This window comes from Kribbella turkmenica, assembly GCF_004348725.1.
Taxonomy (GTDB): domain Bacteria; phylum Actinomycetota; class Actinomycetes; order Propionibacteriales; family Kribbellaceae; genus Kribbella; species Kribbella turkmenica.
In genome coordinates this window covers 1-48,312 of the sequence record NZ_SMKR01000036.1, presented here as the reverse complement: position 1 = coordinate 48,312, position 48,312 = coordinate 1, and the positions used below count along the sequence as shown (strand labels likewise).

The following is a 48,312-nucleotide window of genomic DNA, read 5'->3' as shown; positions in this document are numbered from 1 at the left end:
ACCCCCTCCAGCCCACCCAGTGGCTCGAACACATCTGTACTCATACCTGCACCCTAGGATGACGTGGCATGGCGCTCGGCACCGTCCCCAAGTTCAGCATCGTGGTCCCCTGTCATGCCTCCCGGGCGTGGCTGCGGCCGTGCCTGGACTCGGTGCTCGGTCAGTCGTTCACCGACTTCGAGATCATCGGGGTGGACGACGCCGACGCGGACGGGTCCGGGCGGATCCTGGACGAGTACGCCGCCGGCGATTCGCGGGTACGGGTGCTGCACCTGGAGGAGAACGTCGGGCTGGGCCTGGCCCGGAACGCCGGGCTGAAGGAGTGTCGCGGCGACTACGTGCTGTTCCTGGACGCCGACGACCTCTACCTGGCGGGGTCGCTGGAGGCGATCGCGGCCCGGATCGACGCGACCGACCGGCCGGACATCCTGCTGTTCGACTACGAGCGAATCTTCTGGGACGGCCGGATGGTCCGCAACCAGCGGCACGACGCGTTCGCCGGGCACGGTGCCGGGGTGTTCACCGCGGCCGAGCGGCCGGTCTTCCTGACCTTCCTCGAGGTGGTCTGGAACAAGGCCTGCCGGCGGGACTTCCTCACCCGGCACGGGTTCGCGTTCACCGCCGGGTTCTACGAGGACGCGCCCTGGACCTACTCGACCATGCTGACCGCCGAGCGGATCGCCACTCTCGACCGGGTGGTCGTGCACTACCGCCAGCACCGGACCGGCGGCAACATCCACGCCACCGGCGGCCGCCGGCAGTGGGACATCTTCGACCAGTACGACCGGGTGCACGCGTTCATCCAGTCCGACCCGGAGCTGGCCGGCTGGCGCCGGTTCGCGTTCGACCGGTCGCTGGACCACATCCTGGCCGTGCTCGCGAAGCCGGAGCGGATCGCCCCGGACGACCGGGCCGAGTTCTTCCACGCGGCGCACGCGTTCGCCAAGCGCTGGAAGCCCGAGGGCTACGCCACCGACCGCACCCGCCGCGGGTTCAAGCGCTGGTTGCTGATCCACGACGACTACGCGACCTACTCCACCCTCAAGCTGAGCGCCAAGGTGCTGCACGTCCCGAGCCCGCGTAAGACCGTCGGCAGGCTCCGGCACCGTGGCAAGCTCGACCCCAACCTGGCCGCGTACTCCGCCTACTGGTTCAAGCAGTACGCCTGCAACCCGCGGGCGATCTACGAGACGGCCGCCGAACTGGCACCCCAAGTGCGCGGCGTCTGGGTCGTCGACGGCGAGCACGTCGAGAAGATCCCCGAGGGAGTCGAGTACGTCGTCGCGGGAACCCCGGCCTACCAGAAGCTGCTCGACCGGGCGACGTACTTCGTCAGCAACATGAACTGGCCGAAGGAGCTGGAGAAGCGGGACGGGCAGATCCACCTGCAGACCCAGCACGGGACGCCACTGAAGACCATGGGGATCGACCTGCGGCACTTCCCGCTGGCCGCCAAGGACCTGGACCTGGACGAGCTGATGCGTCAGGTCGACCGGTGGGATTTCAATCTCTCCTCGAACCGGTACTCCTCGGAGATCTGGGAGCGCACCTACCCGTCGTACTTCGAGGAGCTCGAGTACGGCTACCCGCGGAACGACCGGCTGCTCACGGCGACCGTCGACGACGTCCGGGCGATCCGGGCGGGCTTCGGCTTCGACGACTCACACCTGGTGGTGCTGTACGCGCCGACGTTCCGCGACGGCGTCGACTCCGTCCGGACGCCGGACGGGGTGGTCGACCTCGGCGGCGACGGCATCCACCTCGACCTGGACCAGCTGGCGGCCGCGGCCGGCGACCACGGCCGGGTGCTCGTGCGGACGCACTACTCGTTGTCGAAGGCCCCCGACATCCACTCCGGCAACGTGATCGACGTCTCGGAGCACCCGCGGGTCGAGGACCTGATGCTGGCGGCCGACGTGCTCGTCTCGGACTACTCGTCGATCACTTTCGACTACGCGAACCTGGACCGCCCGGTCGTGCTCCTGGTCGAGGACCTCGATTTCTACGCGGGCCGCCGTGGCACGTACTTCGACGTCGCCGAGTTCCCGCCCGGACTGGTCGCACGGTCCCCCGAGGAACTGCTGAGCATCCTGCAGACCGGTGCTTTCGCGTCCGCGGAGGCGGCCAAGCACCGGCAGCTGTACCGGGAGAAGTTCTGCGAGTACGACGACGGCCGCGCGGCCGAACGCGTGGTCCGGCGGGTGTTCCTGGGCGAGACCGACCTGCCGCCGATCGTGCCGTTGGCCGATCGGAAGGCGGCACCCTCGCCGTACTTCATGCATAATGGCTGACATGTCGAACAGTCGGGAGTCCGTGAGCGCACTGCGCCTGCGGTCCGGCCTGCGACGACGACGCACTGTCTGAACACCTCGTCGTTCCAGTGCGTCTACCCTCCAAGGACCTGTCATGTCCGCTGTTCTGCCTGTCCTCGCCACCAGACTGTCCACTGCCGCCGCGGCGGCATTCGGCGCGTCGTCCGGCGCCTTCGATCCTGAGCTGAGATCGGCGACCAAGCCTGAGTTCGGCCACTACCAGAGCAACCTCGCCCTCCGGCTCGGCAACGCGCTCGGCCGGCCGCCGCGGGAGATCGCCGCACAGCTGGTGGCAGCACTCGACGTCGCCGACCTGTGCGAGACGCCTTCGATCGCAGGGCCGGGTTTCATCAACCTGACGCTCAAGAAGTCCACGCTCGCGGCCGCGGTCAACGCACCACGACTCTTCCCCCGAAGAGACCAACGAGTAGTCGTCGACTACTCACAGCCGAACGTCGCCAAGCGGATGCACGTCGGCCACCTCCGGTCGACCGTGATCGGCGACGCGCTCTGCAACGTCCTGCAATACGTCGGGTACGACGTCGTCCGGCAGAACCACGTCGGCGACTGGGGCACGCAGTACGGCATGATGATCGAGCAGGCCCTGGCGGAGGAGCTCGACGCGAAAGACCTTGATCTGCAGGGCTTGCAGCTGCTCTACGAGCGGAGCCGGAAGCACTTCGACGCCGACTCCGCCTTCGCGGACAAGTCCCGGCGCAGAGTCGTACTGCTGCAGTCCGGCGATCCCGAGACGCGGGCGAGCTGGCGGCGGATGGTCGACGTCTCGCTGGCCGACTTCGAGCAGGTCTACGCGCTGCTCGGCTCGAAGCTCACGCGGGCCGACGTCGTCGGGGAGAGTGCCTACAACGACGAGCTGCCGAGGATCGTCGACGACCTCACCGCCGCCGGCCTGCTGACCGAGTCGGACGGTGCTTTGTGCGCGTTCCTGCCCGGTTTCAAGGGCCGGGACGGTCGACGACTGCCGGTGATCGTGCGGAAGTCCGACGGCGGGTTCGGCTACAGCGCCACCGACCTGGCCGCGGTGCGGCACCGGGTCGACACCCTGCACGCCGACCGGATCGTGTACGTCGTCGACCACCGGCAGGCCCTGCACTTCGAGCAGATCTTCACCCTCGCGCGGACGGCCGGCTGGTTGCCTTCGACAACGACCGCGGAGCACATCGGCTTCGGCACCGTGCTCGGACCGGACGGGAAGCCGTTCAAGACCAGGGCCGGCGGCACGGTGAAGCTGATTTCGCTGCTCGACGAAGCGGTCGCCCGGGCGGACGCGCTGCTCGAAGGCCGGGAAGGCGTCGACCGGCAGGCCACGGCGAAGGCGGTCGGCATCGGAGCGGTGAAGTACGCCGACCTGTCCAGCGACCGGGGCAACGACTACGTCTTCGACCTGGACCGGATGGTCGCGACCAACGGCAACACCGGCCCGTACCTGCAGTACGCGCACGCCCGGCTCACCAGACTGCTGTCCAAGGCAGGTGAGGCCCACGACCAGGTCACTGAGCTCAGGGAGCCGGCCGAGGAACGGCTCGCTCTGCTGCTCACCGGTTTCGCCGACGTGGTCGAGCAGGTGGCCGAGACCCTGCAGCCACACCGGTTGTGTACCTATCTGTACGACGTAGCGACCGCACTGTCCGTGTTCTACGAGCAGTGTCCGGTGCTGGCCGGCGAAGGCGACATCAGAGCAAGCCGGATCGCACTCTGCTCGGCGACCCGGACCGTGTTGCAGGATGGGCTTGGCCTGCTGGGCATCCAGGCTCCAGACGCCATGTAGGAGGTTCCCCATGTTGCCGTGGTCCGCGGAACTCGCCGGCCGGTTCGAGCAGACGACGTACGACAGCGACCTGCTGCGCGGGAATCCGCTGGGTGACCCGCACGAGCGGCCGGTGCTGGTTTATCTGCCGCCCGGGTACGACGACTCGGACCAGCGCTACCCCGCGATCTACGTGACGATGGGGTACACCGGTCACGTCGGGATGTGGTTCAACCGGACGCCGTTCCGGCAGCCCTATCCGGAGCTGCTCGATGCCCTCTTCGCGACCGGTGACGTCCCGCCGGCGATCGTCGTGTTCGTCGACTCCTGGACGAAGTACGGCGGCAGCCAGTGCCTCGACTCGCCGGGCACCGGGCAGTACCACTCATACCTGTGCGAGGAGATCGTCGCCTGGGTGGACGCGACGTACCGGACTGTCGCGGACCGCGACCACCGGGCCGTCACCGGCAAGTCCAGCGGCGGCTACACGGCGATGGTGACGCCGCTGCTGCGGCCGGACGTCTTCGGTGCACTCGCCACGCACGCCGGCGACGCCGCCTTCGACCTCTGCTACCGGCCGGAGTTCCCGGCGCGCGCCCGCACGCTGCGCGACAAGTACGACAGCAGCTACGAGAAGTTCTTCGAGTCGGTCGCGACCCGGACGGGCCGGACCACGAACGAGGACCTCCACCTGCTCGAGATCTACGGCTACGCCTCGGCGTACTCCGCCGAGCCGGACGGCACCGTGCTGCTGCCGTTCGACGAGCTGGGCGTGATCAACCCGGACGTCTGGGCGCGCTGGCTGTCCCGCGACCCGGTGGAGATGGTCCGCGAACCGCAGTACGCCGACGCACTGCGTTCGCTGCGGGCGGTGTGGATCGACGCCGGCAAGCAGGACGAGTACTACCTCGATCTCGGCGCCACCGCATTCCAGCGGGAGGCCCGCCGGGTCGGCGTACCGGACGATCGGCTCCACTTCGAGCTGTTCGAGGGCACGCACGGCGGCATCGAGTACCGGTACCCGCTCGCGGTGAAGTGGCTGGCCGAGCAGCTCGCGGACTAAATCGGGTGCCGCGATCGCGGCGTACGCCGTACCTTCGGTCCATGAGCTGGCCGGAGGGGATCGAGGCGCGCCCGATCGACAAGGGTGACGCGGACGCGTGGGCGGAATTGCTGGCCGCCAAGGAACTGGTCGACCAGGAGGGCGAGAACTACGACGCCCAGGATCTGATCGACGAACTGGAGGATCCACACCTGGATCCGGCGGCGGACACCATCGGCCTGTGGGCCGAAGGCCGGATGATCGCCTACGGCAAGCTGCACGCCGCGGAGGAGGTGATCGACCTCGACCGGGTCGGCACCGAGGGGACCGTGCATCCCGAGTGGCGCCGCCGCGGCCTCGGTACGGCGCTGATGCCGTGGCTGATCAACCGGGCCGGGGAACTGCACGCCGCGAAGCACCCGAAGTCGCCGGGCGAGGTCACCAGCAGCCGGATCAGCACGAACGTCGGTGCGGAGGCACTGTTCCGGACGTTCGGTTTCGACGAACGCCGGTACTTCTTCGACATGAAGCGACCGCTGGACCAGCCGGTGCCGAAGGTCGCGCTCGCGGACGGGCTGCGACTGGTTCCGTTCGACACCTCGATGGACGAGACGCTGCGACTGGCCCACAACGACGTGTTCCTGGACCACTGGGGTTCGACGCCGAAGGACCCGGACAGCTGGAAGACCTGGTTCACCGGCGCCCGGGCGTTCCGCGGCGGAGCGTCGTACGTCGTCCTCGACGGCGACACGATCGCCGCCTATGTGCTCGGCTACGAGTACGAGGCCGATACCGAGGCGACCGGGATACGGGAGCTGTACATCGGCCAGGTCGGGACAGTGAAGGCCTATCGCGGCCGCGGGCTGGCCCGCATGACGCTGGCGAAGGTGCTGGCGAAGGCGGCCGAGGTCGGCTACCAGCGCGCTGCTCTCGGCGTCGACGCGGAGAACCCGACCGGGGCGCTCGGCCTGTACGAGCGGCTCGGATTCTCGGTGTCGTCGAAGTGGACGAGCTACGGGCTGCCGCTCTGACGGTCAGCGGTACGCCGACGACCGGCGTACCGCTGACTCCGCCTCAGACGTGTGAGTCGACCACCACGGGCTCCGGAGCGGGTTGCTCGATCGGGCGGCGCCGGAGCCAGGTCCACGGCCGGACGCTGACGACGATCATCGTCAGGCTCAGCGCGGCGTAGACCAGCGACCCGACGAAGGCCGCGTGCACGCCGTCGGTCAGCACCTCCCGCGGACCGGTCGAGGCCGAGGTGCGGGTCGCCGTCCCGAAGATCGTGACGAGGATGCCCAGTCCGAGCGCGCCGCCGACCTGCTGGACCACGTTCAGCATGCCGGACGCGGCACCCGAGTCCTCCGGCGCGACACCGGCGATGGCCCGGCCGACCAGCGGGATGAAGATCATCCCGGCTCCCAGGCCGAACAGCAGCAGCGGTCCGACCACGTCGGCCAGGTACGTGCTGCGTGCGTTCAGCTGGGTCAGCCACACCATGCCGGCGGTGACCAGGACGGACCCGGTCAGCATCAGCTTGCCGCCGTCGACCCGGGCCACCAGCTTCGGCACGATCCGGGACGCGGCGAACAGCAGACCGGTCAGCGGCAGGAACGCGAGACCGGCCGCCAGCGGGCTGAGCTCGAGTACACCCTGCAGGTACTGCGTGAGGAAGAAAAACATCCCGAACATCGTCCCGACGACCAGCAGCATGGTCAGGTACGACGCCGAGCGGTCGGCCGAACGGAACAGCCGCAGCGGCACGATCGGGTGGCTGACCCGGCGCTCGATCAGGACGAACGCGACCAGCAGGACCACACCGACGGTGAACGCGGCCAGCACCTCGGCCGACGTCCAGCCGACCTCGGCGACCCGGATGAAGCCGTAGACGAGCGAGGTGATGCCGACGGTCGAGGTGAGCGCCCCGGCCACGTCGAACCGGCCGGGCTCCGGCTCGGTCTCGGTCAGCACCTGCCGGGCCGCGATGACCAGGCCGATACCGATCGGCACGTTGATGAACAGGCCCCAGCGCCACGACACCCAGTCCGTCAGCATGCCCCCGAGCACCAGGCCCACGCTGCCACCGCCGGACGACACCAGACTGTAGTAGCCGAGTGCCCTCATCCGCTCGGGCCCTTCGCGGTAGGTGAGCATGAGCAGAGTCAGCGCGGCCGGCGCCGCGATCGCACCGCCGACGCCCTGCAGGACGCGGGCGGCGAGCAGCAGCTCGGCGTTCGGCGCGAGTCCGCCGAGCAGTGAGGCGAGCGTGAAGACCGCGACACCGGTGACGAACACCCGGCGGCGACCGAGCAGGTCTCCGGCGCGAGCACCGAGCAGGAGCAGACCGCCGAAAGCGAGCGCGTAGGCGTTCTGCACCCAGGACAGGCTGGACGGGCTGAAGTCGAGTGCGTGCTGGATCTTCGGCATCGCGATGTTCACCACGGTGCCGTCGAGGATGACCATCAGCTGGGTGATCAGGATGACTGCGAGAACCACCCCCGGCCGCCTGGCAGGCGTGCCGGAGGAGGCGCCGGCCGGCGCCTCGGCTGTTGCCGACATAGTGCTCCTTGCCCCGGAGGGGTTACAGTTGAGAGGAAAGCGGAGTGCTCCTCCGGATACAATACGGAGGCCCCCTCCGCTTAGCAAGCGATATTCTGCTGGAACTTTGTGCCGCACGTCCGTCGCGGAGAGCGAGGAGGCCGGATGGGCTCGACACCGTTGCCGTCCACGCGGCCGACGCGCGCGGACGCGGCCCGGAACTACGACCTCCTGGTCAGCGCGGCCCGGGAGGCGTTCGCCGAGCACGGCACCGACACCTCGCTCGAGGAGATCGCCCGCCGGGCCGGCGTCGGCATCGGCACGCTGTACCGCCGCTTCCCGAACCGGACCGCCCTGCTCGAGGCGGTCTACGTGGACGAGATCCAGTCCGTCTGCGACCGCGCGTACGGTTTCGCGGAGCGGCTCGAGCCGTTCGACGCGCTGGCCGCCTGGCTGCGCAGCTTCGTCGGCTACGGCATCTCCAAGAAGAGCCTCGCCGTCGAGCTGACCGCGGCGCTGGGCAAGGATTCCCAGTTCTTCCAGTCCTGCAAGGTGAACGTGCAGGAGGCCGGCGAGCTCCTGCTGAGCAAGGCGAAGGCGGCCGGCGAGGTCCGGCCCGAGCTGGAGCTGATGGACATCATGCGGCTGGTCGGCGGCATCACCATGGGCCGCGACATGGAACCCGACGAGGCCAATCGCCTGCTGGACATCGTCCTGTGCGGCCTCAGGCCCGCCGCGCCCTGACGCCGGCCAGCGACGGGTTGGCGGCGTCCCGCTCGGTGTAGCTGAGCCGTTCTCGCGGGAACGGCCACTCGATCCCGAGTTCGGGATCGAAGAGGTCGACGCCCACCCGCTGCGGTGACCAGAACTCGTTCATCAGGAGGTTGTAGACGGTGTGCGGCTCCAAAGTGCAGAAGGAGTTGCCGCAGCCGCGGGGAACGTAGAGCGCCTGCCCGGCGCCGAGCTCGAACGTCTCGACCCGGCCGAAGCGGTCGCCGTCGCGCAGGTCGACGATCGCGGCGAACACCCGGCCGGCCGCGGGCGACAGGTACTTGTCCCACGGCTCGGCGTGGATCCCGCGGGTGATGCCGGCTTCGGCCAGGTACAGCACGTTGTGCTGCCGTACCTCGAAGGGCGGCACCCCGGCGGCCGCGAGCCTGGCGCCGTGGAAGCTCTCCTTGAACCACCCGTCGTCGTTGGGCCGCACCTCCAGCTCGAGGTGCAGCAGGCCCGGGATGCTCACCGGCGCACCTGCCGGCGAGCCTCGAGCTGGGCCTGGTCGGCCGCCGACAGACCTGCTTCCCAGCCGGCGCCGTTGGTGATCCTGGTTCTCCGGGTCGTCGTGTTCGGGAACAACCGGGTGAACAGCGCGTCCACCTGCTCCTCCCGCCTCGTCAGCACCGGCAGCAGCCGGTCCGCGTCCGCCTCCGGTACGGCGGCCTGGGTGGCGGCCGTGCTCGCGTGCAACCGCTCCCCGATCCGCTGTGCGTACGCCATCAGGAACGACTGCCGGAACGACCGGGTCCGGGACTCGCCCCGGCGGCCAAGACGCTTGCCTGCAGCAAGCATCGCGCGGTTCGCCTGCACCAGCAGGGACGTGCTGAGGATCTCGGTCAGCTGCAGGTCCAGCTCGGCCCCGACGATGGTGACCACGGCCAGCTGGTCGATCACGACCGTACGGCAGCGGTTCGCCGACGCGACCGCTCCGACCAACTGCGCCTTCGCCGACACGTACGGCGTGTCGACCCAGAGCCGGCGGGCGGCGGAGTCGTCCGGCAGCTCGACCGCCGGGTCGGCCTCGACGAGAGCACGCTCGAGGGAGAACTTCGCCATCAGCTCCTGCGCCTTGCCGGACAGGGCTTCCGCCTCGTCCGGGAACTCGGTCGCCTCCGCCTTGGCCAGCAGTCCGCGGATCCGCGCCAGCATCTTGCCGTTCACCGGGGTGGCCGGCGCCTGACGTCGTACCGGAGTGCCGGGGAGGGGGTAGAGACGGGCCAGGACCGGCAGGGCCTGGAGGAAGCCGGCGAGGGACAGGGCGTGGTGGAGCGTGAGGTAGCGGCCGACGCGGGCCGCGGCCGCCCAGCCGGTCAGGCTCAGTGCGGCGAAGGGTTGCGACACTCCCACGTCCGTCAACTGGTCGAGCCAGCGCGGGTCGATCGTGGCCGGGCGGTACTTCGTGTGCTCGGCGGAGATCGCGGCCAGCAGCAACGGCTCGATCCCCACGTCCAGCTCGCGGCGCCCGTGCTCGACCACGTCCGCGGGTGACCAGCCGCGCTCCCACGTGGCCCGTACCGCAGCGTCCAGGAATCCTTCCACGCAGCGATCCACCTGCGCCTGGTCGCGCTCGTCGTACGCCCCCAGGCGGGCCAGTTGGGCGTCCGCACGATCGTCGCGGACCGCGACGATCGAGGCCGCTATCGGCAACAGCCGCAGGATTTCCTCGTCACTCACGCGGTCGAGTCTGGCACTGCACGAAGTTGTCACCCAAACGGGAAGGACCAAGCCTTGTGGAAAACCCGGCCTCTCTGAAGCCTGTCTGAAGACAGCGCGCGAAGATCTGCCACAAGACGCTGTGAAATCGGGGAGGGGAAAGAGTATGACTCAGCTTGCGGAAGCGGGCTTCGACGAACTGCGCGGTGCCCTGGAGGGGACCGTGATCGGCCCGGGGGATGACGGGTACGACGACGCCCGGCGGCTGTGGAACGCCCAGTACGACCGCCGGCCGGCGGTGATCGCCAGGGTCCGGACCGCCGAGGACGTCTCGGCCGCGGTCCGGTTCGGCGTCGCGCGGGGACTGGAGATCGCCGTTCGCGGCGGTTCGCACAGCATGTCCGGCGCGTCGTCGGTCGACGACGGACTGATGATCGACCTGAGTGAGATGAACCAGGTCACCGTGGACGTGGACGCTCGCCGGGCCCGCGTCGGCGGCGGCGCGCTGCTGCGGGACCTGGACACCGCGACCCAGGCGCACGGTCTCGCCGTACCGGCCGGGATGATCAGCCACACCGGCGTCGGCGGACTCACGCTCGGCGGCGGGATGGGCTGGCTCACGCGGCAGCACGGCCTCAGCATCGACAATCTGGAGTCGGTCCGGATCGTCACCGCCGACGGCAGCATCCTGCGCGCCGCCGAGGACGAGAACCCGGACCTGTTCTGGGCGGTCCGGGGTGGCGGCGGCAACTTCGGTGTGGTGACCGAGTTCGAGTTCCGGCTGCACGAGGCCGGGCCGATGATCAACTACGGACTGCTGTTCTGGGGCCTGGACCAGGGCGGCGACATGCTGCGGCTGGCTCGGGAGCTGATCCCTGGCCTGCCGCCGAAGTTCTCCGTGGTGCCCGCGTGCCTGAATGCGCCACCGGCACCGTTCGTACCGGAGCAGCACCACTTCCAGCCCGGCTACGGCCTGGTCGTGGTCGGGTTCGGTACGCCCGAGGAGCACGCGGAGGTGCTGGAGCGGATTCGCGGCACGCTGCCGCCGCTGTTCGAGTTCGCGTCGCCGATGCCGTACGTCGCGTTGCAGCAGTCGCTGGACGAGGCGAACGACTGGGGCCACTACTGCTACGAGAAGGGCCTCTACCTCGAGGACTTCACCGACGGTGCCATCGAGGTGATCACCGAGCACGTGCCGAAGAAGACCTCACCGATGTCGGCCGTGCTGTTCTACCGGCTGGACCACGCGTACTCCGAGGTCGACGACGACGCCAACGCGTTCGGCGGCGGACGGACCGACCGGTACGTGATGTTCGCGATCGCCCAGACCCCGGTGCCGGAGACGCAGGCGGCCGAGGTCGCGTGGGCGCGGGCGTTCTGGGACGCGCTCCAGCCGCACGCGATCAACATCGGCACGTACATCAACGGGATGACGGAGTCCGACGACGCCAGGATCCGCGCGACGTTCGGGCCGAAGTACGACCGGTTGGTCGAGATCAAGCGGAAGTACGACCCGGACAACGTGTTCCACCGGAACGCGAACATCAACCCCTGACGGGACGCCGGCGGCGCCGCTCAGATCGAGGCGGCGCCGTCGACGGCCAGGACCTGGCCGTTGACGTTGGTGTTCTCGAGCAGCAGCATCCGGACCACCGGTACGACGTCGTCCGGCTCGGTCAGGTGGCCGGTCGGCGTCCGCCGGACGATCTGGTCGAGCTGGGTCTGGCCGAGCACCGCGGACATCTCCGAGGCGAAGAACCCGGGCGCGACCGCGTTCGCCAGCACCCGACCGCCGAGCTCACGGGCCAGCGACCGGGTGGCCGCGTCCATCCCGCCCTTGGTGGCGGAGTACGCGACCAGGCCCGGGAAGCCGCGCTGGGCGCAGATCGAGGTGACGTTGACGATCCGGCCCTTCAGGCCCTTCGCGAGCATCCGGCGGATGACGAACCGGGTGAGGATCAGCGGGGACGTCAGGTTGGTCTGGATGATCCGGGCCAACTGGTCGGGCGAGGTGTGCACGTGCAGCGAGTCCTGGCCGATCGCCGCGTTGTTGACCAGGCCGTCGATCGGGCCGAGGGTCGTCTCCACCGTCCGGACGAACGCCTGGCCGGCCTCGGCGTCGTTGACGTCGACGGCGCCGTAGTACAGGTGGTCGGGATACTTCTCGCCGAGCGCGGTCAGCTCCGGGGTGACGGTCCGGGCGAACGCGGCCACCTTCAGACCGGCGGTGAGCAGGTCGGTGACGATCGCCAGCCCGAGGCCGCGGGAACCACCCGACACCAGGACGACCGACGCGGGCGGGACCAGGTCAGACTTCACTCTTCAACGTCTCCTTCTGCGGGATCTCGTCGAGGAACCGGATCCGCCGCGGTACACCGTAGTCCGGCAGCCGGCTGGAGCACCACTGGACCAGGTCGGCGTCGGTGATCGGACCGAGCGCCGGGTTGGGCACCACCTCGGCGGCGACCATCCGTCCGACCAGCGGTGCCTTGCGCGCGAACACCCGCGCCCAGGAGACGCCCGGATGGCTCATCAGCACGTTGCGGACGATGCCGGCCGACACCTTCGAGCCGCCGACGTTGATCTCGTCGGTGTCGATCCGGCCGGTGATCAGCACCCGGTCGCCGTCGAACTCCACCCGGTCGCCGGTGTGCACCGCACCGACCAGTCCGGCACCGTGATGCGGCGAGCGGATCACCAACTCGTTTCCGTCCACCGCGAGCATCGGGCGATCCGGATCGGGCTTGCGATCCAGCCACTCGCGCGGGAACCCGGCCAGCCCGTCGTGGACCACGATCGATGCTCCGACCTCGGACGACGCGTAGATCCAGGAGATCCGGGCCTTCGGGAAGTGCTCACGCAACTGGTCGAGGATCCCCTGGTCCACCGGTTCACCACCGAGCGTGATCTGCTCCAGCGGTACGGCGGCCAACGCGTCGGCATCGCGGTAGACGGCCTGGCGCCAGAAGGTCGGCGTGCCGGACGCGGCGGTGACACCGTGCTCGGCGGCGATGAGCGGCCAGTTCTCCAGCTCGTCCGGCTCGATCACGACCAGGCCCTGGTCGGCGTGGGTCAGTGAGACCGTGACGACCTGCCACCAGGCGTACGTGCCCGGGGAGTACGGAAGGAGCCAGGTGCGCGGCGGTTGTTCACCGGTGACAGTCGTCAGGCTCTCGAGAGTGTGGCCGATGCGCTTGGGCCGGCCGGTCGACCCCGAGGTGAGCAGCCAGACGCGGCCGGACTCCTCGACCCGCTTGAGTCTTGCCTGCGTCACGTCGCCGTCGGGCAGGACGACGGCGAAACCGGACTCGCCCAGCTCCTCGCGCATCCGCTCGTCGACGCGGGAGCTGGTCGCGACCAGCAGCTCGGTGCCGTGGACGGCGTGGTGGCGCACCGCCGCCAGCGCGTCCGCACCGTTGTCGACCAGGACGGCGGCCGGTGACGGCAACTGCGGAAGCTTGTGCAGAGTCCGCCAGGTCAGGCGCTTCCCGGCAACGACCACTGTGTTGTCGTCACCGATCAGAGCGGTGCTCCGGCGCGACGCGGTCACGCCGACTGGAGTTGCTCGATGAAGTCCAGCACGTCGCCGACAGTGGCGATCCGGCGCAGCCCGGGGGCATCGAAGTTCAGCTCGTCACCCAACTCGTCCTCCACCCGGAGGGCCAGCTCGGAGAAGTCCAGCGACCGGAATCCGATCTCCCGCAGATCGGCGCTGTCGTCGCCCGGCAAGTTCCTTCCCTGCGCCGTCATCACCTCGCCCATCAACTCCCTGACCCTGCCACGCGGTATCGAACTCATGAGGCCAAAGCCTAGCCGGTACGCCACCGGGGCCACGGGGGCTGATCGGCGGTTCGGCGACGGACGAAGGCCTTGAAGCGTTTGACCCTGCTGGAGATCTCCCAGCCGACCAGCGCGATCACCGGGGACGCGGCAGCGACGGCGGCGAGCAGGAGCTCCTCGACCGGCAGCCCGACGATGTGGAAGGCGATCATGGGACCTCCCGTGCTGCGTGACCTGGGAGATTACCGAGTGTAAAGGTGAAGTCCCATGCAGTAAACGGCTCGCCACCTGCGAACGCGGCTCGGGCGACTCATAGACTTCACCGGTGATCACACCAGGCCGGCGGAGCAGACGCGCGTCCGCCGGTCGCGGGAAGCGGGTGGCCCCGGGCGGTGGTGCCCGGCTTGCGGCGACGGTCAGTCTGCCGGTGCTGCCGCTGGCGTGGTTCGCGGCGTTGCAGGAGCACCCGCCCTGGATGCCCGGTGCCTACCTCGGCTACCTCCTGGTCGTGATCGTCGTACCGGGCACGATGTTCTGGCGGCGGCTGACTGGTGGGACCGGCTGGTTCACCACCGATGTCGTGCTGGGGACGGCGTTCGGCTTGGCCGTCGAGGCGCTGCTCTACCCGGTCGGGATGGTGTTCAGCATGCCGCTCGCGGCGCTTCTCATGCCGGCGCTCGCCTTCGGGATGTATCGCGCGCTGCCGCGGCGGAAACTGCCCGAGCGGCCGACGCCGTGGTGGGCGACATCCGGCGCGATGGTGGTGGTCGGCCTCGCGGCAGCGTGGTTCGTGCGGGTTGGGTCGCAGCTGATCCCGCTGAACGGCCCGAGTGCGTTGCGGCCGAACTCAGACGCACCGCACAACCTCGCAGTGGCCGCCGAACTGTCGCGCCACTTCCCACCGAAGGTCCCGTACGCCGATGGCAAGTGGATGTCCAGCCACTGGGCCGCGTACGACCACATCGCGTCGTCGCACTGGATCACCAGCATTCCCCTCGACGTACTCACGCACCGGATGGTGCCGTTCGCTCTGCTCCTGCTGACAGTGCTGGGTGCCGCCGCGGTCGGCATGCTGCTGACCGGCCGGGCCGTGGCTGCGCCGATCGCCGCTGGACTCACTGTGCTCGCGGGTGATCTGGCTGCCTGGCCGTGGACGGTGTCGGACCGGTTGTTCACGGAGAGCCCGTTCTCCCTCGGTCAGCTGACGAATCCGCCGCAGGCGTTCGCCACCGTGCTGGCACTGCCGCTCATCGCGGTCACCGGGTTGCTCCTGCGGCGAAAGCCCGGGCAGACGCGTGCGCAGCTGTTCGGACTGTTCGTCGCGGGCGGAGTGCTCATCGCTGCGCTGGCCTTGACGAAGGCGACCGCGCTGCCCGTGTACGCGGCTGGTCTCGCCGCTGCGTGGGTCTATTTGACAGTGCGGGCCGGTCGACTCAATTTACGTGCGCTGATCCTAGGCGTGGGTGTTGCCGCGGCCTACGCGCTGACCTTCTTCGTCGTACTGCGTGGTGCCCTGTCCAGCGTGCTGTTCGACCCGGGGGCGACGTTCGAGCACATGGCTGAGCGCATAGGTGGCGACGGTTCCACGGTCGTCGTGATCGCGGCCGTGGTGGCGATCGGTTGGCTCATGCCCGCGGTCGGCGCCTTGCTGATCCGGCGACGGCTGCCTCGCGACCCCATGCCGGTGTTCCTCGTCGTCGGCTTCCTGGCTGCTCTGACAGGTGCAGCGTTGCTGTACGACGACGGGCAGGCGCAGCTGTTCTTCGTCCGGACCGGCTTCATCTACGGCGTGCTGCTCGCCACCTGGGGTCTCGGGTCGCTGGAGCGTCGTCAGTTCTACGTTGCCGGTGTCGCACTGCTGATCGGTGCGGCCGCGATCTACTGGGGCCGCTACCGGTCACCTGACTCCTGCTCAGGCGCGGAGTGCTTTGCGCAGCCGCTGGCAGTGGCTTCGGTCATCGCGGTGCTCGGCATCGGCGTCTTCGGGCTGATCCTGCGCGGCTCGCGTCGTACGTGGGCTGTGATCACTGTCGCCGTTCTCCTTGGTACGACGGTGTCGCCGACGGCGGTGTCGTTGCGGGAGTTCGCCCGGCCGTCGTTGACGGAGTACGAGTCGATCGCCCCCGGCGGGATCGAGGCCGCCCGGTTCATCCGGCGGAACTCGGGGTCGGGTGACCGGATCGCCACCAACGTGCACTGCCATCGTCCCCGGGCGTCACACTGCCTGACCGGTTCGTACTGGATCGCCGGGTACGCCGAGCGCCGCGTACTCGTGCAGGGATGGGCCTACAAGGCACGGGTCGACGACACGTACCCCGACGGCGTGCAGAGCAGCTACTGGGACGAGGAGAAGCTCCGGCTCAACGACGAGGCCTTCAGCGAGCCGACGCGCGACGTCCTGGAGAAACTGCGGACGCAGTACGGCGTGCAGTGGCTGCTGCTCGACGAGCGGGTGAGTGCGCCGCCGGAGAACCTGGAACGGCTGACCGAGCTGCGATTCCACTTCGGGACCGTGCGGGTGTACCAGCTGTACTCGACCAGTCCGCGTCCAGCGCCCACGATGACACCCTCACCGTCACCGTCGCCGGCCTTTCCGACCAGCTCGCCAACGCCGACGGGGACGCCGACCGGGACGCCGACCGGGTCCGCGACACCGTCGCCGGTATCGCCCGGTCGAACGTTCTCGTCGACCAGCGTTCCCACGCAGAGCTTCACACCCAGCCTGCCGACGACGCCGACGTTCCCGTCATCGCCGGCCGGCTGATCGTCAGCGCACCGACACGGCCGGGATCGGCACGCTCTGGTTGGCCAGTCGGTCCAGCGCGGTGACCGTGTAGAGGTAGGCCTTGCCCGGCGTGGCCGTCGTGTCCAGGTAGGACTCGGTGGAGCGGACAGTGGCGATCAGGTTGCGGGCGTCGTTGTCCGGGCAGTGGTCTCCGCCCAGGAGCTCCCGGCGATAGACGGCGTACGACGTGGTGTCGGACGACGTACGCCGCCACGTGAGCTGGACGCCGTCATCGGTCCGGGTGGCACGGACAGCGTGCACCGGCTGCGGCGGACGCGCGTCCAGGTTCCGCATGGTGGGGATCAGCGCGGGGCGGGTGTACCAGGTGTTGTTGAGCAGCGTGGTCGCGCCGAGGCGGTCCGCCCGCACGTCCTTCGCGGAGAAGAAGATGTTGCCCTTCACCTCGGGGATCGTGCTGTCGAACGCCATGTGGTCGCTCAGCTCGGCGGGGTCCGACCAGTCCGGTGACTGCGTCGACGTACCGACCTTGTACGTCGCCTCGCCGATGTAGAGGTGGACGTCGGTGCCGCGGACCTCGTTGGCCCACCACGGCACGATCTTGTTGTAGTCGGCGGGCGCGAACCCACCGGCCCAGTAGACCTGCGGGACGATGTAGTCGATCCACTCCTCGCGGACCCACTTCCGGGTGTCCGCGGCGAGGTCGTCGTACGTCTGCACCCCGGCGGTGGTGTCCGAGCCCTCCGGGTCGGTCGCCTTGTTCCGCCAGACCGCGAACGGCGAGATGCCGAACTTCACCCACGGTTTGGCCGCCTTGATCCGCTGCTGGAGCTCCTGGATCAGCAGGTCGATGTTGTTCCGCCGCCAGTCGGCCAGCGTCGGGAAGCCGGCGCCGTACTCCGCGTACGTCGCCGCGTCGTCGAAGACCTGACCGGCCACCGGGTAGGGATAGAAGTAGTCGTCGAAGTGCACGCCGTCGATGTCGTAGTTCGCGACCGCGTCCATGATCGCGTCCTCGACCAGCTTGCGGGCTGCCGGGATCCCGGGGTTGTAGTAGAGCTTCCCGCCGTACGTGACGACCCAGTCGGGGTTTTGCCGCGCCGGGTGCGTCGGGACGAGGGCGTTGAGGTCGGTTCCCATCGAGAGCCGGTACGGGTTGAACCAGGCGTGCAGCTCGAGGTTGCGCTTGTGCGCCTCGGCGACCGCGAAGGCCAGCGGGTCGTAGCCGGGGTGGCCGCCCTGCGTGCCGGTCAGGTACCGCGACCAGGGCTCGACCTCGGACGGCCAGAACGCGTCCGCGGTCGGGCGCACCTGGAGGATGACCGCGTTGTGCCGCTGCCGGACCGCGTCGTCCAGCCAGCCGATCAGCTCGGCCTGCTGCTGGGCCGCGGACAGCCCGGTTTTGGACGGCCAGTCGATGTTCACCACCGACGCCACCCAGCTCGCCCGGAACTGCCGGAGCGGTGTCTTCGCGTCGGGCGCGCAGCGCCCCTCACCCGCGGGGGCCGGCGCAGCCGACGCCGTACCCGTCAATCCGCTCAGCAACAGCCCTGCCGTCACCCCGAGTACGCCCATCGCTCGCCAGACTCTCATGTCACTCTCCGACCATACGTAGCGGTGATCACGAAAGATGTTTACACACCAACGCCTCCGAGAGAAGACGCTAGGTTGAGTGCATGCTGCGCAGAGCCACGGAACACGATGTCGACACCATCCGGCGGTTGCGTAACCAGCAGGCCAATCGCGACGCCAGCGTTACATCGCACGAGATCAGTGCGGACGAGCACGCCGCGTGGTGGACCAAGGCGTCGGCCGACCCGGCCCGCCGGGTGCTGATCTACGAGCGCGGCGGCACGACGGCCGGTGTGGTGAACTTCTTCGACATCGAAGGATCCACTGCCGCCTGGGGGTTCTTCCTCGACGCCGACGGCCTGGCCGCGCGGGGTGAGACCTTGCCGGCCTGGATCGAGGTGATGCGCGACGCGACGTCGTACGCGTTCGACGACCTCGGCCTCGATCTGCTGACCGGCGAGGTGCTGGAGCACAATACGGTGGTGCGACAAATGAACCGGCGGTTCCGCTTCACCGAGGGGACTCCGCAGACCCGTTACGCGGACGGTCGCGAGATCACCGTGATCCCGATCAGCCTGCGCAAACAGGACCGACGACACCAGAGGACGTCATGAACACCACCATCGACATCGGCGGAGTGCCGATCGGGCCGGAGCACCAGCCGTTCATCATCGCGGAGATGTCCGGGAACCACAACGGTGACCTCGAGCGAGCCAAGGACATCGTCCGGGCGATCGCGGAGTCGGGTGCGCAGGCGCTGAAGCTGCAGACGTACACGGCGGACACCATGACGCTCGACGTCGACCTGCCGGCGTTCCGGCTGCCGTCGGAGCATGAGCTGTGGGGTGACGCGCGACTGTACGACCTCTACGACGAGGCACACACGCCGTGGGCCTGGCATGAGCCGATCTTCGACCTGGCGAAATCGCTGGGCCTGGTCGCGTTCTCGTCGGCCTTCGACCGGGCCGCGATCGACTTCCTGGAGAAGCTGAACGTCCCGGCGTACAAGGTCGCCTCGAACGAGATCGGCGACCTGCCGCTGGTCCGCGGCATGGCCGAGACCGGCAAGCCGATCATCATCTCCACCGGCTCGGCGACGCTGACGGACATCGACGCCGCGGTCCGCGCGGCGCGCTCCACCGGCAACGAGCAGATCATCGTCCTGGCGTGTACGGCGAGCTACCCGGCACCGCCGGAGCAGTCCAACCTCCGCGCGATCCCGGTGCTCCGCGACGCCCTCGGCGTCCAGGTCGGACTGTCCGACCACACGATGGGCATCGGCGCCGCCATCGCCGCCGTCGCGCTCGGCGCCACCGTCATCGAGAAGCACGTCACCCTCAAGCGGATCGACGGCGGCGTCGACTCCGCCTTCTCCCTGGAGCCCGGCGAGCTGGAGTCACTCGTCGAGGGCAGCCGCGTCGCGCAGCTCGCCCTCGGCCAACCGGTCATCGGACCCAAACAAGCCGAACAGAACGTCCTCCGGTTCCGCCGGTCGCTCTACGTCACCCGGGACGTCAAGGCCGGTGAGAAGGTGGCCATCGACAACGTTCGCTCGGTGCGACCGGCCGGCGGCCTGCCGCCGGACGCCTTCGCCTCGGTCGAGGGCCGTAAGTTCCGCGTCGACGCACCGGCGGGCACCCCACTCACCTGGGACATCCTCTGAGCACTCAAGCCGGGCCCAGCTTGCTTTTCAGCCGGCGCTTGATCTTGCCGGCGAACTTGCGCGGATTGCGGATCTGAGCGACCCTGCGAACCACCTTCACCGCGGCGTACGCGCGGGACTTCCGCAGCCTGATGTGCTCGGCATGCACGCTCTGGATCTGGACGCGCAGCTCGCGGATCCGGGTCTCCCGAGTTTTCAGCGCCTTGTCCCGGAAACCGAGCGTACGCTCCAGCCCGAAGATCTGGCCCTTCAGCTCGTAGACCGCGTGCGCGGACCGCTCGGCCTGCGCGAGCGCCGTCCGGACGTCCGGCGTCTGCGACGCGTCGGCCGGGATGCCCACCGCGGCGGCCAGCGCACCGGCCAACTCCTTGCCGCGGGCAACGTACTCGACGGAGGCCGACGGCGAGTCCGGGCCGGCGGCCGGCGTCTGCCGGACCGGATCGACGCCGGACATCGCCACCCACGCGGCGACCAGGTCGTCGCCGACCATCCACGGTGGCCACGGGTGCCGGCGGTGGCCGCCGATCAGCCGATCGTGGAACCGGGACCAGGCGGCGGCCAGCCGGTCCTTGTCGGTCTCCGTGGCAGCGGTCGTCCAGGCGGAGATCCCGAACCCGAAGCTGTCGCCGTCGACGACCACGTCGTCCCAACGCAGGAGCACCCGCGAGTCGGCCTGGGACCGGGCCCAGTCGCCGAGCCGTGCGGCCAGCTCGCGGAAGCGCGGGACGTCCTCCGCGGCGGCCAGCCGAATCAGCTGCGTCTCCACGGTGACCCCACCCGGCACAGTGGCCGGTACCGCGGACGCGTCGAAGACCACACCGGCGACTTCCGCACCACCACCGGTGACGCTGACGGACCAGCCATCGCTGACGGGATCGGCGGTCAGCAGGGCTTCCTGCCCTGGCGTCTGCGCGTACACGGCGTGCTTCGGCGCCGCGCCCGCCACCGCGATCCACCCACCCGCGGTCGACGCCAGCAGCCCGGCGCGCGCGGCCGCCTCCGCACCCTCGGCCACCGGCGCGAGCAGCGGTACGACGGTTGCTGACGCCTCGAGCGCCTCGACCGCGATCCGCGCAGGCAGCTGACCTGGGCGAGCGGCCGCGGCGACGTCGGCCGCGATCAGTGCCGACGGGGTCTCCTCCACCGAGAAGGCCGCGTACGCTGCGACGTCCGTGCCCAGCCCGATCCGCTCGAGCGACTCGGCGAGTTGCGCGACTGAGACCGGCCGGGACGGGTCGTCGTGCAGCGGACGCCACTCGTCGTCAGCGTGCCGCTGATCCGCAGGGCGACGGTCGAACAGGTTCGTCAGCGAGAACTCGTTCTCGAGACCCAGGACGAGCACGCCCCGCGGGGACATCACGGCGGCGAGCGCGTCCAGCCGCTGCTGCCAGTTCAGGTCGTCGCTGTCGTAGCCGAGCACCCGATCGAGCCCATCGGCCGCCACGACCACGTCGTACGGCGTGGCACCGGCGGCGACCAGGCCGTCGAGCCCACCCGCGACGACCTGGAGCCGGTCACCGAACTTGTCGCTCAGCTCACCCGCGTCGGACACCGAGCGGACCAGCAGTGTCGTCGGCCCGGACTTGGCCAGCACGGCCTCGATCAGGTCGGCGCCGTGCGGGCCGAGCACGAGTGTGCGTGCGTCGAGCAGCACGTCAGTCAGCAGTGTGCGCAGAACCAGCCCGCCGACGGCCCTTCGCTGACCGGAGTAGTCGCTCCACGGCTGCATCTCGCCGCGGACCACTTCGACGGCCAGCTGGTTCTCAGACACGCTCTCTCCAATCGAACAGCATTCGTAGTTCCTCAGGCGGCATCATCCACGGCACCCCGAGCTCCAGGTCGGTGGTCGCCCGGGCGGCCTCCGAATCGAGGTCCTTGCCGAGCATCTCCGGCCACAGCCGCGCGATCCGGCTGTCGCCGCCGAACAGCGGGTTCTCACCCTCCATCGTCATCGGGTCGCCGTACACGGCCGCGTCGCAGCCGGCCGCGATGCCGTAGAAGATCGCGGTGGACAGCCGGTTGGCGGCCACCCGCTTGTGCTTGCGCAGCTCGGCCAGTTGCTTGTAGAGGAACTTCGGATCGGTGCCCTCGTAGGAGAAGCCGCGGCGGCCGAACGAGACCACCCGGAAGCCGGCGTCCTCGTACAACGCGCGGATCTCCGGCCGCTCGTACTCGGTGTAGTACAGGCTGAAGGTGACCGGACCGGTCTCCGTCTCGCGGATCTCGTCGACCAGCCGCTTGTGGTCGCCCTGGATCTTGCCACCCTCCCAGCCGTGGAAGAGGAACCACAGGGTGCCCTCGCGCTTCTCCTCCGGCACCACCCCCAGCTCGGGCTCCAGATCCAGGAGATAGCGGAACGGCGCACCGATGCTGTGGTGGTTCCGCCGGCCGAGCGCGTGGCCACGGCGGCGCGGGGCGTCGCTCCAGGTGAACCGCCAGGCGCCGTCGTAGAACTCGTGGACCGGATTCCAGCCGTCGCCGATGTTCCAGCCGTGCTGGAGGTAGCCGCGCAGGCGCGGTGGGTACTCGTCGTCCAGACCGGCATACCGGGCGAGGATGTGCGCCTGTCCGTAGTAGTGGTTGTGGTGGTGCATCAGCGAACCTCGAGGTGGAGGGTTCCGGAGTGCGGACGCAGCGCCGCGGTGTGGCCGTCCTGCTCTGCATCGATCGGCAGCCGGCTGGACAGGAACGGCTCGCACTGCACCGCGCGCGCCGGCCCGTCCGGCCAGGCCGCGAACAGGATCCAGTCCGCGAGGCTGGCCAGCGGATCGGTGGCGCTGGCTACCGCGTTCTCCGGAATCAGCTCGGACAGCGTCACCGCGGCGGTCCAGCGGCCGTCCTGCTGGGTCCGCCGACACTGCACGTCGAGGTGGTCGTCCGAGTCGTCCAGATAGCGCCGCCAATGGAACTCGCAGCCGTCGCCGCCCAGTGCCGGGCCGCTGATACGCAGCTCCTTGCCGTGGCTGCCGGCAACGATCTCGGCGTCCTCGGCGGGTAGTCGCAGCGGCGTCTCGTGCAGGTTCACGTAGCCGCCCACAGACCGGGTCAGCGTGACCAACCGGTCCTGGTCGAAGTGGTGGATCGCCCGCGGACCGGCGGTCCACAACAGCAACCGCTCCTCGCCGTTGACGTCGATCAGCCGGAAGGCCCGGGAGGTGCGCTGGGTGAACGGGTCGTCGGGATTGGCGTCCTCGATGATCGGCCGGATCGGGATCCGCACCGCGAAGTCCCGGCTGTCGCCGCTCAGCGCGACCGGCAGGACGGTCTCCCGATCGGCCATCGGGCGACTGATCCGCAGCTTCGGCTCCTCGAGCTCGGCCGGCACCCGGCCCCGCAGCACCAACGCGTCGGCGCTGTGCTCGGCGGCGGTGAGCCGGCAGGGGTCAACCATCCTGCGGAGCAGGAACGCTCCGTCGGCGCCCTGACCGGGCTGCACCCAGCTCGTCGCGTCGATCCACGCCCCCGGCGGCCAGGTGGGACTGCCGGGCCGCTGGCCGCCGAGCTTGCCGTGCCGCCGCAGCCGGCCGGACCACAGCCGGACCACGAAGTGCGCCGGCGCCGCGGTCGTCTTCAGCTTCGCCAGCAGCGCCTCGTCGATCCGTATTTCGAATCCGGCCAGAGCTGGGTCGCCGTGCGTGTCGATCGCCTCGAACCGGCGGACCGCGAGCTCCGACTCCACACCGGCGACGACCAGGGCTATCCGCAGGCGGGACGACGCCTTGGTCTCCAGGTGCCGGATCTCCGCGGTGCCTCTGACCGACAGCGAGCCGTCCTCGAGCCAGGCGACGTGCTGGACAGTGGTGGCCAGCGACAGCTCCTTCTTCGGCAGCCGGTACAGCTCCTTCGGCACCGAGCTGCGCTGGTCTCGCACACCGGGGTAGTTGTGCTCGAGCAGCCAGGGGCGGCCGCGCCGGGCGAGCGCTCGGGCTCCCCCGCGCAGACCACCGTCGCTGCGGAAGCGGGCCAGCCGGCGGAGCAGGTCGACGTCGCCCGCCTCGAGCGCGGAATGCTGGATCCGGTCGTAGCCGTGCGCGCCGACCAGCGCGGAGTCGTCCAGCCGGTCCATCAGCCGCCGGGCGAGCTTGAGCAGGTTCTCGTCTTCCTCCGGGGGCGCCGCGCCGAACGCCATCACCAGCGTCAACAGATCGATCTGGGCGAAGTGCGCGTGCACGCGGCGACGCACCTCGCGCAGGCTCTGCTGCTCCTCGACCAGGTCCATCACCATCTCGGCGGAGCGGACCCGGTCCTCGAGGTTGCCGAGCTGGAACTTCTGCTGGGTGATCGACTCGCCGGACTCACGTTCGCGCCAGTAGTAAACCGGTACGGCCAGCGCGTCGACGGTCACGGCGTCCAGGTGCGCCTTCAGCGTCACCGGGTAGTCCTCGTACCGGATCGCCGGGAACTCGTAGCCGTACTCGTCCCAGAACGACCGCCGGTACACCTTGTTCCAGACCATCCGGTCCAGGGCCAGGTCCAAGGTTTCGGTCACATGGGTGGCGATCCGGTTCTGCGCGAACGGCGTCCGGTGGATCCAGGACGGCCGGACGCCGGAGCTGTTGTTGAACCGCCGCGCGTTCCCACCGGCGAAGGAGGACCCGGTCTCGTCGAGGGTGCGAATCAGGTTCTCGAAGCCGTGCCGGGTGATCAGGTCGTCGCTGTCGACGAAGGTGATGTACTCGCCCTGCGCGTGCCGTACGCCGGTGTTGCGGGCCGGGCCCAGCCCCTGGTTCTCCTGCTCGATGATCCGGAACCGGCTGTCCCGGGCGCAGAACTCCTTCGCGATCGTGGCGCTGTGGTCGGGTGACCCGTCGTCGACCAGGATCGCCTCGTAATCGGTCCAGGTCTGGCGGGCGATCGAGTCCAGACAGTCGCCGATGTACTCACCTACGTTGTAAAAGGGCACCACCACGCTCAGTCGCGGCGTCACTCCGGCATTTCTCCCCTCACTGCATGCTTACGCGATGGCCCCCGAAGCACTCTCTGAAGCGGCAACGAGATGAACCGTCAGAAGTTATGGCTGAGCGACGATCTACGAGATCAGCTGGAACAACGCGTCGGCGACCCGGGACCGGCCCTGGCCGTCGACCAGCTTCCACCCGTCGACGGCCACCCGGGCACGTTCCACGGGGTCCAGCAGCACCCGACGGAGTACCGCGGCCGCGGGTGACGGGTCCAGCTTGAGATCGGACAGGACGCCTACGCCGATCGCGGCGCCGGTGGCGACCGCTCGTTCGTAACCCATCACCTGGTTGTCGGCAACGCAGACCAGTCCCGCGGTGGCGCCGAGGCACAACAGCTCCCAGGTCGACGTCCCCGAGGCGCTGAGCACGAGGTCCGACGCGACCACGGCCTCGGCCAGCTCGGACGTCGGCCCGATCACCTCGACCTGCTGGCCTGGTGCCAGAGCCACCGCGCGGATCGCGTGGGCGAGGTCGTCACCCGGCGCGACCACGAGCCCCTCGAACGGAACGCCGCTCGCGGCGAGCGCCCGAACGACGTGCGGGCCGGCGCCGAACGCGTCGGTCCCGCCGAAGAAGGCGAACACCTTGGGAACTCCGTGCCCGCGCGGCTGCGGCGGCGCGGAGGTCCGGAGCCGGAGGATCTCGTTGCGCAGCATGACGTAGTCGAGGCCGGCGAGCCGGGTGGAGGCCTCCGGCAGCAGCGGGCGGTCCAGTTCGGCCCCCAGATTCTGGTCGACGAAGAGGTCCGCCTCAGCGCAGCGCAGGTCGCCGTCGACGATCGCGAGCGTCGGCAGCCCGGACGTGCGGACGGCGGCGAACACCTCCGCGTCCAGGTCGTAGGAGTCGAACACGACGGCGTCGAGCCGCAACCGCGCGAAGAGGTCGAGGTGCTCCTGTGGCGACCGGACCGCCGCTTCGACCGGGATCCCCCGGCTCCGGATCTGCTCGTCCGCCCACGGCACCGTGTGGCTGTCGCAGACGAAGACAAGCTCCGCCCCGCGTCCGACCAGCTCCTCGGCCAGCGCCAGACTCCGCATCACATGACCGATCCCCCGGCGGGGGCCGACATCACACCTGACGCCGATCCGCACCGTCATCCCCCGGCCGTACCAGGTCCGCCAGGCGCGCCGTGCACGTGACTTGCGTTGACAACGGCCCCGTCGGACAGCACCCGGACGTGGTCGAGATCCACCAGACCGGCGTCCTCGATGACGATCGGGCGGCGTCCTTCCCGGGGCGCACGGCCGTGAACCACGAGCGGCAGGGTCCGGACCGTCACGTCGCGCACGACGAGGTCGGTGTACGCCCGAGTGGTGACGGTGCCATCGACCTCGCTCCGTCCCCAGCCCGCGACGCGGATGGCGTAGAGGTCACCGCACCAGCCGATGTCACAGCCGCGGATCGACAGGCGGCGGTTGATGCCCGAGTCGGCACCCTTCTCGTGGTACCGGTCGGTGTTGTCCCCGGGTAACAACCGGAATCCGATCTCGACCCGCTCGCACCGCACGTCCCGCACCTCGACATCGTGTACCGAGCTGAGACAGAACGCCTCGAAGGCGTCGTGCACCCGCAGCCCTTCCACCTGGAAGTGGTGCGGGTGCAGCGAGTGCCCGGTGATGTCGTTCACGGCCGCGCCGACGGCACCCCAGTGCGCCATCACGGCGGTACCACCCCCGTGCACCTCGACGTTCGCGATTCGCGCGGCCCGGACAGCCCCGATCAGCGTGATGTTGTTCGCCGGACACCGCGCGGCACGCCGGATCACCACTCGTTCCACGGTGATCCGTTCGATCCACTCCGGCTTCTCGGTGTAGAAGTACCGGCCGATCGTGATGGCGGTCCACTCGGCCCCGTCGTGCGGACCGGGCGTGGCGTCCGGGAGCTCGAGGGTGAGGTCGGTGACCGAAACGCCCGATCCGAGGACATGGATCAGCGGCGCTTCCTCGGCCTCCCGCCGCCACAACGTCGTACCGGAGCCGCACAGGCGCCAGGAATCGGTGAGTACCAGCCCTCCGGTGATCGGGTAGGAGCCTGTCGGCAGGAAAACGCGGCCGGGTTCGGAGTCGTTCAGCAGACCTCGGAGCAGCGCGCCGTTCTGATCCCCGTCGCCAGTGAGTCGCGGCCGGTATTCGGCGACCATCAGGACTCGGTCTCGACGAGATCCCAGCGCACCGTCTTGTCGTCGACGCCCGGCACCCCGCGGAGGCTCGCCGGGTCGATCGACAGCCGGACCAGCGCCGGGACCCTCAGTGGACCATCGGTGACGATCTCGATCTCCGCTCCCGCACGTGCCCGCACCTGCACGCCGGGCGTCGCACCGGATCCGATCCCGGCCAGCTCCACCTGCACGAGGTTCCGGCTGACCAGGTCGGCCATCACATCCGCGAGGGGGTTGCGCGCCGAGGCCCGCGGAGCCGAAAGGGAAGCGCTCAGCCAGGCGGAGCGGGCGGACATCCGCCGCTTGGCGGCTCGCCGAAGTCTGCGCTGAAGACCTGCCGCCCGCCTGCGCATTCTGCGCGCAACCGGAACGGCGGCCACCGGGACGACCCAGCGGGCGGCCCGTTTGGCCCTGTGTTTGATCCTCTGCTTGGCGTCGCGCGACGTGCTCGGCCGGCTGTCGATCGGCTCGTCCACCGGGTCGACGAGCGGCGCGAACTTGGTCCGGGGCCCTGGCAGCACCGGTGCCACCAGAGTCGCGCGAGCGATCCAGCGCCTCGGCTCGTCGCGGTCGCCCGGATTGGCCACGAAGTACCCCGCGCCGAGCGTCAGTCTGCCGTCTTCCGGGTCGGACGGCAGGGTGCCGGTGGAGACCAGGCCGAGCTCGCGATCGCCGTCCACCTCGGCGAACTCGATCAGGTCCATCATGATGCCGACCGAACCGGCCGGCACGGCGGGTGCCCACTCCGGCCGGCCCGTGTCGATGCTGATCATCTCGAAGACGAACAGTCCTTCAACAGTCAGCTCCTCCGGCTGCAGATCGAAGCAGACGAGCCCGGTCGCCGCTCGGCGGAAATCCACCTCCGGCCGGATCAGCAACGCGGCGCCGCGGGTCTTGCCCTGCGCGCGTACCAGCACCAGCCGAGGCGCACCGGCACCACGGATCGGCCCCGGCGTCAGGATCCGTTGTTCCCACCAGCCGAGCGACATGCTGTCGAAGCGGAAATGCGCGGTGACCCGGACCGGACGGCCGGTCGGCCGGACCTTGACGCCGAGCAGTGCCGGCGAGGCGATGAAACGACCGATCACGGCGTTTCCGCGAACCATCTGGTCGACCGTGGTCAGCTCGGGGGCCGCCCCGGAGCGGAGTTCGCCTGGCAGCGCCAGCGGCTCGATCCTCCGATCGAACGCGGTCTGGAAATGCGGAACGGTGAAGGTTCGGGTCACAGCTCGCTCACTCCTCCCAGCGCCAAGGCGAACTCCTGCGGCGGCAACGTCATGTCGATGCGGGTCAGGAAAGGCTCCTTTCGGACCCACATCCGGCGAACTGCGGTGAAGGCCGGGTCGGCGTCTGCCTCGACGTGCCGCATCGACACCCTGACGGCGCGCAGCAACGGCTGGGTCCGGCCCATCTCCCACGGCTGTACCAGTTGGGTCGGGACATCCGCACCGCTGCGGTAGAACCACGCCCAGAGCCGGGCACGCTCGATCTGCTCCTCGGTGATCAGCGGGCGCCCGGCCAGTATGCTATCGATCGATTCGTCCAGCCGCTTCCAGTAGTCGCCGGCGTCGTCGGCCACGATCGTGAATCCGCAGTTGCTCCACTCCGACCAGCCCGCCTGGATCGCCGGGATGCCGAAGGCGGGCAGCTCGTTGCTGATGCTGCCGCGGACCGTGACGCCGAGGTCGACCAGGCTCCACATCACGTTCTTGCTCAGCTCGAGGCTGGGCAGGAAGACCAGCCGCGAGCCGGCGAGCCGCTCCTTCAGGCTGTCGAAGAAACCGGTCGAGTCGTACAGGTTCTGGTTCGGGTGGTCGAGGAACAACCAGTTCACGTCCGCACGCTTGGTCGCGTAGTCCGCCGTCGCCTCGTACCAGGCAGCGAGGTCGTCGAAGATCTCGACGTTCGTCCGGGGCGCGTCGGAAATCGCGTGGTTGAACACCGCGACCACCGGCTTGTCGGGGTCGAAGCCGAACCGCGCCAGCGCGTGCTCGCGCAGCGACAGCCGATCCTCGGGGGTTTGCAACTCGATCGCCGCCATCGCGCCACCACGCCACCACGCCGGCCGCCCCCAGTCGCCCTTGACTCGCCAGGCGCTCAGCTCGGCGCTGGAACGCAACCGGTCCCGGTTCGACCAGACGTACTGCTCGAAGAACTCCCCGATCTGATGGGTGAGCTCGGCCCGGAAGGTTGCCGCACCACGCCGCTTCTCGGGGAAGAGCGCATACGCCTTGAGGGTGCCCGTGCTCTGGACGTGCACCGTCGGCACGTTGAACCGGGTGGCCGTCTCGACCGCCAGCCCCCAATGGTTGTAGTCGACGTGGCTGGTCACCAGCGCGACCGGGTCGAGGCCGGCGAAGAGCGCATCGTAGATGTTCGAGAACTGCTCGCTCCGTTGCCGGACCTCGGCGTACTTCGCGCCGGCGCGGATCTCGTCGGTCACCCGCGGGACCTTGAGCACCCGGCTGAGTGTCGCGCGGACGATCTCCTCCAGGACGGCCGGCTCGATGCCCGACCCGGTCACCGGCAGGTCCTTCCCGGCAACATGCAGATCGCCAGGCTCGCGGTCGGCGATCCGGCTGTCCACCAGGTCGTGGATGTCGATCACGTCGACCGCGCCGTACGCGCGCGAGATCGCCGACAGCACCTCGGAGTCGAAGAACGTCCAGAGGATCTCGTTCCAGTCGTCGTCCGCGCCGGTGAAGACGACCAGCTGGGCCGGGATGAACCGCCGCAGGACGTTCGCGACCGTCAGGTTACGCAACGTGACGCGAATGTCCTGGCTCATCGCCTCGACAAGGATCACCCGCTCCCCACCCGGAAGCCGGTTCCGTTCCCAGAACTCGTTGGCCGTCGTGCAGAACTGCGGAAACTCCACAGTGTCCGTGAGACTTTGCTGAACCTGGATCTGGGCTGTCACCACAGAGTTATACCAATTCCAGGGCCTGCGGTCTGTCGGCGCGTGATCGACTCGGTCTTTCACGGCTGGGCGATGTCGTAGATCCTCACCCGGGAGTCCTGGTGGCGGAGCACGGCAAAGTCGCCCAGCTTCGGCGAAGCCGGCCCGGCACGGAGGTCCGCGTAGATCCAGCGCACGCCGTACTCCGACCGCAGGCGCGTCACCAGGTGTGCGGTCGGGGCGGCGAGGACCCGGCTGACGAGTTCGACCCGATCCGGCCACGGCGAGGGCTGGACGGTGTACTTCCGGCCGTCCACACCGTGCGTTGCCAGCGCCTGCTGCGTGTAGGCCCACCCTTCCAGCAGCGTCCGGCGTCCGGCGACACCGCTGACGATGTAGCCCCGGGCGTCGCATCCGGGCGGCTTCGCACCAGCCGGCCGGCAGAAGGTGTTGGTGGCCACGACATCCTCCGGCGAGGAGTTGTCCGCCAGCCATCGTGCCGCGGCGACCTCGTCGGGGTAGACCCGCCAGAACTTCGACTCGTAGCGCCCTGATCCGGGCCTGTCACGCGCCGACCAAGCATCCGCAGCGGTCGTGCCGATCGGCAGTCCGATCACGACGAGGATCGCGAAAGCAGTTCCCAGTCCGGTCAGTCCCGGCCGCAGGCGTTTCGCCGGCAGCCAGACCGCCGTCACCAGCACGGCGAGTCCGGCAGCCGTCAGCAGCGGCCGGGCCAGCACTTCGATCTGAGCGGCCCGCGTCCCGGTGGGGGATTGTCCGACCAGGTCCGCGCACACCGCGATCGCGGCACCTGTGGCAAGCCCGGCCAGGCCGACGCGCAGTATCGTGCGCCGGCTACGGCCACGGACGCCGGCAGCGATCAGCCAGCCGGCGGCGGCTGCAGCGAACGGTGAGCCGGAACGAAGGAAGTAGTACTGGCTCGCGGACGGGTGATCCACCCAGCACAGCCCGAGCCAGGCGGCGGCCAGCGCGCCGACCAGCCACCAGGCAACCGGGTCGCGCCGCACTGCCTTGACCGTGCTCAACGCGAGGCCGGCCAGCAGGCCGGCATGCGCGAGTGCCAGTGCAGCGAGCGTCACCACGGCCCCTGCCAACGCAAGGTGGTCGCCGGTCAGAGAGGGAAGCAACAGACCGCCTGTGCCGGCCATCGAACCGTCACCTGTGGCCCCGCGATAACCAGGCTGGTGCTTCGCGATTGCCAGGAACTGCACATTGGAGCCACTGGTGCTCCCTGTCACGGTAAGCAGCGTCCCGACAGCGACTGCGACCAGCAGTGTTCCGATCAGCACGGACCGCCAAGGGACCCGACGGTCCCGCAGGAGCAGGAACAACGCCGACAGCCCCACTCCGCCGAGCAGGATGGGGAGTACCGTCGGCTTGGACCCACCGCCGACGACGGCCACGGCCACCGCGAGGACCCAGACACCTCTGCCGCTGCCGCGACGGAGTGCCCCGATGACGAAGCAGGCTGCTGCGGTGGCGACCAGCGTCGCCAACGTCTGCGAAGGACTGAGCAAGCTGACTGGGCCGATCGGGTCCACCTGGGGCCAGGCAGGCACCAGGAAGCCGAGGTGCGGTACGACGAAGCTGACGCCGACCAGGACTCCGGTCCACCAGACCCGGCTCACCTGACGAGCCAACGCCGCGCCGGCCAGCAGGGCGGCGAACGTCACCGGCACCATCCACAACCGGTACAGCACGAGGATCGGTGACAGCCCGGTGATGTCGACGGCGCCCGCCATGTCGGCATTGGGAAACCAGTGGTACTCCAAGGCCTCTCCCGCCGCCTGCGGCAGTTGTGGCGGGATGCTGCGGAGCAGTTCGTTCACCATCGACAGGTGGTACAGCAGGTCGGGATAGTACGAGACGCCACGAGGCGGTGGCACGTGATCCGCCATCAGGCCGAGCGTGATCGCGAACGCGAGCAGGCTCAGGCAGATCGACAGCGCCCAGGACCACGCCATCGGCAAGGGCTCGGGCTCGGCGATCCGCCAGTGCTGCCGCAGCCTCGGCACCAGAGCGAAACACAGCAGGATCACCACGGGCCAGACGACCAGGGCCTGCTGTCCGCCCAACCAGGTGAACAGAACCCACCCGGCAAGCTGGTAGGCGATACCGACCGCTGCACCCAAGCCGGCGTCCTCGGCCCAGTTGCCGGTGCTGCGCCACAACGCCCGCATCAACAAGACGCCGGGCAGGACCACGCAGACGACGAAGTAGACGGTATAGCGGACGATCGCGCCGAGCGGCACGTCGATCGCGAGCAGCCCGGCGACCGAGGCAAGCAACGTGAACAGCCACGGCAGTTGCGTGATCAGCAATCTCCGGACCTGGGACACCGGGCCCGGCTCCGCGGACCCTGCGCCGATCGTCGTGAGAGATCGAGTCCGCGCCCGTTCGACCACGGGCACATCCAGGTGGTCCGATTCCCGCATCTTCCCTCCGGCTCTCGGGCTGACCCTACCGGGCCCCGTTGCTCGCCCCAGGCGGGAGGCAACCGTGCTGGAATGAGCGGGTGACCACCGCACAGTCAGGCGCGACGACGATCCCCCCACCGGGACCATCCGTTGTCACGCGTCCTGGCTCGTCCGGTCCGGCGATCGTCGGCCGGCTTGTTCCCTGGTTGTTTCCGGTGGTCGCCGGCGTCGGCGGGCTGCTTGTGATCGACGTGCCGTTGGCGGCCGTGCTCACCTATTCCGTCTACTTCGGCTGCTGCGTCGTCCTGCCCGGCGTACTGCTGCTGCGGGCCACGTGGCGAAGCACCGGAAACTGGGCCGAGGACGTCGGGTTGGGTGCGGCGGTCGGGATGGCCCATCAACTGCTCGGCTGGGCGATCTTCACGGCTCTGGGGCTGCAGTCCTGGCTGGTCGTCTGGCCGTTGCTTGCGCTGGCCACCTTTGCGGTGCTGCCTCGGCTGCGGCAGTGCCGGCGGATCGCGGCACCGGCTCCGCTGCCGGTGGCGTGGTCTTGGGGGCTGGCGATCTGCGCGACCCTGCTGGTCGCCTTCGTCACCTTCACCTCGATGTCCGATCACAAACCGCCACCGGACGGTACGTCCTACTACCAGGACCTGCTGTTCCACCTGTCGATGGTGCACGAGCTGATGAGGTCGATGCCGCCGCAACTGCCGCAGGTGGCCGGTGAGCCGCTGGAGTACCACTGGTTCGCGAACGCCGACATGGCCGGCGCGGCGGACATCACTCGGCTCTCGCCCGCCTTGGTGTACTTCCGGCTCTGGCTGCTGCCGCAGGCAGTTGTCGTGCTGCTCGTGTGCGCGGCGCTGGCCCGGCAGGTCGGGAATGTGTGGTGGACCGGAGTGCTGGCCGCACTGATCGTCGTGCCGACCGGATCCGCGAGTCTGCTCAGCCCTTCCACGACCTTCAGCCTCGTCACCGGAACCGCGGCGGCGGTCTTCCTCGTCGACGCCCTGTTCCGTCGCACTGGCGGCCGAGGCGCTTGGGTGCTCGGTGCGGCGCTGGCGGTCGTCGCCGGTGGATCGAAACCGTCGACCTTGCCCCTCCTGATCGGCGCTGTCGGACTGGCCGCGCTGTTCGTCCTGATTCGGGACCGGAAGCTGCCGTGGCGTTCGGTCAGCGCGGGCCTGATCCTGGTGCTCGCCATGCTCGGCACCTTGCGCTTCGTCACCGGCGGCACCAGCGGATCAGGATTCCAGTTCCTGGCCATCGCCAGGTTCCAGGCGCACTACCGCGAGATCACCGGCGACCTGTCGTTGCGGGGCACCGGCGGCTTGCTGCTGCCGTCACTGACCTCAGGTGACTCGACGGCGATCGCCGGAGTCGCGGTCATGCTCGGACTGATCCTGGTGTCGTCCGCCGGACTGCTCACCGGTTGCAGCCTGCTTCTGGTCCGGTCGACCAGGCGCGATCCGGTCGCCTGGTTGCTGGTCGGAGCCCTCACGGCCGGCTGGGCCGGCATGCTGCTGGTCAATCACCCCTCGGGAGGCCAGCAGTACTTCCTCCGCACCGTCGTGCCGTTCGCAGCCGCCGCGGCGGCTTGGCTGGTGGCGGTCGCCTTCGAAGGCCGCAGCCGCCGGACCATGGTGCTGGTCAGCGTGTCCGCACTGGCGCTGGGCGTCGTGTACAACGAGGTCACGCAACCAGCAGCGCTTCCGTCCGGAGCTTCCAGAGTGGCTCAGGTCGAGGCGCTCGCACGGCCACTGATGGAGATCGCCGTACTGACAGCGCTGCTGGTCGCCGGCTGGCTGCTGACGAGGCGCCGCTGGGCCGGGCATCGTGGACTCGGCCTGGCCGTCCTGGTCCTCGTGGTGACAACGCTGTCTCTCATCGATCTGGCCAGGTACTCGTACGTGGCCCTCCGGACGGACAGTGACTACCGTGCGGCCAGCGCACTGGTCCATCCGGACGAGCAGGCGGCCGCGCTGTGGCTCGAGGCGCACGCCGCGGCGTCGGACGTGGTGGTCACCGGCAGTTGGTGCCTGTCAGCCGGTCCCCGGGAACCCGGTTGCGATGCGCGGGGGTATCTCGTCAGCGGGATGGCAGGGCGCCGGACCCTGATCGAGGGCTGGGCCTACACTCAGCGGGCGCTGGCCACCAACGGTGCCGACGGCAGGATGTACTGGGCCCAGCCGTCGCCGTGGCCGGATCGCGTCCGGCTCTCCCTCCAGGTCCTGACGGCGCCGACCGCAGAGGTGCTGACACAGGTCCGGCGGCAGTACGGCGTACGTTGGATCTACGCTGACCGGCGCGAGGGGCCAGTGTCCACGAAGCTGGACGAACTGGCAGTGCTGCGCTACCAGGACGGCGAGGTCAAGATCTACGAGGTCGGTGCCCGCTGACGGCCCGCGGCGGGGCGACACGGTCACGTGATTGCTCACGCGCTGGTGTCGGGCCCTGCCCAGACGCCAAGCTGTGGCTATGGAAGCAGCGGAGATCCGCAAGCTCGCCGCGCTCGAGGACAAGCACTGGTGGTACCGCGAGCGACGCACAGTGCTCGCCCGGTCGCTCGACGCGCTCGTGAGGTCCGGCGAGAAACCGGGCCGGGCCCTCGACATCGGCGCGGCCGGTGGCGGGAACACCCGGGTGCTGCGGGACCGGGGATGGGACGCCACGGCCCTGGAGTACGGCGAGGAGGGGGCGACGGTCGCGTGTGGGCGCAACATCCCGGTGATCCGCGCCGACGCGGTCGCGCTTCCGGTGGCCGACGAGGCGATGGACCTTGTCGTCGCGTACGACGTGCTGGAGCACATCGAGGACGACAAGTCCGCGGCCCAGGAGATCGCCCGGGTCCTCCGGCCCGGTGGCACGGCCTTGGTCGCCGTACCGTGCGACATGGAGCTGTGGAGCGAGCACGACACCGCCGTCGGACATTTCCGCCGGTACGACCGGGATGGTCTGCTGAGCTTGCTCGCGTCGGCTCGCCTGCGGATCGAGGAGGTCAGGTCGTGGAACGTTCTGCTCCGGCCGGCGGCGGCCTGGCGGCGGAAGAGGAGTACTGGCAGTGACTTGGACGACCTGTCCCCCCTCCTCAACTTCGGACTCAGCGCGGTCATCGCCGCTGAACGGTACCTGCCTGTCGGCAGGCTGCCCGGCGTTTCGGTGCTGGTCCGCGCCCGGCGGCCGGATCCGGCCGGGGGTCGTCGTGCAGACCACTGATTGAGGCCTCTGCGGGCCAGGCGGCTATCGTAACGAATCTGCGCACCGTGCGCCCCGACCCGAACTGTCCTCACGAAGGGCCCAGAACGACGTGTCCATCCTGACCGGCTCCGACATCCTCGTCACCGGAGGCACCGGCTCCTTCGGCAAGACGTTCATCCGCTACGCGCTGGACAACCTCGACCCGCGCCGGATCATCGTGTTCAGCCGGGACGAGCTGAAGCAGTGGGAGGTCCGTCAACTGTTCGGCGACGACGCCCGGCTGCGGTTCTTCATCGGCGACATCCGCGACAAGGACCGGCTGGACCGGGCCATGCACAAGGTCGACTACGTCGTGCACGCGGCCGCGCTGAAGCAGGTCGACACGGCGGAGTACAACCCGTGGGAGTTCGTGAAGACGAACGTGATCGGCTCACAGAACGTGATCGAGTCCAGCATCGACACCGGGGTGAAGAAGGTCGTCGCGCTGTCCACCGACAAGGCCTCCAGCCCGATCAACCTGTATGGCGCGACCAAGCTGACCGCCGACAAGCTGTTCGTCACCGGCAACCACTACGCCGCGTCGTACGACACCCGGTTCTCCGTGGTCCGGTACGGCAACGTCATCGGCAGCCGTGGCTCGATCATCCCGAAGTTCAAGGCGCTCCACGCCGAGGGCAAGTCGCTGCCGATCACCGACCTGCGCTGCACCCGGTTCCTGATCACGCTGCCGCAGGCCGTGCGGTTCGTGATCGACTCCTTCGAGCAGATGCAGGGCGGCGAGCTGTACGTGCCGCGGATCCCGTCGGTGAAGATCACCGACCTGGCCCAGGCGATCGCGCCCGGCGCCTCGCTGCACGACGTGGGCCTGCGGCCCGGCGAGAAGCTGCACGAGGAGATGATCAGCCCGGAGGAAGGCCGCCGCGCGCTCGCGATCGGTGAGCGCTACGTCCTGCAGCCGGACCTGGCGACCTGGGGTTACACCCCGCCGGCCGACGGCATCCCGGTCCGCGCGGGCTTCCACTACACCTCGGACAACAACGACCAGTGGTACTCGGTCGAGGACATCACCAAGGTCCTCGAGAGCGACGTCTGATGCTCCCGTACGGCCGCCAGTCCATCTCGGACGAGGACGTCGAAGCCGTCGCCGCGATCCTGCGCGGTGACTGGCTGACCACCGGCCCGACCGTCACCGCGTTCGAGACCGCGGTCTCGGAGCTGGCCGGCGGACACCGCGCGGTCAGCTGCACTTCCGGCACGGCGGCGCTTCACATGGCGTACGCCGGACTCCGGATCGGCCCCGGCGACGAGGTCGTGACCACGCCGATGACCTTCGTCGCGACGGCGTCCTGCGCCGCGATCATGGGCGCCGAGATCGTGTTCGCCGACGTCGAGGAGGATACCGCGCTGCTCGACCCCGCGGCCGTCGAAGCGGTTGTCACCGACCGCACCAAGGTGATCGCGGCCGTCGACTACGCCGGCCATGCGGCCGACTACGACACGCTGCAAGCGATCGCGGACCGGGCCGGCGCGAAGACACTGGGCGACGCCGCGCATTCGGTCGGCGGGTTCTACAAGGGCCGCCCGGTCGGCGACCTGGCCGACGTCACCACGATGTCGTTCTTCCCGACGAAGAACCTGACCACCGGTGAGGGCGGCGCGGTCGTCGCCAAGGACCCGGCCGTCGCTCAGCGGGTGCACGAGTTCCACTTCATCGGCCTGGTCCGCGACCCGGCCCGGTTCCAGATCACCGACGAGGGCCCGTGGCATCAGGAGGTGCACGAGTTCGGGGTGAACTACCGGCTCACCGACGTCGCCTGCGCGCTCGGTCTGTCCCAGTTGAAGCGGCTGGCCGGCTTCACGAAGCGGCGCAGTGAGATCACCGCGCGCTACAACGAGGCGTTCGAGCCCGTCGACGGCGTCCGGACCCCGGCTCAGCGCGACTACGTCGACCCGGCCTGGCATCTGTACCCGGTCCGGATCCTGGGTGGCCGCCGCCGGGAGATCTTCGAGGGACTGCGGGCCGCCGGTATCGGCGTCCAGGTCAACTACATCCCGGTCTACTGGCACCCGGTGTTCGCGAACGCCGGTTACAAGCGCGGGATGTGCCCGAATGCGGAGCAGTACTACCGCGAGGAGATCTCACTGCCGATGTACCCGGACCTGACCGACGCCGACGTCGATCGGGTGATCGAGACCCTGACGAACCTGGTGTCCTGAGTCGTGACGATCGAGCACCCGTCATCCGGCAGGCACCGCAGGCGCCGCCGGCCGGCAGAGATCCTGGATACGAAAGCGGCTTCATGACGATCGGCATCATCACCCAGGCCCGGGCGACCAGCACCCGGCTACCCGCGAAGGTCCTGCTCACCGCGGGTGGCAAGAGCTACCTGCACCACCACCTGGAGCGGCTCACCCGGACCGGCCTGCCGGTGATCGTGGCGACCACGACCAACCCCGACGACGAACCGATCGTCGAGCTGTCGACCGAGCTCGGCTTCCCGGTGTACCGCGGCAGCGAGCTCGACGTGCTGTCCCGCTTCGCGGGCGCGATCCGGGAGCACGAGCTGACCGGGGTCGTCCGGGTCACGTCCGACTGCCCGCTGATCGACCCTGCGGTCGTTACCGAAGGCGTCGAACGGTACCGCGCCGAGAACGCCGGCAACGTGTACGTGTCGAACTGCCTGACCCGGACCTACCCGCGCGGCATGGACTACGAGGTCTTCTCCGCTGCCAGGCTCCTGCAAGCCGACGAGGTCGCGACGCTGCCGGTCGACCGCGAGCACGTCACCACCTACCTGCATCAGAACCGGGCGGGCGACATGCGGTTGGTCAACGTTCCCTGGGACGGCGGCGACGGGTCGACGTACCGGCTGACGCTGGACACCGAGGACGACCGGAAGTTGCTCGGCACCCTGATCGAGGAGTTCTCCGCGGAGAGGCTGGACTGCGCCGAGCTGGTCGCGCTGATGGACGCGCACCCGGAGCTGGCGGCGCTGAACGCGCATGTCGAACAGAAGAAGCTCAACGAGTGACAGCGCGCCACCCTGGTGCTACGGAATGATCCCCGCAGCGCCTTACCCAGCGGCGACGAGGTGGACGGTGAGCAGGCTGTGCACCGGCTCGAAGCCATAGCGAGCCCACACGCGCTGGATGCCCGTCTGGTGGGCCTGTGCGGAAACCACCAGCCGCCTGGACGTGCAGGCATCCTCGATGCCGGCGAGCAGGTGCCCGTACCGGCCCCGGCCCTGCTCTGCCGGTACGACGCCGGCCAGCTCGATCTCGGTCCAGGAACGCCGCTGGTCGATCGCGGCCAGCGCCAGCACCCGCCGGTCGGGACCACGCAGCACCACCGCGCCGGTGTCTGCGATCCGCCGCCGCCCCCAGTCCTGCCGTCCGGCCAGCGCGCGGGCGCGGTCGAAAACCGGGGTGGCGCAGTAGTGGTTCCCGGAGTCGCCGAAGATGTCCGCGACCACATCGTCCACCAGCTCGTCGTCGGCCGACTCCTCCACCCGGGTGGTGAACCCGGCCAGGGGCGCAGGCCGCTGTCCCTTGCCCACCGCGAGAGACCAGTACACGACCGTGTCGGCCAGTAGCGCCTGGCGCGGACCGCTCGCCAGCGCAGAGAACCAGGTCGTGTCCCGCGCCGGGTAGCGCAACACGATGACGTCGGCCGTCGACCTCTCCACCGCCGCCAGCACCTCGGCCAGCGGCGTACCTGCCGAGGCGGACACCGACATCCGGTCGATCGAGACGCCGAACCGCTTCGCCGCCTCCACGGACGGCCGCACGGTCAGTTCACCGGCCTCGAGTGCGTCGTACCAACTCATCAGGCACGGAGCTTAGGGCATGTCCCTCGCGGGTGCCTCGACCGACTCGGTGACGGTGTGGTGGCCGGGGTCTTCGAGGCTGTCGTAGCCGACGAGGAACTGCGGCCGGCGCTGGCTGGACTGGAACAACCGGGCGACGTACTCACCCAGCAGACCCAGACACAACAACTGGATCGCACCGATCACGCTCACCGCCAACACCGTCGACGTCCACCCCGGGACACTCCGGCCGGTCAGCTTGATGACCAGCGCAGCGACCACGAACAACCCCGACAACCCACCCCCCAACAATCCCAGCCAGGTCGCCAACCGCAACGGCGCCGCCGAGAACGCGGTCAGACCGTCGAATGCCAGCCGCACCATCTTCGACACGCTGTACTTCGTCGCCCCCGCCGCTCGCTCCGCCCGCACGAACGTCACCTCGGCGCTGGGGAACCCGAGCCACGGAATCACCAGCCGGAACACCCGGCCGTCCTCGGGCAGCGCGTTCACCGCATCCACCACCCGCCGCGACACCAGCCGGAAATCACCGGCGTCGAACGGAATCTGCTTACCCACCAACCGGCACATCAACCGGTAGTACATCCGCGCCGTCGTCCGCTTCGCCCACGAATCACTCGACCGATCGGATCGCACGCCGTACACGACATCGACATCCCGTTCCCGTGCCGTCGCCAGGAACTCCGCGATCACCTCCGGCGGATCTTGCAGATCGGCATCGATCGTGACGACGAACTCACCCCGCGCCCGCTGGAACCCAGCCGACTGCGCGGCCTGATGACCGCTGTTCCGCAGCAGCCGCACCACCCGCAACTGCGCCCAGTCCTTCGCCGCCTCCAGCAACAACGCCGCAGTCCGGTCCCGGCTGCCGTCATCCACCACGACCAGCTCGTAGGAAACCCCAAGCCCGTCCAGCAACGGGTGCATCCGCTCGAAGAACATCGGCAGCACGTCCTCCTCGTCGTACATCGGCACGACGACGGAAAGCACGGGTTGATCGGTACGCATAAGAGACCTCCGTTTTCGGAGACTACTCGCAAGAGCGCCACCTTGCTGCGGGAAACGCACGCTCTGAACCATGATGCGGTGACACTGCGCATTCGTGACGCGACAGGTTTCACATTAGTCTTGCCGCCATGCGCGCGAGGGCGAGGCGGCGGGGGCCGCGGACGGCGGGTCCTTCCCTGTCCGGCCTGTCGGCCGGTCTGGCTGTCCTGATCCTGGCGGTCGCGCTGCTGCTCCAGCATTCGACGGTCGGTGAGGTCGGCCGGTTCGTGCTGTTCACCTGCTTCGGGATCGCGCTGCCCGGGTTCGCGCTGTGGCGGCTGATCGGGGGCTACGGGCGGAACCTGGTCGAGGATCTCGCCGCCGGCTTCGCGGTCGGGACCGCGGCACAGATCATCGTCTACCTGGCCAGTGCCTCGGTCGGGCTGCAGGCCTGGTCGTGGGCCTGGGCGCCCGTGGTGCTGGTGATCGTGGTCGCGGACCGTGACGTGCGGGCGAGGGTACGGCGCCCAGTCGACGTACCACTCAGGCCCCTGCAGGCCTGGCTGCTCGCCGCGGCGACGGCGATCGTCGTGCTGGTGGTCTACAGGCGGGGACCGGGACAGTTCCTCCCGGCGTACACGGATCCGCTGCGCTCGTACCCGGACCTCGCCTTCCAGCAGGCTCTGGCCGCCAGCGCGAAGTACGACGTACCGATCTCGACACCGTGGCTCGGTGGCGAGCCGATGAAGTACCACTCGTTCTTCCACCAGGCGACCGCTGCGACGGCCTGGGCGACCCGGGTCGACCTCACTGACCTGATCCACTCCCTGACCTGGCTGCCGTTGTTCCTGGCCGGTTGCGGACTCGTTTTCGCGCTGACCACCCGGTTCGCGCCGAACGCGGAGTCGGGGGCCACCTGGGTCGGGCCGCTCGCCGTACTGATCGCGGGACTCGGCGGTGCCGTCCAGCCGCTGGCCGATCAAGGGCTGGGCGCGGTCTCGACGGCGGTTGCGGCGTACTTGAGCCCGACGCAGAACCTGGGCGTCGTGATCGCGCTGGCGCTCTGTCTTCTGGTGGTGGACCTCCTACGTGCGGACCGGCCACGCAGCCGCTGGGTGTTGGTGATCCTGCTCGCCCTGGTCGCGGCCGGCGCGAAGTCGACGATCCTGCCGTTGCTGGGCTGCGGGTTCGCGTTCGCCTTCCTCCACCTGGCGATGACCCGCCGCAGCACGCGTACGGCGCTGCTCGGCGGCGCGCTGTCCTTCGCGATCTTCCTCGCGGCGCTGGTGGTCATCTTCGGCGGCAGCACGTGGGGCACGGAGGTGAAGCCGTTCCGGACGTTCGTCCAACTGCCGCCGTACTCGATGCTCGCGACCGCGGATGTGCCGCACTCACACCTCGTCTCGGCGGTGACGACCTTGCTGAGCTGGGGTCTCGCGGCGTCGGGGACGGCATTCCTCGGCCGACCTCGTCGTTCCTGGACAGAGGGCCGCGATCCGGCGACGGTCTTCCTGGTCGGGTTCTGCGCCGGCGGACTGGCGGGGGCGGTGCTGACCACCCAATCGGGGCTCAGTCAGATGTACTTCCTGCTGACCGCTTTCCCGGTGGTCGCCGTACTGGCCTGTGTGGGCCTCGCGAACCTGGTCGCGCGGCTCGGCGACCGGCGTGCGGTGGTGTTGGTCGGCGTGGCCGGGCTGCTTGGTCTTGTGGCCTGTGCGGTCGCGCGGACGGCGTCGGCCGACCTGGCCGGGATCACCGGCCCATGGCTGTGGACAGGCGCCGGCCTCATGGCCGTCGCGGTCGTGGTCGCCGTTGCCTGGAAGCTGCTGCGGCGGCCGGGAAGCGCTCTGGTCGCGTTCCTCGCTGCCGGGGTGGCGGCGAGCATGGTCGGCGCAGCGCTCGTCCCGCTCCAGGCTCTGGTGTCGGACTCGGCATCGAAGCTGGTCTTCGCGCAGCCTCGCCGGGGTGGGGCGACCGCCGCGGAGGCGGGCGCGGCGCGGTGGCTGCGGCGGAACAGCGATCCCGGCGACCTGATCGCGACGAACGCGCACTGCATCATCAAACGCGCCGGGTTCTGCGACAGCAGGCACTTCTGGCTCGCCGCGCTGTCCGAACGGACCGTGCTGCTCGAGGGCTGGTCGTACTCGAACCAGGCCAACCGGATCGCGGTGAGCACCGGCAGCAGCCCGAGCCTGATCCCGTACTGGAATCCCACCGAGCTGGCGGCGAACGACGCTGTCTTCACCGCACCCTCACCGGAGGCGGTCGAGCGCCTGCGCAAGGTCGGCGTTCGCTGGCTGTACGCCGATCATCGCGCCGGCAAGGTCTCCGCCGAGCTGCGCGAGTACGTCAGTCTGCGGCACGCCACCCGGGATGTGACGATCTACGAGATCACGTGAGGCCGAGCAGGGCGTCGGCGACCCGCCCGGACCTCGTCGCCGAGGTCGACCGGGGTGATCGAGACTCTGCCGAAGCTGGTTCGCTAATGTCATCTGATATGACCCGATCGATCCTGGTCGGCGGTGAGATGCTCAGCTGGTCGGATCTGCATCCGGTCGACGCCCGGCCGGCGGCCGGTGGAGCCGCCGCCCGAGCACTCCTCGCCGCCGCACTCCTGCCCGGCGACTCCGTGCTGGTCGCCGGACCGCACGAGCTCGGCCTGATCACCGGCATCGCCGCCGGTGTCGCCTCGGTCGACGTACTGGTCCGCTCCGCGCCGGACGCCGAGGAGATCGCGGAACTGCTCGAAAACACCAAGGGCCAGGTCATCTGCGGCTCGCTCGATCGCGTCACGTCCGACGACGTGTACGACGTCGTCGTCGCGCTGGACGGGCTGGATCGGCTGGTCGGCCCGGACACAGCGAAGCTGACGTGGTCCGGCACCCTGGCCCGGCTACAGGCACGGCTCGCTCCCTCGGGACGGCTGCTGCTCGGCGCGGCGAACCCCTTCGGCGTCGAGCGATTCCTCCAGCCCCCGGTCTCCGCCGCACTCCCGCGGAACGAGGACTGGGCCCGCGATCTCGATGACACCGCACCCGCCGGCCACAAATCGCTGGTCAGCACCCTGGAAGCAGCCGGTCTCGAGATCAGCCGGACCTATGCGGTGTTCCCGTCGCTGGTCGAGGCCGATGTCGCGTTGAGCTCGGTCGACCACCTCGGCGCCGTGACCGCCGCCAGGACCGTTGCCCAGCGCAACTCGGGTCCGACGCTGATGGATCCCTACCGGCTGGTCGTCGACGCGGCCGCAGCAGGCCTCGCCGTCGAGCTGGCACCGGCTTGGTACGTCCTCGGCGGCGATCTCCCCGACGTACTCCCGGCGACCGCGGTCCCTGCCGGTGCGGGCGTCCTGCTGGAAGAGCACCTGCTCGCCGCCCTGAAGGTCGACGACCAGGCGGTGGTACGGCGGACGATCACCGAGTACGTGAACTGGCTGGTTACGCAGGACCAGCCGGCGGCAGCGATGGCCGCCCCGGACAACGTAATCCTCGACGGGACCTCCTACCGGCTCTTCGGTGACAGTGATCCGGTGGACGCCCACGGCGAGAAACTGGTCGTCGCGCACCTGGCCCGCTTCGCCCGGCGCTCGCTGGAAGGTGGCTCACGGCAACCATGGCCGGTCGGCGGGGATGTTCGCGAGCTGACGGCACGGCTCGGGTCAATGGCCGGAATCACGGTGACCGGAGAGCTTTTGCCGTCACCCGAGCTGGTGCGGCCGCTCGGCAGTGCCGAGCAGTTGGCCACGGTCGCGCGGATCGCGGAGGAACTGGCGGAGGCGAACGCGCGGGCGATCCTGTTCGAGGGACAGCTGAGCGGGATCCGCCGATCGCGGCCGTACCGGGTGGGGCACGCCGTTCTCAACCCGGCCCGGGTGATCGTCCGGCGGGCGCGGCGCATCCTGCGGAAGGTCGTGCGCTGATGCATCATGCCAACCACTTCTACGGGCACGCGGACATCATGGCGTCGTACGCGGGACTCGCTGAAGCGCCGCGGATCTGGGGATACCTCCAGCACGGCTGGAACATCCTGGACGGGTTCGCCCACGGCACCGCGTTCGCGCCGGGGATGCCGAAGTTCGTCTGGTCCGACAGCGTCCGGCGGCGCGGCCACTCACTGGGTCTGCGGAACTACTCCGTGATCGGCTCGGTCTGGCTGTACCTGCTGAAGGTGCATCCTGAGCTGGCCGCCCCCGCGAAGGGTGCCGAGGGCACCATCTTCTATCCGTTCCACGGCTGGGAGGGCCAGCACGTGCTCGGCGACCACGGCCGGATCGTTGCTTCCATCAACCAGCACGAGACCGGGCCGGTGACCGTCTGCCTGTACTGGAACGAGTACGAGAAACCCGCGATCCGCAACGTCTACAAGGACGCCGGGTTCCGGGTCATCACCCACGGTTACCGGGGACTGCACTGGCGCCGGACCGACGCCAAGTTCCTGCTCAGACAACTGCGCGAGCTGCGCAGACATCGGCGCGTCGCCTCCAACCGGCTCAGCTCCGCCGTCCTGTACGGCGCCTCGCTCGGCCTGCAGCCCGGGGTCTACGGCGACCCGATGGTGCTGGAGAACGAACACCCCTCGTTCGGCGGCCAGGCGAGGATCAAGCGGCTGTGGCCCGAGCTGGACCAGCCGTTCGTACCGCTCGACATCGCCCGTGAGTTCACCGACACCGAGCTGGGCGTCGACCACCTCGCCTGCCCGGCCGAGATCCGGGAATTGTTCCGGTGGAACTGAAGATCGGCGGGTCGCCGGGGCGGCCGCGCATTCGGAGCCGACGCTCGACGCGCACATCCAACAGAAGAACCTCGGCGAGTGACGACGCGCCAGCCCGCCGCTACGGCATGATTTAGGGTGATGACCACCGATGATCCAGCACCGGAGCCGGCGACCGGCCGGGACACGCCGGACAGCGGCGCGACCGGCCGCGCCGACACCAGCAGCGGCCCGGCTTCGAACACGGCCTCGGACGCGATCCGGGCGACGTCGTTCGGCGCCGTCGCGGCCGCGTACGACGCGGCCCGGCCGACGTTTCCCCCCGAGGCGCTGACCTGGATCCTCGGTCCGGGCCGGCTGCAGATCCTGGATCTGGGCGCCGGCACCGGCAAACTCGCGGCGGTCGCGGCCGGGCTGGGCCATGACGTGGTCGCGGTCGACCCGTCCGAGGAAATGCTGAGCGTCTGCCGCCGGCGGCCCGGGATCGACACCATGGTCGGCGCGGCCGAGTCGATCCCGCTCGCGCACGCCTCGGTGGACGCGGTCGTCGTCGGCCAGGCGTTCCACTGGTTCGACCACTCCCGGGCCTTGCCCGAGATCGCCCGGGTGCTGCGGCCGAACGGCGTACTCGGCCTGCTCTGGAACAACGCGGACACCGTCGTCCCCTGGGTCCGCCGGATGATCCACGCGATGCAGGGTGACGACGTCGGCGGCGACCGGTTCGACCCGATGCCGATCCTGCTGCAGTCGGACCTGTTCGCGACCGTCGAGACCGCGCGGTTCCGGCACTGGCAGGATCTCGACCGCGCAGCCCTGCGGCAACTGGCCCTGTCGCACTCGCGGATCGCCGTACTGACCGAGTCCCGCCGGGAGGCGGTGCTGGACCAGGTCGACGCCATCTACGACTCCACCGCCCGGCCGCCGGAGCCGCTGCGGATGCCGTACTTCACCGGCTGTTACCGGACGCGCCCCAGCGACGTGGCGAACTACCGCCGGACCCTCGACGCCCCGGTCGCGCCGCACCTCTGAGTTTTCCGTCAACGTTTTGGTTGCGGTGGGTCACAAACGCGCCACCAGGGGCTAACGTGCACGTGTTTGTGTCCAATGCCGAGGGGAACTCGAACTCATGGACGAGGATGTTGTGCGCGAGCGGGATGCCCGCGCCTACGATGCCGTGCACGAGGCGTCCGACTTCACCGAACTGAAGCGGCGCTACCGGAACTTCGTCGTGCCGTGGACCATCGCGTTCATGGCCTGGTACCTGGCCTACGTCGCCTGCAACAACTGGGCCCGCGACTTCATGGGGACCGAGGTGATCGGGAACGTCAACGTCGCCCTGCTCTTCGGGCTGCTGCAGTTCCTCTCGACGTTCGTGATCGCCGCCCTGTACGGCCGGTTCGCGAACCGCAAACTCGATCCGCTCGCCAGCGGCCTGAACGCGAAGTACAAGAGGGAGCGCCGCCGGTGAACGCGCTGACCATGCCCATCGCCGTGCCCGCTCTCGTCCCGCTCGCCGACGCCGAGCCGGGCAACCGGGCACTGACCATCTCGCTGTTCTCCGCGGTCGTCGCCGTGACGCTGTACATCACCTGGTGGGCGTCCCGGCAGAACAAGAGCGCGGCCGACTACTACGCCGGCGGCCGCTCCTTCAGCGGCGCCCAGAACGGCCTCGCCGTCGCCGGTGACTACATGTCCGCGGCGTCCTTCCTCGGCATCTCCGGCTCGATCGCCCTCTACGGGTACGACGGCTTCCTCTACTCGATCGGCTTCCTGGTCGCCTGGCTGGTGGCGCTGCTGCTGATCGCCGAGCTGCTGCGGAACTCCGGCCGGTTCACGATGGCCGACCAGCTGGCGTTCCGGATGAAGCAGCGGCCGGTCCGGACCGCGGCCGCGACGTCGACCATCGTGGTGTCGATCTTCTACCTGCTGGCCCAGATGGTCGGCGCCGGTTCGCTCGTCGGCCTGCTGCTCGGCGTCACGAACGAGGGCCTGAAGGCCGGCGTGATCATCCTGGTCGGCGCGCTGATGATCATCTACGTCACCATCGGCGGCATGAAGGGCACCACCTGGGTGCAGATCGTGAAGGCCGTGCTGCTGATGGCCGGCACCATCCTGATCACCTTCCTGGTGCTGCTGAAGTTCGACTTCAACCTCTCCAAGCTGCTCGGCGCGGCCGCCGAGAGGTCCGGCAAGGGCGACGCGTTCCTGCAGCCCGGCCTGCTGTACGGCAAGGACCTGGTCGGCCAGATCGACTTCCTCTCCCTCGGTCTCGCCCTCGTCCTCGGTACGGCGGGTCTGCCGCACATCCTGATCCGCTTCTACACCGTCCCGGACTCACGGTCCGCGCGCCGGTCGGTGCAGTGGGCGATCGGCCTGATCGGGGCGTTCTACCTGATGACGCTGGCGCTCGGGTTCGGCGCGGCCGCGCTGCTGGACACCGCCAAGGGGTCGGCGGTGGAGGTGTCGAAGGGCAACGTGGCCTCACCACTGCTGGCGGAGTCGGTGGGTGGTGGAGCCGGCTCGCTCGGCGGGTCGATCCTGCTGGCGCTGATCGCCGCGGTCGCGTTCGCGACCATCCTCGCGGTGGTCGCCGGACTGACGCTGACCTCGGCCTCGTCGTTCGCGCACGACCTGTACGCGAACGTGATGGCCAAGGGCCAGGTCTCGGAGAAGAACGAGCTCCGGGTCGCCCGGTTCGCCGCGATCGGCATCGGTGCGGTCGCGATCGGGCTGGCGATCCCGGCGCAGCGGCTGAACATCGCGTTCCTGGTCGCGCTGGCGTTCGCCGTCGCGGCGTCCGCGAACCTGCCGGCATTGCTGTTCAACCTGTTCTGGAAGAGGTTCAACACCTCCGGCGCGGTCTGGAGCATCTACGGCGGTCTGATCGCGGCCGTGGTCCTGGTGTTCTTCTCGCCGGTCGTGTCCGGGTCGCCGGCGTCGATGATCACCGGCGCGGACTTCTCCTACTTCCCGCTCTCGAACCCGGGCATCGTGTCGATCCCGGTCGGCTTCCTGTGCGGCGTACTGGGCACGTTCCTCGGTCGCGACCGGTCGAGCGAGTCCCGCTACAACGAGCTCTCCGTCCGCGCCCTGACCGGCGCCGGCGCGGAGGGACCGGCCAAGCACTAGCAGCGTTCGGCCCCAGGGCCGTGGCACCGGCATCCGCCGGCGCCACGGCCCTTCCCTGTCCGCTCGCGAGGGGTCGTGAACCGTTGACGCCCGCGCTGCCGTGCCGTAACAATGAGCCAGCGTTGCGCAAGAAATTAGCAAACTAGAGAAACTTGTGGAC

At 69.3% G+C, this 48,312-nt stretch carries 38 protein-coding genes; 20 read left to right on the top strand and 18 right to left on the bottom strand.

Going from position 1 to position 48,312, the window contains the following annotated elements:
* Positions 1-68 precede the first annotated feature (68 nt).
* From E1218_RS11070 to E1218_RS11055, 4 genes are all read left to right on the top strand, one after another.
* Entirely contained in the window at positions 69-2,291 is a 2,223-nt protein-coding gene (locus tag E1218_RS11070) for a bifunctional glycosyltransferase/CDP-glycerol:glycerophosphate glycerophosphotransferase (protein ID WP_132318949.1), read from the top strand.
* A 115-nt stretch (positions 2,292-2,406) separates the two neighbouring features.
* Positions 2,407-4,101: an arginine--tRNA ligase gene (gene argS, locus E1218_RS11065; RefSeq protein WP_132318947.1), complete on the top strand. Its 1,695-nt coding sequence runs from the start codon at positions 2,407-2,409 to the stop codon at positions 4,099-4,101.
* Positions 4,102-4,111: 10 nt separating this feature from the next.
* Positions 4,112-5,143 (top strand): alpha/beta hydrolase-fold protein, encoded by a 1,032-nt coding sequence (locus E1218_RS11060; protein ID WP_132318945.1) that lies wholly within the window; start codon positions 4,112-4,114, stop codon positions 5,141-5,143.
* A gap of 41 nt (positions 5,144-5,184) precedes the next feature.
* On the top strand, positions 5,185-6,153 hold the full coding sequence (locus tag E1218_RS11055) for a GNAT family N-acetyltransferase (RefSeq protein WP_132318943.1): 969 nt from the start codon (positions 5,185-5,187) through the stop codon (positions 6,151-6,153).
* Positions 6,154-6,196: 43 nt separating this feature from the next.
* Here E1218_RS11055 and E1218_RS11050 read toward each other — a convergent pair whose 3' ends face one another.
* Positions 6,197-7,681 carry an MFS transporter gene (locus E1218_RS11050; RefSeq protein WP_132318941.1) on the bottom strand — a complete coding sequence of 495 codons (1,485 nt, stop codon included), beginning with the start codon at positions 7,679-7,681 and terminating at the stop codon, positions 6,197-6,199.
* A gap of 144 nt (positions 7,682-7,825) precedes the next feature.
* Here E1218_RS11050 and E1218_RS11045 point away from each other — a divergent pair, with 144 nt between their 5' ends.
* Positions 7,826-8,404 carry a TetR/AcrR family transcriptional regulator gene (locus E1218_RS11045; RefSeq protein WP_132318939.1) on the top strand — a complete coding sequence of 193 codons (579 nt, stop codon included), beginning with the start codon at positions 7,826-7,828 and terminating at the stop codon, positions 8,402-8,404.
* Here E1218_RS11045 and E1218_RS11040 read toward each other — a convergent pair.
* Positions 8,385-8,903, bottom strand: a complete 519-nt coding sequence (locus E1218_RS11040; protein WP_132318937.1) for a dTDP-4-dehydrorhamnose 3,5-epimerase family protein — start codon at positions 8,901-8,903, stop codon at positions 8,385-8,387. The genes E1218_RS11045 and E1218_RS11040 overlap by 20 nt on opposite strands.
* Positions 8,900-10,111, bottom strand: coding sequence for a DUF2786 domain-containing protein (locus E1218_RS11035; protein WP_233712155.1), 1,212 nt, complete (start codon positions 10,109-10,111; stop codon positions 8,900-8,902). Before E1218_RS11035 ends, E1218_RS11040 begins: the two co-directional genes overlap by 4 nt.
* Positions 10,112-10,256: 145 nt before the next feature.
* Here E1218_RS11035 and E1218_RS11030 point away from each other — a divergent pair, with 145 nt between their 5' ends.
* Entirely contained in the window at positions 10,257-11,645 is a 1,389-nt protein-coding gene (locus E1218_RS11030; protein WP_132318935.1) for an FAD-binding oxidoreductase, read from the top strand.
* A 20-nt stretch (positions 11,646-11,665) separates the two neighbouring features.
* Here E1218_RS11030 and E1218_RS11025 read toward each other — a convergent pair whose 3' ends face one another.
* From E1218_RS11025 to E1218_RS11010, 4 genes are read right to left on the bottom strand one after another with little or no spacing between them, the layout of a single operon-like run.
* Positions 11,666-12,409, bottom strand: coding sequence for an SDR family NAD(P)-dependent oxidoreductase (locus tag E1218_RS11025; protein WP_132318933.1), 744 nt, complete (start codon positions 12,407-12,409; stop codon positions 11,666-11,668).
* Positions 12,399-13,640, bottom strand: a complete 1,242-nt coding sequence (locus tag E1218_RS11020) for an AMP-binding protein (RefSeq protein WP_132318931.1) — start codon at positions 13,638-13,640, stop codon at positions 12,399-12,401. The genes E1218_RS11025 and E1218_RS11020 overlap by 11 nt, the downstream gene beginning before the upstream one ends.
* On the bottom strand, positions 13,637-13,888 hold the full coding sequence (locus E1218_RS11015) for a phosphopantetheine-binding protein (protein ID WP_132318929.1): 252 nt from the start codon (positions 13,886-13,888) through the stop codon (positions 13,637-13,639). The genes E1218_RS11020 and E1218_RS11015 overlap by 4 nt, the downstream gene beginning before the upstream one ends.
* 11 nt (positions 13,889-13,899) lie before the next feature.
* Complete coding sequence (locus E1218_RS11010; protein ID WP_132318927.1) at positions 13,900-14,082, bottom strand: hypothetical protein; 183 nt, start codon at positions 14,080-14,082, stop codon at positions 13,900-13,902.
* Positions 14,083-14,195: 113 nt separating this feature from the next.
* Here E1218_RS11010 and E1218_RS11005 point away from each other — a divergent pair, with 113 nt between their 5' ends.
* Positions 14,196-16,634: a hypothetical protein gene (locus E1218_RS11005; protein WP_202865916.1), complete on the top strand. Its 2,439-nt coding sequence runs from the start codon at positions 14,196-14,198 to the stop codon at positions 16,632-16,634.
* A gap of 3 nt (positions 16,635-16,637) precedes the next feature.
* Here the strand turns inward: E1218_RS11005 and E1218_RS11000 are convergent, their stop codons facing one another.
* Positions 16,638-18,206, bottom strand: a complete 1,569-nt coding sequence (locus tag E1218_RS11000; RefSeq protein WP_132318925.1) for a glycoside hydrolase family 10 protein — start codon at positions 18,204-18,206, stop codon at positions 16,638-16,640.
* A gap of 83 nt (positions 18,207-18,289) precedes the next feature.
* Between E1218_RS11000 and E1218_RS10995 the strand changes: the two genes are divergently transcribed.
* Complete coding sequence (locus E1218_RS10995; RefSeq protein ID WP_132318923.1) at positions 18,290-18,799, top strand: GNAT family N-acetyltransferase; 510 nt, start codon at positions 18,290-18,292, stop codon at positions 18,797-18,799.
* Positions 18,796-19,848: a pseudaminic acid synthase gene (gene pseI / locus E1218_RS10990; protein ID WP_132318921.1), complete on the top strand. Its 1,053-nt coding sequence runs from the start codon at positions 18,796-18,798 to the stop codon at positions 19,846-19,848. The genes E1218_RS10995 and pseI overlap by 4 nt, the downstream gene beginning before the upstream one ends.
* Positions 19,849-19,852: 4 nt before the next feature.
* Here the strand turns inward: pseI and E1218_RS10985 are convergent, their stop codons facing one another.
* The 8 genes from E1218_RS10985 to E1218_RS10950 all read right to left on the bottom strand — a co-directional run bounded on the left by E1218_RS10985 (position 19,853) and on the right by E1218_RS10950 (position 32,322).
* Positions 19,853-21,619 (bottom strand): hypothetical protein, encoded by a 1,767-nt coding sequence (locus tag E1218_RS10985; protein WP_132318919.1) that lies wholly within the window; start codon positions 21,617-21,619, stop codon positions 19,853-19,855.
* Positions 21,612-22,442 (bottom strand): hypothetical protein, encoded by an 831-nt coding sequence (locus E1218_RS10980; RefSeq protein WP_132318917.1) that lies wholly within the window; start codon positions 22,440-22,442, stop codon positions 21,612-21,614. The genes E1218_RS10985 and E1218_RS10980 overlap by 8 nt, the downstream gene beginning before the upstream one ends.
* Positions 22,442-24,775: a glycosyltransferase family 2 protein gene (locus E1218_RS10975; RefSeq protein WP_132318915.1), complete on the bottom strand. Its 2,334-nt coding sequence runs from the start codon at positions 24,773-24,775 to the stop codon at positions 22,442-22,444. Before E1218_RS10975 ends, E1218_RS10980 begins: the two co-directional genes overlap by 1 nt.
* 102 nt (positions 24,776-24,877) lie before the next feature.
* Entirely contained in the window at positions 24,878-25,846 is a 969-nt protein-coding gene (locus E1218_RS10970; RefSeq protein ID WP_233712154.1) for a PseG/SpsG family protein, read from the bottom strand.
* A gap of 56 nt (positions 25,847-25,902) precedes the next feature.
* Positions 25,903-26,949 carry a hypothetical protein gene (locus E1218_RS10965; RefSeq protein WP_132318911.1) on the bottom strand — a complete coding sequence of 349 codons (1,047 nt, stop codon included), beginning with the start codon at positions 26,947-26,949 and terminating at the stop codon, positions 25,903-25,905.
* Positions 26,949-28,193, bottom strand: a complete 1,245-nt coding sequence (locus tag E1218_RS10960) for a hypothetical protein (RefSeq protein ID WP_132318909.1) — start codon at positions 28,191-28,193, stop codon at positions 26,949-26,951. Before E1218_RS10960 ends, E1218_RS10965 begins: the two co-directional genes overlap by 1 nt.
* Positions 28,190-29,887, bottom strand: a complete 1,698-nt coding sequence (locus tag E1218_RS10955) for a hypothetical protein (protein ID WP_233712153.1) — start codon at positions 29,885-29,887, stop codon at positions 28,190-28,192. Before E1218_RS10955 ends, E1218_RS10960 begins: the two co-directional genes overlap by 4 nt.
* A gap of 59 nt (positions 29,888-29,946) precedes the next feature.
* Positions 29,947-32,322, bottom strand: a complete 2,376-nt coding sequence (locus tag E1218_RS10950; protein ID WP_233712152.1) for a hypothetical protein — start codon at positions 32,320-32,322, stop codon at positions 29,947-29,949.
* 80 nt (positions 32,323-32,402) lie between these two features.
* On the opposite strand from E1218_RS10950, the gene E1218_RS10945 reads away from it, so the two are divergent.
* The 5 genes from E1218_RS10945 to E1218_RS10925 all read left to right on the top strand — a co-directional run bounded on the left by E1218_RS10945 (position 32,403) and on the right by E1218_RS10925 (position 38,534).
* On the top strand, positions 32,403-34,703 hold the full coding sequence (locus E1218_RS10945; RefSeq protein WP_233712151.1) for a hypothetical protein: 2,301 nt from the start codon (positions 32,403-32,405) through the stop codon (positions 34,701-34,703).
* 79 nt (positions 34,704-34,782) lie between these two features.
* Positions 34,783-35,520, top strand: a complete 738-nt coding sequence (locus E1218_RS10940; protein WP_132318905.1) for a class I SAM-dependent methyltransferase — start codon at positions 34,783-34,785, stop codon at positions 35,518-35,520.
* Positions 35,521-35,611: 91 nt separating this feature from the next.
* Positions 35,612-36,595, top strand: coding sequence for a UDP-N-acetylglucosamine 4,6-dehydratase (inverting) (gene pseB, locus E1218_RS10935; protein WP_132318903.1), 984 nt, complete (start codon positions 35,612-35,614; stop codon positions 36,593-36,595).
* Positions 36,595-37,719, top strand: coding sequence for a UDP-4-amino-4,6-dideoxy-N-acetyl-beta-L-altrosamine transaminase (gene pseC / locus E1218_RS10930; protein ID WP_132318901.1), 1,125 nt, complete (start codon positions 36,595-36,597; stop codon positions 37,717-37,719). The genes pseB and pseC overlap by 1 nt, the downstream gene beginning before the upstream one ends.
* 83 nt (positions 37,720-37,802) lie before the next feature.
* Entirely contained in the window at positions 37,803-38,534 is a 732-nt protein-coding gene (locus E1218_RS10925; protein ID WP_132318899.1) for a cytidylyltransferase domain-containing protein, read from the top strand.
* A gap of 42 nt (positions 38,535-38,576) precedes the next feature.
* Here E1218_RS10925 and E1218_RS10920 read toward each other — a convergent pair whose 3' ends face one another.
* Both E1218_RS10920 and E1218_RS10915 read right to left on the bottom strand, forming a co-directional pair.
* The gene (locus E1218_RS10920) at positions 38,577-39,329 is read right to left on the bottom strand and encodes an N-acetyltransferase (protein ID WP_132318897.1); all 753 of its coding nucleotides are present in this window, start codon (positions 39,327-39,329) and stop codon (positions 38,577-38,579) included.
* A gap of 12 nt (positions 39,330-39,341) precedes the next feature.
* On the bottom strand, positions 39,342-40,337 hold the full coding sequence (locus tag E1218_RS10915) for a glycosyltransferase family 2 protein (protein ID WP_132318895.1): 996 nt from the start codon (positions 40,335-40,337) through the stop codon (positions 39,342-39,344).
* A 128-nt stretch (positions 40,338-40,465) separates the two neighbouring features.
* Here E1218_RS10915 and E1218_RS10910 point away from each other — a divergent pair, with 128 nt between their 5' ends.
* From E1218_RS10910 to E1218_RS10885, 6 genes are all read left to right on the top strand, one after another.
* On the top strand, positions 40,466-42,715 hold the full coding sequence (locus E1218_RS10910) for a hypothetical protein (protein ID WP_132318893.1): 2,250 nt from the start codon (positions 40,466-40,468) through the stop codon (positions 42,713-42,715).
* A gap of 98 nt (positions 42,716-42,813) precedes the next feature.
* Entirely contained in the window at positions 42,814-44,232 is a 1,419-nt protein-coding gene (locus tag E1218_RS10905; protein ID WP_233712150.1) for a hypothetical protein, read from the top strand.
* Positions 44,232-45,044, top strand: a complete 813-nt coding sequence (locus E1218_RS10900) for a hypothetical protein (RefSeq protein ID WP_132318891.1) — start codon at positions 44,232-44,234, stop codon at positions 45,042-45,044. Before E1218_RS10905 ends, E1218_RS10900 begins: the two co-directional genes overlap by 1 nt.
* 120 nt (positions 45,045-45,164) lie before the next feature.
* Positions 45,165-46,052, top strand: a complete 888-nt coding sequence (locus E1218_RS10895) for a class I SAM-dependent methyltransferase (protein ID WP_132318889.1) — start codon at positions 45,165-45,167, stop codon at positions 46,050-46,052.
* Positions 46,053-46,149: 97 nt separating this feature from the next.
* A complete protein-coding gene (locus E1218_RS10890) occupies positions 46,150-46,491 on the top strand; it encodes a DUF485 domain-containing protein (RefSeq protein WP_132318887.1) in 342 nt (113 codons plus the stop codon).
* Positions 46,492-46,502: 11 nt separating this feature from the next.
* Positions 46,503-48,152, top strand: coding sequence for a solute symporter family protein (locus E1218_RS10885; protein ID WP_132318951.1), 1,650 nt, complete (start codon positions 46,503-46,505; stop codon positions 48,150-48,152).
* Positions 48,153-48,312 lie beyond the last annotated feature (160 nt).

Bases quoted from the DNA above. Each gene is read 5' to 3' on its own strand.
- E1218_RS11070 (WP_132318949.1), top strand. From the start codon at position 69: ATGGCGCTCGGCACCGTCCCCAAGTTCAGCATCGTGGTCCCCTGTCAT.
- argS (WP_132318947.1), top strand. From the start codon at position 2,407: ATGTCCGCTGTTCTGCCTGTCCTCGCCACCAGACTGTCCACTGCCGCC.
- E1218_RS11060 (WP_132318945.1), top strand. From the start codon at position 4,112: ATGTTGCCGTGGTCCGCGGAACTCGCCGGCCGGTTCGAGCAGACGACG.
- E1218_RS11055 (WP_132318943.1), top strand. From the start codon at position 5,185: ATGAGCTGGCCGGAGGGGATCGAGGCGCGCCCGATCGACAAGGGTGAC.
- E1218_RS11050 (WP_132318941.1), bottom strand. From the start codon at position 7,681: ATGTCGGCAACAGCCGAGGCGCCGGCCGGCGCCTCCTCCGGCACGCCT.
- E1218_RS11045 (WP_132318939.1), top strand. From the start codon at position 7,826: ATGGGCTCGACACCGTTGCCGTCCACGCGGCCGACGCGCGCGGACGCG.
- E1218_RS11030 (WP_132318935.1), top strand. From the start codon at position 10,257: ATGACTCAGCTTGCGGAAGCGGGCTTCGACGAACTGCGCGGTGCCCTG.
- E1218_RS11015 (WP_132318929.1), bottom strand. From the start codon at position 13,888: ATGAGTTCGATACCGCGTGGCAGGGTCAGGGAGTTGATGGGCGAGGTG.
- E1218_RS11010 (WP_132318927.1), bottom strand. From the start codon at position 14,082: ATGATCGCCTTCCACATCGTCGGGCTGCCGGTCGAGGAGCTCCTGCTC.
- E1218_RS11000 (WP_132318925.1), bottom strand. From the start codon at position 18,206: ATGAGAGTCTGGCGAGCGATGGGCGTACTCGGGGTGACGGCAGGGCTG.
- E1218_RS10995 (WP_132318923.1), top strand. From the start codon at position 18,290: ATGCTGCGCAGAGCCACGGAACACGATGTCGACACCATCCGGCGGTTG.
- pseI (WP_132318921.1), top strand. From the start codon at position 18,796: ATGAACACCACCATCGACATCGGCGGAGTGCCGATCGGGCCGGAGCAC.
- E1218_RS10980 (WP_132318917.1), bottom strand. From the start codon at position 22,442: ATGCACCACCACAACCACTACTACGGACAGGCGCACATCCTCGCCCGG.
- E1218_RS10970 (WP_233712154.1), bottom strand. From the start codon at position 25,846: ATGCGGAGTCTGGCGCTGGCCGAGGAGCTGGTCGGACGCGGGGCGGAG.
- E1218_RS10965 (WP_132318911.1), bottom strand. From the start codon at position 26,949: ATGGTCGCCGAATACCGGCCGCGACTCACTGGCGACGGGGATCAGAAC.
- E1218_RS10950 (WP_233712152.1), bottom strand. From the start codon at position 32,322: ATGCGGGAATCGGACCACCTGGATGTGCCCGTGGTCGAACGGGCGCGG.
- E1218_RS10940 (WP_132318905.1), top strand. From the start codon at position 34,783: ATGGAAGCAGCGGAGATCCGCAAGCTCGCCGCGCTCGAGGACAAGCAC.
- pseC (WP_132318901.1), top strand. From the start codon at position 36,595: ATGCTCCCGTACGGCCGCCAGTCCATCTCGGACGAGGACGTCGAAGCC.
- E1218_RS10925 (WP_132318899.1), top strand. From the start codon at position 37,803: ATGACGATCGGCATCATCACCCAGGCCCGGGCGACCAGCACCCGGCTA.
- E1218_RS10920 (WP_132318897.1), bottom strand. From the start codon at position 39,329: ATGAGTTGGTACGACGCACTCGAGGCCGGTGAACTGACCGTGCGGCCG.
- E1218_RS10915 (WP_132318895.1), bottom strand. From the start codon at position 40,337: ATGCGTACCGATCAACCCGTGCTTTCCGTCGTCGTGCCGATGTACGAC.
- E1218_RS10910 (WP_132318893.1), top strand. From the start codon at position 40,466: ATGCGCGCGAGGGCGAGGCGGCGGGGGCCGCGGACGGCGGGTCCTTCC.
- E1218_RS10905 (WP_233712150.1), top strand. From the start codon at position 42,814: ATGACCCGATCGATCCTGGTCGGCGGTGAGATGCTCAGCTGGTCGGAT.
- E1218_RS10900 (WP_132318891.1), top strand. From the start codon at position 44,232: ATGCATCATGCCAACCACTTCTACGGGCACGCGGACATCATGGCGTCG.
- E1218_RS10895 (WP_132318889.1), top strand. From the start codon at position 45,165: ATGACCACCGATGATCCAGCACCGGAGCCGGCGACCGGCCGGGACACG.
- E1218_RS10890 (WP_132318887.1), top strand. From the start codon at position 46,150: ATGGACGAGGATGTTGTGCGCGAGCGGGATGCCCGCGCCTACGATGCC.
- E1218_RS10885 (WP_132318951.1), top strand. From the start codon at position 46,503: ATGCCCATCGCCGTGCCCGCTCTCGTCCCGCTCGCCGACGCCGAGCCG.